Source organism: Arthrobacter sp. ASL1, assembly GCF_056680475.1.
Genome location: NZ_CM155284.1, coordinates 2,201,491 through 2,256,346 on the forward strand (window position 1 = coordinate 2,201,491; position 54,856 = coordinate 2,256,346).

Genomic DNA, 54,856 nt, shown 5'->3' on the forward strand with positions numbered 1-54,856 from the left:
GCAGGGTCCGGTAGATGACGACGGCGTCTCCCTGTCCCCGCAGTCCCCGGTCGCGCTGACCATGAAGCACTTCCCCGGGGGCGGCCCGCAGGAACTTGGCTTGGATGCCCACTATTCTTTCGGCAAGACGCAGGTCTACCCCGGCGGCGCCTTCGGTGAACACCTCAAGCCCTTCAAGGCCGCCATAGATGCGGGCGTCTCGGCGATCATGCCGTACTACGGCGCACCCGTGAACGTCACCTATGACGGCGTCACCTACGACCAGACGGGCATGGCATTCTCCAAGCAAATCGTCAACGACCTGCTGCGGGGCAAGCTCGGCTTCGACGGCTACGTCAATTCGGACACCGGCATCGTCACCGACCGCGCTTGGGGGCTCGAGGGCAAAAGCGTTCCGGAACGCGTGGCCGCTGCGGTAAACGGCGGCACGGACACCCTCTCGGGATTCCACGACGTCAAGACGATCACCGACCTTGTCGCGAACGGGCTGGTGACCGAGGAGCGCGTCACAACCGCCGCCGTGAGGTTGACGACCCCGATGTTCCGCCTGGGATTGTTCGAGAACCCCTATGTTGACCCGGAGGCCGCCACCGAGACGATTGGTAGTCCGGAACACCATGAGACCGGCCTGGACGTCCAGCGCAAGTCGGCGGTGCTGTTGCAGAACAAGGATACGGACGACGGCGGCAAGGTTCTGCCCTTGGATCCCGGTTCCTCCGTCTATTTGCTGGGTGACGCGGATGAGAAGACCGTCTCCGGCTATGGCTACGACGTGGTGAACGGCAACACCGAGGCTCCTGCGGACCGCCCGAGTGCAAAGAACAGCGATTACGCGGTCATAAACGTCACGGTGAACAACAGGAACACCGCCACGTACAAGAGCGACGATCCGGAGTCCGGGATGAATCCAGAGCACACCAATCCGGTCACGCTGGACGGCGTGGACGGGCTCGACGGCAAAAGCCCCTTCGGGGCTGCCGACGCCTGCGTGACCCAGGGTGCTGACGACTGCACCGACGACGGACTTCCGTACGGCGGGGCACTGCCTTGGGAAGCGGGAACCCTGGACTTCACCGGGATGGCGGCCGCCGAATCATGGGAAATCTCCCCATCGCTGGACACCATCAAGCAGGTCATGGCCGAGGTGGAAGACCCGAACAAGGTCGTGTTGCACATCTACTTCCGCCAGCCGTTCGTCATGGACGAGGCGAGCGGATTGCGGGATGCCGGGGCGATCGTCGCCGGTTTCGGCATGGGGGACAAGGCGTTGTTTGACGTGCTCTCGGGACATGTCGCCCCCCAGGGAAAGATGCCGTTCGCACTGGCGGGCACGGCCGATGCCATCCGCGAGCAGTACAGCGACCTGCCGGGCTACGGCGAAACCACGGACGGTGCACTCTATCCGTTCGGCTACGGTTTGACGTACTAGGTCGTTCCACACCGTGGGATCATCGGCCTGCCCGATGATCCCACGGCGTCCGTTGCCGTCAGGGATGGCACATGCGCCAACCATCGGCACCCGGTTTGCCTCGGCTCCCCGGATCGCCCTAGCCTCGGAACATGCCACTTCCCGATTCCCTGCCCACGCTCAACGATGCCTCGCCCTTTCTGGACTGGTCGTTCTGGCTGGACCGTCCGTTGAAGATCGTGGTCATCATAGTCATCGCGGTGATCCTCAACTACATCATCCGCCGGGTCATCCGCCGGACCACGGAACACATCGCCGCCGGTGAGGCCGCAGCCTTGACCAAGGAAAAACGGAAGGCCGAAAAGGGCGGCCGCCGATGGCTGGTGCAGGAGTCGCCCATCGCCGTCGCACGCCGCACCCAACGGGCCCAAACGGTCGGTTCGGTGATGCGCTCGGTCACCACGATCGTCATCACCACCGTCGTGCTTCTCACCGTACTGTCCCAGGTGGGCATCAACATGGGGCCGATCCTGGCCAGCGCCGGCATCGTCGGCGTGGCCCTCGGCTTCGGCGCCCAGGCGCTCGTCAAGGACTACCTCTCGGGGATCTTCCTGGTGGCCGAGGACCAGTTCGGCATCGGCGACTACGTTGATCTGGGCGAGGCGGCCGGCACGGTCGAGGCCGTCGGCCTACGCATTACCCAGGTTCGCGACGTCGACGGCACCCTGTGGCACGTGCGCAATGGTGAGATCCTGCGCGTGGGCAACTTCTCGCAGGGCTGGGCCCGCGCAGTCCTCGACGTGCCGGTTCCCTACGATTCGGACGTGCCCGAGGTGAGCGAGATGATCCTGGCTTCCGCGCGGAAGCTGCAGAGCGATCCGCAGTGGTCGCACCAAATCCTCGATGACCCGGAAATCTGGGGCGTGCAGGACCTGAGCGGGGAGTCCATGACCATCCGGCTGGTCTTCCGCACCCAGCCGCTGCAGCAGTGGGCCGTCGCCCGGGCCATGCGGGCGCAGCTCAAGGTCGACCTCGACCAGGCCGGCGTGCGGATCCCCCTGGTACAGCAGACCGTGATCCGCGCAGCGAACCCAGCCGGCTTCACCACCGACCACGCCGACCCCGACCCGGATCCGGACGCGGACCGGCCGCGCAGCTAGAGTCCGAGTTCGTCCTTGCCGAACGCGAAGAGGTAGGGGACACCGGCTTCGGCCTCGATGCGTTCCTTCGAACCGGTGTCGCGGTCCACGATCACAGCCACGGCGACCACGTTGCCGCCTGCGTTCCGCACGCCCTCCACGGCGGTGAGCGCTGACCCGCCGGTCGTGGAGGTGTCCTCGAGGACGACGACGTTGCGCCCGGCCACGTCCGGGCCCTCGACCTGGCGGCCCATACCGTAGGACTTCTGCGCCTTGCGGACCACGAAGGCGTCGACCGCGCGGCCGGCCCGACCGGCGGCATGCATCAGGGCGGTGCCCACGGGATCGGCACCCATGGTCAGTCCGCCGGCGTTGGTGAAGCCGATGCCGGCATCGTCGAGCAGTTCGAGCATGACCGAGCCCACCAGTGGCGCGGCCTCGTGGTGCAGCGTGATCCGCCGCAGGTCCACGTAGTAGTCGGCTTCCTTGCCGGAGGACAGCGTGACCTTGCCGCGGACCACGGCGAGTTCCTGGATGAGTTCGAGCAGGCGGGTTCGTGCGTCGTTGTTCGAGGTCATGGCCTACATTCTAGGTGGCCCCGGGCCCGCCGCGTGCTCCCACGGGTGGCAAGACAGCAGAGCGGTCCCGGGCTAGGGTGAAACCATGAATGCTCAGCGACCGATCGGATACTGGCTCAAGCTGGTGGACTCGCTCATTTCGGAGCAGTTCGCCGCCTCCTTGGAGGAGCACGGCGTCACGCGCCGGCAATGGCAACTCCTGAACCTGCTGGGGGCCGATCCCCATACATCGGATGAACTCATGTCAGCCCTGGCCCCGTTCTTCGACGAGGTCTCCCCCGAAGGCGAACCGGCATCCCCGGCCGAGCACCTGACCGAGCTCCTGGAGTCCGGCTGGGTCGAACGGGATGGGGAATCCTACGTGTTGACTGACCGGGGCCGCACCAGCCTGGAGCGGCTCACGGAGATCGTCGAGGGCATGCGGGAACGCTCCAGCGCGGGCGTCACCCCGGAACAGTACGCCACCACCATCGCCACCCTGCAGCGCATGGCCACCAACCTCGGCTGGTCCGGCACGGAACGCGCATGAGCGATACGGGCATCGTCGGACCAGCTCCGGACACCGACCCCCTCGAGGCAACACGCACCGCACCCCACCCGGACGAGGTCTTCCACGGCACCCCCGAGGACGACGGCGCCGCATCCCCGGTCCGTGAGGTCACCTCCCCGGAGGCCATGGCCCGGCTCCAGGAGCGCGCCGACATCGTGCGGGCCGAGGGCCGCTATGCACTGGTGAACAATTCCATCACCCCACACGAGGCGATGGTGACCGATCTGTTGTTCGTCCGCGACGCCCTCGATGCGGCGGGGGTGGGCTACCTGCTGGTGCGCGGCAACGACGCACGGCCGGTCATCGCCGTTTCCTGGACGGACCGCAAGGCCCTGCGCAAGGCCCTCGTGGCCGCCTGCCAGGACGAACCGTTCTACTCGCTGACCGTCGACACCCGCAGGGACAAGGCACTGCTGGTAGCCGACGGGAAGCTGGCCGCCAGCTCGAAGGCACGTATGTTCCGGCTCTACCGTCCACGCATCGAACCGGCAGGCGGGTTGGCGTTCGGCGCGTCCACCGGCGTCCAGGTCGAGCTGTGGCAGTGGACGGATTCCGGCCAGGTCCACTTGCCGATGGAGAACTCGCTGACCCGGGCGACACTGCCGGCCGGTGAGGCGGTCAGGGGGACCGTGCACCGGTTCGGCCGCGAGTGGCCGACCATCGAGAACATGTTCGCCGAACACGCCATGGACATTTCCTTCCCGATCGACCTGGTGTACTCCTGGGTGGACGGCAACGACCTCGAACACCAGCGCTACCGGGCATCGTTCATGGACGGCGTCGTGGTCGGCGAAGGCGACGACTCCGAGGCCCGCTACCGGCAGATCGACGAGCTGAAGTACGCGCTGCGCAGCGTCTACATGTTCGCGCCGTGGGTCCGCCACATCTACATCGCCACCGACTCCCCCATCCCGGCGTGGTTGGATGCCGACCACCCGCGCATCAGCGTCGTGAGGGCCACGGATCATTTCCGTGACCCGTCGGTGCTGCCCACCTTCAACTCGCAGGCGGTTGAATCCCAGCTGCAGCACATCGACGGGCTGTCCGAGCACTTCCTGTACTCGAACGACGACATGTTCTTCGGCCGCCCCCTGGGTCCGGACATGTTCTTCTCGCCCGGCGGGATCACCAAGTTCATCGAGGCCGGGACGCGCATCGGCCTGGGCGACAACCACCTGGACCGGTCCGGCTTCGAGAACTCCGCCCGCGTGAACCGCCGACTGCTCAACGACCGGTTCGGGCGGATCACCACCCGGCACCTCGAGCACACGGCGGCCCCGCTACGACGCAGCGTGCTCCGGGAATTGGAGGAGGTGTTCCCCGACGAGTTCGCCGCCACGGCGGCGAGCCGCTTCCGCGCCAAGGACAACATCTCGGTCACCAACTCGCTCTACCACTACTACGCGCTGCTGACCGGTCGCGCGGTGACCAAGGAGAAGGCCAAGGTCAAGTATGTGGACACCACGATGTATGAGGGCCTGGACTCGTTGCGCAAACTGCTGAAGAAGCGCAACCAGGACTTCTTCTGCCTCAATGACGGGAGTTTCCCGGAGGTACCCGCCCGAGAACGGCAGGAAGTGGTTACCGGGTTCCTGCAGGGCTATTTCCCGATCGCGGCCCCGTGGGAGCACCCGGAGACCGGCCCCCGCGTCGGCTGACGGTGGTCGGGTCGATCCCGTGCGCGCGCAGGATTTCGGCCACCCCTTCCGGTTCCACCACCTCGCCAATGCTCTCCCCGCCGGCGGCCGGGACGACGGAATGCACGACGGTCTCGGGCAGGACGTGGACCAGGTTGTAGGCCTGGGCCGCGTCGCGGCCCCGGGTACCGCGGATCCCGAGCTCGGGGTCCACCCCGGCGGCGAGATCTTGCGTGTAGCAGGTGGCGGAGGCAACCGACACGGGGATGCCGGCGAATGTGCCGAAGGTCGAGTAGTGCAGGTGCCCGGCCAGGATGGCGCGCACGTCGGTGTCCTGCAGCACGTCGGCGAGGGCGGCTTGCCCGCGCAGCTCCACGAGGATCGCCAGGGGTTGGACGCTGGCTACCGGCGGATGGTGCATGGCCAGGATCGTCCCGTCCGGTGCAGGGGTGGCCAACTCGGCGCGTAGCCACTGAAGCTGGTCCGCATCGACCTGGCCGTGGTGGCTGCCCGGGACCGTCGTGTCCAGGGCGATGATCCGTAGCCCGCCCACCCACGTCACGCGGTCCAGCGGCGAGGTGTCTGCCGGTTCGCCCAGGAGTTCGGTACGCAGTGCCGATCGGTCGTCGTGGTTCCCGACCGCCCAGATCACACGCGTCTGCAGGCGTGCGGCAGCGGGTTCGATGATCGAGCGCAGGATGGCATAGGCGTCGGGCTCTCCCTTGTCCGCCAGGTCCCCGGTGACGACCAGCGCGTCGGGTTGTTCGCCGGAGGCCTCGAGCCGGGCCACGAGCGAACGCAGCCTTCCGATGCTGTCCATCGATCCGGCCAGCAGCGCTCCGCCACCACGTAGGTGGGTATCACTGAGGTGGACCAGCACTCGGTCCGGAGCGGGGTGCTCCGGATGGATGGGTTCCATGACCGCTTCCTCACGCAGGGTGGTTCCTGTTCTCCCTCCCTACTATTCACCATGTTGGCCCGGAAGTGTTCCACGCCCGCGCCACCGCGTGCCGTCGGGACGGGGCGATAGTCTGAAGGCATGCGCGAATTGCAGGCACTGATCATCAGCGACATGGGCGTGAAGCCGACCATCGATCCCGGACGGGAGGTGGCCCGCCGCGTCGCCTTCCTGCGCGACTACCTCGCCGCCACGGGCACCCGGGGGTTCGTCCTGGGCATCTCCGGGGGCCTGGATTCGACCCTGGCGGGGCGCCTGGCCCAACTGGCCGTCGAGGAGGCAGCCGCCGAGGGGCTCGACGTGGACTTCGTGGCGGTGCGACTGCCCTATGGCGTCCAGGCCGACGAAGACGATGCGGCGGCCGCCCTGGAGTTCATCGCCCCCCAGACGGTGTGGACGTACGACATCAAGCCGGCAGTCGACGCACTGGCCGCCGAATACTCGCGCTCCACCGGGGTGAAGATCAGCGACTTCAACAAGGGAAACACCAAGGCCCGGCTGCGCATGACCGCCCAGTACGCCCTCGCCGGCGAGCGCAACCACCTGGTCATCGGCACCGACCATGCCGCCGAATCGGTGACCGGTTTCTTCACGAAATTCGGTGACGGAGGGGCCGACATCCTGCCCCTCTACGGCCTGGACAAGCGGCAGAACCGCCAGGTGCTGCGCCACCTCGGCGCCCCGGAGCGCCTGTGGTCCAAGCCGCCCACCGCTGACCTGCTGGATGGCACGCCACTGCGCACCGACGAGGACGAGCTCGGCCTGTCCTACGACCACATCGACGACTACCTCGAGGGGCGTACCGTCCCGGAGTCCGTGGCCGAGGCCATCGAGACCCGTTACCTGCGCAGCCGCCACAAGCGCACCACCCCGGTGACGCTGATGGACGACTGGTGGCGGACACCGGCGGGCTGACGTCACGGACGGCGGGAGGCTTCCAAACGCTAGGATGTCCACGTATATTCGGGGAAACACCGCGCCGGGTTCGGCCCGGCGCCCCCATGAAAGGTGAAAAATGTCAGTCACCGACGATTTCCGTGCAGCCCGCGACCATCTCGTGTCCCTGAGCGGCGACTACGCCCGGGCCCGCGAGGAGTTCCGCTGGCCGGCGTTCGCGGAGTTCAACTTCGGGATTGACTGGTTCGACGCGGTGGCGGCCACGCCCGAACGCGCCGATACCCCGGCCCTGATCATCGTCGAGAAGGACGGTTCATCCACCCGGCGCACCTGGGCCGAACTCTCCGCGCGCTCCAACCAGGTCGCCAACTGGATGCGCGAGGCCGGATTCGCCCGCGGTGACAAGGCCATCCTCATGCTCGGCAACCAGGTCGAACTCTGGGAGATCATGCTGGCCGCCATGAAGCTGGGCATCGTCATGATCCCCACCACCACGCAGATGGGCCCGGCCGACCTGGCCGACCGGGTTGAACGCGGCGGGGCCTCCTGGGCGATCGCGGGCACGGGCGACCTGGCCAAGTTCGACGGCGTCCCCGGAGACTACCGGCTGGTCGCCGTCGGTGATGCCCCCGCATCCCTGGTCCAGGGCACGACGACGGTGCTCTCCTACGCCGATTCCGGGGCCTCGGCCACGGAATTCACCCCGGACGGCCCGACGCCCGGCGACGAGACCCTGCTGCTCTACTTCACCTCCGGCACCACCTCGAAGGCCAAGCTCGTCGAGCACACCCATACCTCCTACCCGGTTGGACACCTCTCCACCATGTACTGGATCGGCCTCGGCCCCGGTGACGTGCACCTGAATGTTGCCTCCCCGGGCTGGGCCAAACATGCCTGGTCCAACGTGTTCACCCCGTGGATCGCCGAGGCCACCGTCTTCATCTACAACTACGACCGCTTCGACCCGGCCGCGCTGATGGACCAGATGGAGGCGGAGAAGGTCACCAGCTTCTGCGCGCCCCCCACCGTATGGCGGCTGCTCATCCAGGCGGATCTGACCCGGCTGAAGACCCCGCCGACGAAGGTCGTCTCGGCCGGGGAACCGCTCAACGCCGAGGTCATCGACCAGGTGTACCGGGCCTGGGGCCAGCAGATCCGCGACGGTTTCGGCCAGACCGAGACGACCGTGCAGATCGCCAACACCCCGGGCCAGCCCGTGAAGATCGGCGCCATGGGCACCCCGCTGCCCGGCTACGACGTCGTCCTGCTGGATCCCGCCACCGGGGAGGAGGCGGACCTCGGGGAGATCTGCCTGCGGCTGGATCCGCGCCCGCTGGGCCTGATGAAGTCGTACTACGGCGACCCGGAAAAGACGGCCACCGCCTTCCGCGGCGGCTACTACCACACCGGTGACGTCGCCGAGCGGGACGAACGCGGCATCATCACCTACGTCGGCCGGGACGACGACGTGTTCAAGTCCAGCGACTACCGGCTGAGCCCCTTCGAACTCGAGTCGGTGCTCATCGAGCATCCCGCCGTGGCGGAGGCCGCCGTCGTGCCCTCCCCCGATGCCCTGAAGCTCAACGTGCCCAAGGCCTACGTGGTCCTCGCCGCCGGCCACGCCCCGGATGCGGCGACCGCGGAGGACATCCTGGGGTACTGCCGCGAGCACCTGCCGGCGTTCAAGCGCATCCGCCGTCTCGAATTCGCCGAACTGCCCAAGACGATCTCGGGGAAGATCCGCCGGGTCGAGTTGCGCCGGAACGAGGAGGCCCGCCACGGCGGCGTCCCGGTCACGGGCCTGGGCGTGGAGTACGCGGACACGGACTTCCCGAACCTCAAGGGCCGGGGATGAGCGCGCCGCTGCCCTTCGACCCGATCGCGGCGGCCCAGCGCAACTGGGAGGACCAGGGCTGGAGGGCCCAGGCGGCGCCCATGGCCGCGATCACCGCGGTCATGCGCACCCAACAGATCCTGTTGCAGCGCTGCGAGGCCGTCGTCAAGCCGTTCGGGCTGACGTTCGCGCGCTACGAACTACTGGCATTGCTCGGTTTCTCGCGGACCGGCTCGCTGCCGATGGTCAAGGTCAGCGCACTGCTGCAGGTCCACCCCACCTCCGTGACGAATGCCGTGGACCGGCTCGAACGCGCGGGCTTCGTCCAGCGCAGCCCGCACCCGACCGACGGCCGGACGACCCTGGTCTCGCTCACCGACCGGGGCCGCGAGGCCGCCGAGAAGACGACAACGGAACTGAACTCCGCGGTGTTTTCGACGTCCGGGTTCCCGGCAGAGGATGTCACCGCGCTGATCGGCATCCTGGGCCGCTTCCGCCAGCAGGCCGGGGACTTCGCGGCCGACCCTTCAGATTGACCGGGCCCGGTCGGCGTTTCGCTCAGTCCGGGCCCGCGGAGCGGTCCCGGATGTCGGTGATGATGCCGGAGAAGTCGCGGCCGGCGCCTCCTTCGTCGCGGAAACGTTCGTAGATCCGGGCTGCCATCGGGCCCAGTTCGGCGGCGACGCCGGTGCTCTTGATCGCGTTCATTGCCAGCCCCAGGTCCTTGGCCATCAGCGCACCGGCGAAGCCCGGCTGGTAGTCCCGGTTCGCGGGACTGGTGGGCACGGGCCCCGGAACGGGGCAGTTCGTGGTCACGGCCCAGCATTGGCCGGACGCGGTGGACACCACGTCATAGAGCGCCTGGTGGGTCAGGCCCAGCTTCTCGCCCAGCACGAAGGCCTCGGATGCCGCAATCATGCTCACGCCCAGGATCATGTTGTTGCAGACCTTCGCCGCCTGGCCGGAACCGTGGTCACCGCAGTGCACAAGCTTGCCACCCATGACCTCCAACAACGGGCGGACTGCTTCGAGGTCCTCGGGCAGGGCGCCGATCATGAACGTCAGGGTCCCTGCCTCGGCTCCGACGACGCCGCCGGACACCGGTGCATCGACGCTGCGGTGTCCGGCTTCCAGCGCCAGCCGCGCCGCCTCCCGGGCCTCGTCGACGTTGATGGTGGAGCAATCCAGGAAGAGCGTGTCGGGTACCGCCGCCTCGAGCAGGCCGGGCCCGTCGACACCGCGGTAGGCGTCCAGCAGCTGCTGCCCGCCGGGGAACATGGTCAACACCACGTCCGCGCCCTCCACTGCCTCGAGTGCCGACGCCACAGTGGGTATGCCCGCCGATGCAGCAGCCTCGACGGCCGTCGGGACGACGTCGAAGGCACGGACGCCGTGGCCGGCGGCAACGAGGTTTCGCGCCATCGGCAGCCCCATGTGGCCCAAGCCGAGGAAGGCTATGGTTCCGGTTCCCATCAGGCACGCTCCTTCACGTCATCGCCGAGGCCGAGCTCGCCGCCGTGTTCATCGGGTTCGAGCGACTCGAAGTAGTCGCGGATCATCTCTGGGCTGATCTGGTCCAGTGTCGCCGGACTCCAGCGCGGCCGGCGGTCCTTGTCGATGACCTGGGCGCGGATGCCTTCGAGGAAGTCATGGGAGGCGAGCATGCGCACACCCACCCGGTAGTCCTGGTCGAGCGCGTCCTCCAGGCTCTCGAGGTCCGCGGCCCGCCGCAACGCCGCCAAGGTCGTCTTCACAGCCGTCGGTGATTTGGCGGCAATCGTTTCGGCCGCCTCCGCGGCTGCCCCGCCGCGCGTGCGCAACCGGCCGAGGATCCGCTCGATCGAATCCCCGGCGTAGTCCTTGCCCATGCCCCCGCACTGGTCGGCGAGCGCCGAGACGGGTGCCGGACGGCCGACGTCGCCGATGGCGGCCTCGACGTCCGCCGGGGTGGCCGCCGTTTCCAGGGCCGCTGCCAAACCGGGCAGGGAACCGGAGTCCACATAGGTATCGGCCAGACCAAGATGCAGGGCGTCTGCGGCATCCAGGTGCGCGCTGGTCAGTGCGGCATAGGTGCCGGACTCCCCGGGCGCTCGGCCCAGCAGGTAGAGCCCGCCCACGTCGGGGACGAAACCGATGGTCGTCTCGGGCATTCCGGTGCGGGTGCGCTCGGTGACGATGCGATGGCTGCCGTGGGCGGCGACGCCGACCCCGCCACCGAGGACCAGCCCATCCATGAAGGCGACGTACGGTTTCGGATAGCCCGCGATGAGGGCGTTGAGCCGGTACTCGGTCCGCCAGAAGGCTGCCGTGGCCGATCCACCTCCGGGGATGTCCCGGTAGATCGCGACGATGTCGCCGCCCGCGCACAACCCGCGCTCACCGGCACCGGTCAACAGGACACTGACCACGGCGTCGTCGTCCTGCCACTGCCTGAGTTGGGCGTACATGGCCTCGACCATGCCATGGGTGAGGGCGTTGACGGCACGGGGACGGTTCAGCGTGATGATGCCCAGCGTTCCGCGGACCTCGAACCGGACCTCGGGTTCGGTGGGGGCGTCGTTCATGGAATGTCCTTCCGGGTGGCAGTTCGTTGGCCCGTACCCGGCACTCCGGCCGCGGCCCAGGCCACCCGAACTCCAAGCTACTCGGACACCCTAGGAATTTCTAGGGAGGTGCGGTGTCGGTGCACCAGTGCCGCCATTGCCCAAAGCAGGAGGAAGAGGCCGACGAGGAGCAGCCCCGCCTGGCCGAGGTCGATCCCGGCCAGCCATCCCGTGACCGGGTCGCCGAACCCCAGGGGCTCGTGGAGGATCCCGGCGAGGGTCAGGATCGAGACAAAGACGGCGGACACCGCGGACAGCCCGGTGACCACCATGTTGAACCCGATACGACGGCGCGCGCCGGTGACGGCGGAATGGTACATGCGCATCATGAAAAGCCCGTTGGCGGTATCGCAGAGGGTCATGCCAGCGGCAAACCCCAGCGGCAGTGCCATCAGCGCCAGCGGCGAGATCCCGGCCAAGGCGGCCGATGCGGTCAGCAGCAGGAAGGCAACGGTGGTGGCCGTGTCGAATCCGAGGCCGAAGAGGAACCCCAGGACGAAGATGTCCCGGGGTCTCTTCATACGCGACAGGGGCCGATCCAACAGGCGGGCCATCAGCCCTTGGGGTCGCAGGTGCGCTTCGCCCAGCTCCTCCCCGCGACGGGCCCGCCCGTAGATCTGGACGGTGCGGCGGAAGGCCGTGGCGTTGTAGAGGCCGATGACCAGCAGGAAGAGCGCCGATACCCCCGCACCGACAAGCCCCAGGACGGTATTCAGCGTGGTGCCTTCGTCCATCGCCGTGGACATCAGACCGACGCCGGCGACCACCAGGGCGCCGGCGACGAGCACCACGCTGGAATGGCCCATGCTGAACGCGAATCCGACGCTGACCGGTGATCGGCCCTGGCCGGCAAATTTCCGGCTGGAGTTGTCGATGGCTGCGATATGGTCCCAGTCGTAGCTGTGTTTGATGCCGGCCAGGTAGGCCGTGGCCAGCAGGCCCAGCGCCAGCGGGTGGACGTCGGCCAGAAGCGAGTAGGCGAGCAGTCCCGCCGCGGCGAGGTGCAGGATCAAGACGGCCCCGAAGGTCGCGGCGATCCGGCGGCCCAACGGGAGTTTTTCGCGCTCGAGGTAGTGCATGCGCACCAGCGTTGTCGGTCCTGTACTCACGGTCCCCCTCCCCTTGCCTTCCTTTGGCCTCCGGCATGCATCCGATTAACTCTTGCGCAGGTTGACGGGGCCCTGGTTGTTCCAGCCTTGGCGGAGCGCGCTGACCACCGTGGTGATGATGCGGTTCAGTTCCTCCGTTGATCCCGCCTGGGCGCGTAGCGCGAAGCCGGGACACTGGAGCAGGCTGATGCCCATCAGGCCGCGCGGGTCCAAAGGCTTGAGCAGTTCGCCCAGGCGTCGAACGAGTTCCTGGTCGACGCGGCGGTCCACGACCAGCAACGAGGCCACATGGGTCTCGTTGCCCAGGAACGTCATGTCCTCGACCTCGGTGGTTCCGGGCCGGATTAGTACGTGGTCCAGGACTTCGAGTCGTCCATCGATGTAGACGTCGGTCCGCAGCCTGACCTCGTCGAATCGGAAGCGGGCTCCGTCGGGCGACCACCCGGGGGTCACCACCTCAGCCATGACCAATGTGGCGTCGGAGTGCATGTAGACGGTGTTGCGCTGCCGATAGGTCGACTGCCGGTAGGCGATCAGCTGGTCGGGCAGGTATTCCAGGGCGGCACCCGCCCCGAGTCGGATGTGCGTGTCCTGCTGCACGTGCCCATTCGGGGTGCGGTAGACCTTGGTAGCCGATTGGGTGGTGAGCAGGAGGCTGGCCCCCTCGTCCACTTCGATGTCGATGCCATAGCGGTCGCCCCCGAGATACCCGCCGCCGGGATTGACGATCACGTAGGTGACCTGTCCGGAATCATCCAGGTAATGCGGCCGGATCACCCGCAAGGCCCCTTGGTGGTACTGCCGGGTGGCCATGGACCGACCAGCCCGCAATCCGATGCCCAGCCGCAGTTCCCCCACCGTCCGGGCTGGCAGGACAGGTGGGGCAGACGGCGCGTTGGCGGCGCTCACTGTTGCAGGTCGAGCATCAAGACGTCCCGTTTGATCCAGTCCAGGACGTAGTCGAGGCCCTCGTCGGTTTTGAGGTTAGTGAGGCAGAACGGCCGGGTGCCACCGAATTCGCGGGAATCCGACTCCATGACCGACAAATCCGCGCCGACGTAGGGGGCTAGGTCCGTCTTGTTGATGATGAACAGGTCGGACTTGATCATGCCTTGGCCGGCCTTGCGTGGGATCTTCTCGCCCTGGGCGACGTCGATGATGTAGATGGAGAAGTCGACCAGCTCGGGGCTGAAGGTGGCCGAGAGGTTGTCCCCACCGGATTCGATGAACACCACCTGCAGGTCCGGATGCCGTTTGACCAGGTCCTGGACCGCTGCCGAGTTCATCGAGGTGTCTTCGCGGATGGCCGTGTGGGGGCATCCACCGGTTTCGATGCCGACAATCCGGTCCAGCGGCAGGATGCCGTTGGCGGCCAGGATCTTTGCGTCCTCGATGGTGTAGATGTCGTTGGTGATGGCGGCCATGGAGATCTCTTCGCTGAGGTGGCGCGTGATGCGCTCGACCAGCTGGGTCTTGCCGGCCCCGACGGGCCCGCCGATGCCGATCTTGATGGGTTCCATCATGTTCTCCTTCTGCTTCTGGTTGGATGGGTCTGGTCGGGCAGTGGTCAGGACATGAACATCCTGGCGCGCTGGTATTCGTGGCGCATCTGCGCGATTTCCAGCGCCGGGGCGGTAATGCCCAGGTCGTCGGGATCGAGCCCGGTGATCAGCTCCACGGCGGCCGCGACCTCGGCGTGGGAGGCGCGCAACACCCGCTGGCCGGCGTTTTGTCCAATCGGGATCGCGCGGATGGCGTTTTGCGTCAACGACGTGACCGTCGAGAACAGATAGGTCCCGAGCAGCTCCGGCTGCGGAACCCCGAGCCGGCGCCCCGCCAGGCCGAAGGCGATCGCTGGGTGGCCGGCGCACTCCCCGTCGGCCACGTCTTGGCCGTATTCCTCCAAGGACTGGCAGGGGACCACCAGCTGCGCGATCTGCAGCATCCGTGCCCCCATCGTGGCCCCGGCGGCCCGGATCTGCCGGGGCAGTGCCTGCGCGGCCATCCGGCGGTCAAGGTCGCGCACTTCCTCACGGCTGCCCACACCGGCGGCGAGCCGGACCGCCAACCCATCGCTGTATGTCAGTTGTTGGTGGAGGAATTGACGCAGCCAGCTTCCAAAGCTCGCTTCGTCGTGCACCAGGTCCCGTTCGAGGTAGCTCTCGAGCCCGAAGGAGTGGCTGAAGGCCCCGGTCGGCAAGGCCGAATCGGAGAGCTGCAGCAGGGGCAACAGGTAGCTGGCGGGTGCCGTCATGGAGGACTGCCTAGTGCGTGTGCTCGGCATGGCGGAAGGGCACCGGCATGACACGATCCTGCCGCGAATGCGGGACGTCGACGTGGCGCAGGTAGTCCTCGATCGTATGGTCGTACTGGACCACCATGACCTGCGCCCCGTAGGCGCCGTCCGCATCGAAGAACTGCGCCTGCATGTGCCGGTTCCCGAGGTTGTGCGCCACCGTCCCCATCTCGCGGATACTGCGCGGCGCGATGACCAGGACGTCGGTGGGAAGGACCGAGATCACGATGTAGTTTGTCTCGTCCCGGTAGAGCAGGTCGCCGTCCCGCAGGTCCCGGGCGGTAGACAAGCGGATGCCGACGTCCCTGCCGTGGTCGGTGGTCACCCGTTGGACGCGTTTGACCAGTTCGGTGCCGGGCAACACGATCTTCTCCTCATGCAGTCCTTCCAGGCCAGTCGTATCGAGGTCGTATTTGTTGGCGATCACTGAGTCAAGGATCATCTCTGCTCTTTCTGCGGAACCTGGCTGCATTCGGGAAGGGGCCGGCGTCGATCCTGCCGTGGCTGGGGCGGCGCCGACCTGGTCTGCGCCTCCGTTAGAAGAGGAAATACCGTTGAGCCAACGGCAGGACCTCGGAGGGTTCACAGGTCGCTATTTCCCCGTCGACGGTCACCGTGTAGGTCTCCGGATCCACGGCGATCTCCGGGGTCTCCCCATTGAATTTGAGATCCGCCTTGGTCAACGTGCGGATGCCGTGCGCGGGACGGATCACCCGGCGCAGCTTCAACCGATCAGGTACGCCTTCATCGATCGCCGCCTGGGACAGGAAGGTGATCGATGCGGCATGGACGGCTTTGCCCAGGGCTCCGAAGCTGTGCCGGTAGGTCCGGGGTTGGGGGGTCGGGATGGATCCGTTCGAGTCCCCCATGACCGACATGACGATCTGTCCGCCCTTGATCACCATTTCCGGTTTCGCGCCGAAGAATTTCGGATCCCAGAGGACGAGATCTGCAAATTTTCCGACCTCGATGCTGCCGACGCTGTCGGCGATGCCCTGCGCCAAGGCGGGGTTGATCGTGTACTTGGCGACGTAGCGCTTGAGCCTGAAGTTGTCTCCCACCGCCGGGTCCTCGGCCATCCGTCCGCGCTGTCGCTTCATGGCATCGGCGACCTGCCACGTGCGCAGGACCACCTCGCCGACCCGCCCCATGGCCTGGGAGTCGGAACTGGTGATGGAGAAGACGCCCAGGTCGTGGAGCACGTCCTCGGCGGCGATGGTCTCCTTGCGGATCCGCGAATCGGCAAATGCGACGTCCTCGGGGATATCCGGATTGAGGTGGTGGGCGACCATGACCATGTCGAGATGCTCGTCCACCGTGTTGTTGGTGTACGGAAGGGTCGGGTTGGTGGAGGCCGGCAGCACGTTGGGCATCCCGGCCATGCGGATGATGTCCGGCGCATGTCCCCCACCAGCGCCTTCGGTGTGGAAGGTGTGGATGACCCGCCCGTCGATGGCGCGGATGGTGTCCTCCACGAACCCGCATTCATTCAGCGTGTCGGCGTGGATGGCGATCTGGATGTCGAATTCGTCGGCCACGCGCAAGGACATGTCGATGGACGAGGTGGTCGCACCCCAGTCCTCGTGGATCTTCAAGCCGATGGCACCGGCCCGGATCTGCTCGGCCAATGGTCCGCGGGAACTGGCATGCCCCTTGCCCAGCACACCGATGTTCACGGGCAGGTCCTCCATCGACTGCAGCATCCTGGCGATATGCCAGGCCCCGGGGGTGACGGTCGTGGCCTTCGAGGCATCGGAGGGGCCGGCACCGCCACCAATGAGCGTGGTCACCCCGGAGGCAAGGGCGACAGGGACCTGATCGGGGCTGACGAAATGGACGTGGGTGTCTACCCCGCCAGCCGTGAGGATCCGATGTTCGCCGGCGATGACGTCCGTGGATGCGCCGATGACGATGTCCACGCCGTCGCTGATGTCGGGGTTGCCGGCCTTGCCGATCTTGAAGATATGGCCATCGCGAAGCGCGACATCTGCCTTGTAGATGCCCGTGTAGTCCAGCACCACCACGTTGGTGATCACCGTGTCGGGAATGCCCTGATCCCGGGTCCGCTGGCCGTTCTGGCCCATGCCGTCGCGGATGACCTTTCCGCCGCCGAACACCGCTTCTTCGCCATACCGGGTGTAGTCCTTCTCGATTTCCAGCAGAAGTTCGGTATCGCCGAGCCGGATCGCGTCCCCGGTCGTTGGCCCATACATCTCCGCATACTGCTTGCGGGTCATCTCGAAGCTCATGCGTCCTCCTCCGGGGCGTCTTGGTCCGTGGTGTCATCCTCGGCCGAGGAACCGCTATCCACGACGGCGCGGGTGGCCCCGGCCAACGCCTCCCGGGCGGTCTCGGGTCCGCGGTTCTCGTCGACGGGGTCCCAGCCAAAGGTCGTATGGAAGCCCACATGGTCGTGGCCGACGTTTTCCACGTCGATGTCGTAGCCTTCGGCCACATCGGGAGCGCTCACAGGCCGGATGCCGGCGGTACCGCCGATGGCATCTGTGTCCTTGGCCGGGACGCTGCCGCCGATCGATCCATTCACCAGGTTCTGCAGCCCGTAGACTTCTCGGTTCCCTGCCAGCTCCACGAGGTGGACGCTGCGGGCGTCTCCCGGCTCAAACCGGACTGCGGTTCCTGCCGGGATATCCAGGCGGAACCCGCGGGCAGCGACGCGGTCCAGATCCAGGGAGTGGTTGACTTCGGCGAAGTGGTAGTGGGATCCGACCTGGATGGGCCGGTCGCCGAGATTGGTGACGTTCAGGACGCGGGTTTCGCCACCGTCGTTGCAGACGATGGGTTCATCCCTCAGCACGTATTCTCCGGGTATCATTTCGGCTCCCTCGGCTCGATCAGCGAATGGGGTTGTGGACGGTGACCAGTTTGGTGCCGTCGCGGAACGTCGCCTCGACCTGGACATCATCGATCATTTCGGGGATGCCTTCCATGACGTCTTCGCGTGTCAGGAGGGTTGTTCCGTAGCTCATGAGATCGGCGACGGAACGGCCATCGCGCGCACCCTCGACGAGTTCGTAGCTGATGATCGCGATCGCTTCGGGATGGTTGAGCTTCAGCCCCCGTTGCTGCCGCCTCCGTGCCAGATCTGCTGCAACGACGAGCATGAGTTTTTCGTGCTCACGGGGCGATAAATGCATATGGAACTCCTCGGTTCACGTGCCAACTGTAGAGTCCACCCGTTATCTGCGACCGGCCAGAGAATAGGCCGGGAGGTCCGTGGATAGGACAACAGTAACAGGGGTTCCTCCGGCTGACACAGCTCAACGTTCGGCAACCTCTTCGTCACCATATACCTGCTTGCCAGAGTGGGACAGTGCTCCCGTGACCTACCCGGGCCGGCCAGCCGGAGCCACGGTCCAACGATTCCTCGACAGCGCGTTTGGACGAGCACGGGGCCACCGCAGGCGATCCATGATGCGGGCGGTTCGGCAGGCCCCGGCGGTAGTGCCCGCCGGCGGGCGCCTCTCGGATCGAGCTGGGTATGCGTACCTTCACACGGCCCGAACGGATCGGCGGTCGTTCGGTAGCCGGCGTACAACGTCCCGCGAATGCCGGTGAAGCCTCTTGCTCGAGGCCCCCGCGCGTCGACGAGTAGAGGCTCCGGCGCTGCGCGTGGCGGGACCGGAGCCTCTACACCGGCGCCTCGACGCCTCGGTTTTTTGCGGCGCACGGCTTCCTGATGGGCGGACCAGCTCGGTCGTGGCCCCTGGGTCGTATGTTCTTCGACGGTATTTACCGACCCACGGGAGCCCGTCGCAACACCAGCCAGCTGCCTGCGGCGCTGAGCATGCCGAGCACGATCAGGATCACGGCGATCTTGGCAACGATATCGGTGCTGAAGAACGACGCCACGTCCACTCCGAGGGCCAGGAGCATCCAGGCCAGCAGCAGCGATACGGCGATGATTCCGAACACCACCAGCAGGACGCCCTTCTGGTTCCACCGAACAAAAACGGACGCGAACATCGTCCCGACGAAGAGGGTCAACATGCTGATGCCGGAGCCCATGAGGAAGATGTCAAGGTAGCTGCCGTTGCCCATGACGTAGACGTCGAACATGTGCGTGCCGGTGAACCAGTGCCCCGTGGCCTTCTCGATGGCCAGGAAGACCGTCATGGCGACGCCGATGTAGACGGACTCGAGCAGCAGGGCGATGGCCGTTCCCTTCCAGTACTGGTGGCGGGTGGCACCCATTCCCATCGCAAACGGCATGGTCCGTGCATACGCCATGGCGCCGACGCTGACGAAGTAGCCGCCGAAGCACCACAGAGGCGCCTGGTTGTAGCGGAATCCCTCGCTGAGCTCGGCCAGGTCCGTCGGGACGAAGGCCCGTAGTAGGAGCATGACCACCACGCAGACTGCGGTGGTCACGGCGAAGATGAACGTCGGCACCCCGATTAGCCGCATGGGATCCGCGAAGTGCAGGCGGACGATCTTCATCAGGGGGCCGGCTGGCCGGTGTGCACTCCGGTCCGCGGGAAAGGTTGGGGAAAGCTGGCTCGTCGTCATCGGATGGCCTCCTCGGCCTCGTGCTGGTTCTGTGGATGGGACCCGGCTGCGGCAACGGACGATTCCCCGCTATCGAGCAGTCCGTAGGCTGCGACGAGTTCCTGGAGAGACACCGGGCCGACTTCCAGTCCGGCGGCCTTTGCGTCGGAGCGCAGTGCCCCATCCGGTGTCCCGGCGATGGTGACCGAGCGCAGCCCGCCCAGGGCTTGGCTGCGGAGGATCTGTCGACTGCCGACAACGCTTTCGACGCCTCTGGCGACCCCGGAAAGTGTGAAGGCCGAGCGGCTGGCTTCCTCAACGGATGAGTCCAACACCTTCCGCCCGTCCTGGAGCACGATGACGTGTTCCAGGAGGTTGGCAGCCTCGTCGATCAGGTGCGTGGACATGAGGATAGTGCGCGGATGCTCCATGTAGTCCTCAAGCAAGAGGTCGTAGAAGATGCCGCGAGCGGTGGCATCCAAGCCCAGGTACGGCTCGTCGAAGAAGGTCACCGAAGCCCGTGAGGCCAGCCCGACGACGATGGCCACCGCGGAGAGCTGTCCTCGCGAGAGTTTCTTGATGGGTGTCTTCAGCGGCAACCGGAACTCACCAACCAGCCGTCGGGCGAGGTCGGCATCCCAACCTGCATAGAACCAGGCGGCGGCCCGGACCACGTGCGATACCTTGAACTCCTCGGGGTACTTCTGGTTTTCCCGGGCGAAGCTGAGACCAGCCAGCACCTGCGCATTCTCGAACGGTTCTGCCCCGAGGACCCGGGCTTGCCCGGAAGTCTTCAGTTCCTGCCCCGCAAGGATCGACATCAGCGTTGTCTTGCCGGCGCCGTTGCGGCCCAACAGCCCGCAAATAGTGTTCTTCTCGATGCCGAGCGTCAGGTTGTCCAGCACCGTCGTGGCACCGTATTTCTTGGTCAGCGACCGGGTTTCGATTGCAAGGTTCATCATGTCCCTACCTCAAGCTTGTCCGGCGACAACGGCGCGTTGGCCGATCATCGCGATGAGTTCGTCGGCATCGATTCCCAGACGGGATGCCTCGTGCAGCAGCGGAACCACATACTGGTCGCCAAAGGCCTCCCGCCGCGTCGCCGTGAGAGTGGCGCGTGCGCCGGTGGATACAAACATGCCGATTCCCCTCTTCTTGTGGAGGACTCCGGCGTCGACCAACCGGTTCAGGCCCTTTCCGGCGGTTGCCGGGTTGATGCGCATGAATGCCGCGAATTCATTCGTTGAGGGGACCTGGGTGCCCTCCGGATAAGTGCCATCGAGGATGCGGCCCTCGATCTCCTCGGCCAGCTGGATGAAGATCGGCTTCGATTCATCCATCGCGGGAACCTGCCTTCGTTGGTTCATTACTCATGTAGCTAACCAAACCACCTGGACGACGCCGCGTCAAGGCCTCGCCGCCGGTCGGCCCCGGGTTGATAGGTTGGGGACGTGAAGATTGCAACCTGGAACGTGAACTCCCTCCGAGCCCGTGCCGACCGCGTGGAAGACTGGCTGCGCCGCACCGACGTCGACGTCCTGGCGATCCAGGAGACGAAGTGCAAGGACGAGAACTTCCCCTGGGAGCTGTTCGAGAACAACGACTACGAGGTCGCCCACTTCGGCTTCAGCCAGTGGAATGGCGTGGCCATTGCCTCCCGCGTCGGACTCGACGACGTCGAGCGCACCTTCGCCGGACAACCGGCCTTCGGCAAGGGCGGGAAGGATCCCGTCCAGGAGGCTCGCGCCATCGGCGCAACCTGTGGCGGGGTGCGCATCTGGAGCCTGTATGTTCCCAACGGGCGCGGGCTGCAGGACGAGCACATGCCCTACAAGCTCGATTGGCTGCGCCAGCTCCGGGACGATGCCACCGGCTGGCTCGCCGATGACCCATCCGCGCAGATCGCCTTGATGGGCGACTGGAACATCGCCCCGCGCAACGAGGACGTCTGGGACATCGATTTCTTCGTCGAGAACGAGATGACCCACGTCTCCGTGCCGGAGCGGGCCGCCTTCAGCGCCTTCGTCGACGCCGGGTTCGCCGACGTCGTCCGTCCCCACACCCCCGGGCCCGGCGTCTACACCTACTGGGACTACACCCAGTTGCGCTTTCCGAAGAAGGAAGGCATGCGCATCGACTTCACGTTGGCCTCCCCCGCACTGGCCGAGCGTGTCGGATCCGCCTGGATCGACCGCGAGGAGCGCAAGGGCAAGGGCGCCTCCGACCACGCACCCGTGGTCGTGGAGCTCGGCTAGATGGCCTCACGGGGGACCAGCGCGCGCCGCCGGCTACCGCCGACGTCGTATCTGCGCGTCTTCGAACCACTGCGCGCGTTCGACGACGATGCCCAGCTGGCCATTTCGGCGCAACGCGGAGTGGGCAGGACAGATTTCGAGGAGCGTTCCGCCGAGGATGCCCTCGACCGCCTGACGCGCGGCATTCCCGACCCGTTCCCCCACGAACAGGCCGAACGCTACCGCGAGCTGCACTATCCGGGAGCCAATGGCTTGACCGCCCCCTACTACTGCCCGGACCAGTTGCCCGCGCGGGCGACCTTGGCTGCCGAGCAACTCGATTCCACCATGCGTCCGGCACTGCTGGAACTCCTGGTTCCCGACGTCGCACGGGGCGCCAATGCCGAACGCATCGGACATGAGGCCTTCGCCGAAGCGGTTGCTGCGCTCCACACCCGCAGCGCCACCTGGGGCATCCCGCTGGCATGGTTCGTGCTGCTCACAGAGGAGGACCACTGCGAGATCGAGGAGGACGGAACCACACTGCTGACGGTTCGGCTGAGCGCCCCCGCGATCCAGGTCCTGGAGCGGGCCCGGTTCGCGGCGGCATCGCTGGCCATCCACGCGCCGGAATTGGACATCTTGGACGAGCTCACTTCGCTCAGCGAGTGGCTGGGGCTGTTCCACGAAGATTCCATCGTCGAGATGGACTACGGCCCCGTTTGCGAACGCGTCTGGCCGGACGAGTCGTCACAGGACCTCAAACTCGGTATCGAGTCGCTGGCGGAGCAGGACATGCTCGGGGCGGCAGCCGCCTACCGCCGGCTGACCACCCGCTGGATGGCGGTCCGCCAGCTGGCCCGCGCCAACTAATCCCGTCGACCGTGAGCGGTTCGCTGACATGGGGAGTTCTCCCCATCGCACGACGCCGGATTGTCATCTAGGCTCTTTTATCGAGGAGGTAGATATGTCCACGAAGTACAACATCCAGGTCACAGATGCCCGGTCGGCGGTGACCAACGCGCGGAACGAATTCGATGACCTCGATGGCCAGGAGGGCCGCATCGAGGTGGCGGGCGAGGCTTTGGCCAATGCGCTCGAGGAAGACCGGCTCAACACAGCGCTGGTGCAGGTCTTCTCGGACTTCCTCAAGCCGTGGACCGTGACCCTCGTGGACCATGGCAACAACCTGCTCAATGCCGCCGACTCGATCATCTCCGAGTTCGTGGCCGCTGATGGCGCTATGGAAGACTCCGCGAACAGGCAGCACGTCAGGGACATCGCCAAGATCATCGACACGGTCGACGACACCCCCGACTACGATCCGGATTCCTCGACGTCCTCGACGTCGGCGGCAAACACCTACGGCGGAGCCAACAGCAGCGACGGAAGGCATGAGTGGTGACAGCACCCGAGGGGACCTATATATCGTCCATCGTCTTCATCAACTACCTCCCGGCGAAACTCCCTGAGCCCGAGGAGATCCGCGCCGCCGGGACGACATTCAAGGACAAGGGTGACCAGGTCGACACCGGCTATTCGGATACGGTCACGCATTGGAACAAGCTGGCTGCGGCCGCGACCTACCCGAACGACAACACCGTCAACAACGGCTTTGCCACGGAAATCCGCCCGCTGGCCGAAGCCGTCGTCTCCGGGATCAACAGCATCAAGACCGCCACCGACGACTTCGCCGAGAGCCTCGACGGCTTCAAGTCGACGCATTCGAACCTCAAGACCGAGGTCGAAAACTTCAACGCCCTTCCCTCCTCGACCTACTCGGATGCCCAGAAGGAAGAGGCCGGGGAAGACGGGACGACCCTGCCGGCAACGCGCACCAGCGCAGAACGTTCCCGCATCATTGGACTTCTGCAGACGGCCAAGGAGAGCTACCAGGGCTACATCGACACCTGCGCATCAGCCATCGAGGCAGCCAGCCCGGCTGCGGCGACCCCTTCCACAGGCAAGGCCACGGTCGCGGTGATCAAGGGGTTCAAGAACACCTACAACATGGTCAACACGAATGTGGACCGGGCCGCCAAGCTCGACGTGACCAAGGGCGGCCGCCTCAAGCTGGTCTGGTCGATGAACGAGCGTTCGCTGTCCCAGTTCGCGTTCGATGGTGCACCCAACCTCAAGAAGTTCCTGGTCGACGGGAAGCTCGGTCCGTTCACCGCCTCGGAATTCGTGACCCGCCATGCGGACGAATTCGCCAAGTGGGCCGACGGCAAGTTCGTCGACTTCACCAGCACGGCCAACACCTGGACGGACAGCGTCCTCAAGCCCGGGTTCATGCTCATGCTTCCCGCGGCGGTGCGCGACAAGCTCTCCAACGTCTTCGGCCGCAACCAGGGCCGCTGGGGCAAGGGCAACAAGCAGCTGTTCTGGGAAAGCAACAAGCACGGCAAGACGAAGTTCAAGGTGCACCTCACGGGCGAGGGGCCCCGGTCGCGCTTCGATAAGTTCTCCAAGGGAGTCGACAAGTTCGACGGCGTCCTCGACAAGATCAACAAGAGCCCCATCACCAAGTGGGGCGGACGGGGGCTGGGTCTCCTGGACACGGGGATGACCTACTACGACTCCTTCACCAGCAACTACAACGAGGAGTTGCGCAACAACCCCGGCGCGGATCCGGAGGACATCCGCAATGAAGCCATCAAGTCCACGGCCGTTGAGGGCACCGCCGAGACGGCTGGCAAGATCGCCGGTGGCGTCGCCGGCCGTGCCCTCGGGGCCGCGGCCGGCCAGGCCCTGATCCCGATCCCCGGTGTCGGAGCGGCCGTCGGCGGGTTCGTCGGCGGGCTGGCCGGCGAATGGGTGGGCGGCAAGATCGGCAAGGGCGTCGGCGAATTCATGAACGACTGGCGCCAGGGCGGCCCCAGCAAGGCCTTCTCGGAAGCCGGCGATGCCATCGGCGACGCAGGAAAGGCCGTGGGCGAAGGCCTGAAGGACATCGGCAAGGGTATCGGAGAGAAGCTCTTCGGGTGGGGCTAGTAGGCTCGATGGCACGCGCGCAATGGGAGGAACACCTGGATGATTGAAGATACCAACTGGTACCTGCTGTACGAGCCCACCTTCTGGGGTGGTGTCGTCGTCGCGCTCCTGCTGTGGTGGATCCCGACGTGGATCGCACGTAAGGGCCTGGGCGGCTCGTGGCGCAGCTGGGTGTTGGCACCGGCCATCCCCTTCCAGATCTCGGCGCGGAACACCTGGCCGTTCATGTTCGCCGCCGCATCCGTTGCCGTGGCGATCGCCCTGCTCTCGCTGCCGGCCGAGGTCATGGGGTGGGAGCAAGCCCGCGAAACCGTCTGGAACTTCTTCTTCGTCCCCTGGGCATTCGTCATCCTGTCCTTCATATGGTGGCCGCTATGGCTGAGTCCTCGCTGGTACCGCGCGTGGGCCAAGCGCGGCGGCACCCGCGAGACCAACCCGTGGTCCGATCCGGAGATCGCAGCCGTGCGCGCCGCCACGGCGTCCAAAAAAAGGGACAGGCAATTGGCGGATATCGAGCGCTGCCGGGCCAAGGCCCAGGAGATGGGCCACCACGACACCGGATCCGAGCCCGACACGGCCGATCCGCAGGAGGGAACCAGGTCATGACCACGGCCACTGGACGCACCGGAAGCATCGCCCTTGACCTGCCCGGTGGGTGGGAAGTGGGCCCCGAACGCCCGGAATACGAGCTGTTGGCGTTCGCGCCCGCACCGACCGAATCGTTCGGGCCGACCGTCGTCGTCACCGTCAACCCGTACCGCGGAAGCATCGCCGAGTTCATGGAGCGCGCTCTCGAGGGGATCGCCGAGGCGACGACGGCTCCACAAGTGGTGGACATCCGCCCCTGGACCGCGGCACCCGATGCCGAGGTGGGCGAGCTCGATGCCGCCGAGGCGTTGTCCGGACGTGCCGTGATGTACACCCATCTCTCCCCCAGCCACGGACTGAGCCTGTTCACCACGGAATTCCTCCGCATTGAGCGCGGGCTGGCCATCCAGGTCACCGCCACGGCGACAGTCCAGCAGTGGCAGTTCTTCGGGCCCCTGCTCAACCGCCTCGGCGGCGCCGTCCGGCTCACCGCCGCGGCCGCCGGTCAGAAAGCGGACGCCGAGCCGGCCCCCACCCCCTCCGGTGCCGTGGATCCGGTCGCCTCGGCGGCCTTCGGCCATGACGTCGAGAAGATCGACGGCATCGTGAAGGCACAGCCCTATGAGTACGACGGCGTCTGGGTCCACGGCCGCACCATCGAGGTGCTCACCGAGCTGTCCGACGGACTGAAGCTCGGGATGCTGCACAAGTCCTCCTACGCCGAGCAGCTCCGTGAGCTCGAGGCCCTCGAATTCGTCCGTGGGACCCGGTTGACCGACCTCGGCGAGGCTGTCGGTGCGCACCTGTCGGATCCGCAGGCCTCCTACCGCATCACCGGGCTTGATTCCGGCGGGGAGTCCTGGTTCCAGGCCTGGGCCCACGGCCCGACGGCACTCATCGTCGCCGAGCCCGGCTACCACCGGGTCCTCGGCGGACAGCCGGCCGAGCGGCCGTCGAACGAACACTTCAACCTCCAGTTGGTGCCCCTGACCCAGTTGTCCACGCTCATGGCACGGTGGGTCGGCCTGCAGCCGGCCTGGAACCTGGCGCTGCTGCCGAACCCGCTACCCGTCGACGACCTCGCCCGCGGCTGGTTGGGCGACCGGACGCCCCCGAAGGACAGCAATGCGGCCATGCAGGTCTGGTGGGACGAACCCTGGTTCTCCTGGACGTTGACCTCCACGGGCATCGACTCCGAGCCCGACGACGTCGCCTACTTCAACGGCGGCCGCGTGGGCCACCAGCGCCTTTTCAACGAGGGGGATGCGGCGACCTTCGTGCCGACCGAGTCGACGTTCGTCTTCACCCAGCTCGAAGACCGCATCCAGGCCACCATCTTCGGCCGCCAGGCGGTCGTGCCGTAGCGCCCGCGCCTGCGGACCGACGCACCGGCGCCGGGCCATGCCCATTGCCTTAGGCTGGGAGGCAGACGATTAGCACGGCCGCCTACCGGCCGGCCCCCGGCCCCACATCTTGGAGGAAACCATGCCCCAGCACGCCCAGCACATCCCTTGGTGGCAGGACGCGGTCATCTACCAGGTGTACCCCCGCTCGTTCGCGGACGCCGACGCCGACGGCATGGGCGACCTGCGGGGTGTGGCCTCGAAACTCGACTACCTGAAGAATCTCGGCGTCGACGCCGTCTGGCTCTCACCGTTCTACAAGTCCCCGCAGGCCGATGCCGGCTACGACGTCGCCGACTACCGACAGATCGATCCCCGCTTCGGCACCCTCGCCGACTTCGACGACATGCTCGCACGCGCCCACGCCCAGGGCACACGGATCATCGTGGACCTCGTGCCGAACCACACCTCGGACGAGCACGTGTGGTTCCAGGAGGCCCTGGCCGCCTCCCCCGGGTCCCCCGAGCGCGACCGCTATATCTTCCGCGACGGCAAGGGCCCGAAGGGGGACGGGGAACCGAACAACTGGCAGTCGCTCTTCGGTGGTCCGGCCTGGACCCGCACGTTCAATGCAGACGGCACGCCCGGGCAGTGGTACCTCCACCTCTTCGACGTGAAGCAGCCGGATCTGAACTGGGACAACGACGAGGTCCACGCCGAGATGCGCGATGTGCTGCGCTTCTGGCTTGATCGTGGCGTGGACGGCTTCCGCGTGGACGTCGCCCACGGCATGGTCAAGGCCGAGGGCCTGCCGGACTGGTCGGAGAAGGTCAGCATGGTGCAGGGCACTGAGAAGGCCGCGGTCAAGGAGTCTCCTCCGTATCTCGACCAGGAGGGCGTGCACGCGATCTACGAGGAATGGAACGCCGTGCTGGCCGAGTACGAGGGCGACCGGATGATGGTGGCCGAAGCCTGGGTCGAGCCCATGGAGCGGATCTTCCGCTATGTGCGCGAGGGCGAGATGCAGCAGGCCTTCAACTTCGGCTTCCTGCTGGCGGGCTGGAGCGCACCGAACATCGTGGAGAACGTCACCGAGACCCTCGCGGAGGCGGCGGTCGTCGGCGCCCCGCCCACGTGGGTGCTCTCCAACCACGACACCGTGAGGCATTGCTCGCGCTTCGGTCTCGCGGATCCCACGACGTTCCCCAAGGGCATCGCGGTCCGTGACGAACAGCCAGATGAGGCGCTCGGCGCCGCCCGGGGCCGTGCTGCCGCGATGGTCATGCTGGCCCTGCCGGGATCCGCCTACGTCTACCAGGGCGACGAGTTGACACTGCCCGAACACACCACCTTGCCGGACGAGTACCGCCAGGATCCGAGCTTTTTCCGCACGAACGGCGTCGAGCGCGGCCGCGATGGCTGCCGCATCCCCATGCCATGGACCGCCGCAACCCCCGGTTTCGGGTTCTCCCGCACAGTGGACGACGGCGATGCGCCGGCTACCGCCGGTGCCACCCCCTGGCTGCCGCAGCCGGAGAGCTACTCCCGGTACGCTGCCGACCAGCAGGTGGGGGTGGCCGGCTCGGCCTTCGAGCTCTACCGCTCGCTGCTGGCCGTGCGCAGGGACCGTGAACTCGGACGCGGCAAGCTCGAGTGGGCGCCGCAGAACGCCCCGGCAGACGGGGTGCTGTCCTACGCCAACGGCGAGCTGCAAGTGCTGGCCAATATGGGTACCGGCCCGGTGGAAGTGCCGGCCCAGCTGACCGTCGCGGTGGCCAGCAGCCCCGACGCGGTCACCGATGAGGGCCAGCTCATCCCCGACGCCGCGCTCTGGCTCCTGCCGCGCAGCTAGCTCAGCGCACGCGTTCGGCGCGTGACATGCGGGTCCGGGCGCCGGTGGCCAAGTGGATGACCACCGGACCACTGGCGCCCAACATCCCGTCCATGTCCACGACGAGGCCGGCCAGGTCTTCGGCGATGCGGTGCGGTGCAGCACCGAGGCGGGGCTGGACCTTGATCCGCAATCCTGCCTCGTGTTGTGGGGACGTCCATGACGTGACGGACACCGTGACCAGGTCGGGCCGTCCGGCCAAGGCCGCCTTGAATGCCTGTTCGGGGACGGCCGCAGACAGTTCCACGATGCCGCGCGTGGCCTCCTCGCGGAACTCGCGGACGAAGATTCCCGTCTTGCCCTGCCCCTGAACGGCGACCCACCAGATCATCAGCAGGACGAGTGCGATCATCACCACGGAGATCACGATCCACAGCCAGGAGTCCCGTTGACCCTCCAGCGTGGTTGCATCGAGCAGGCCGGCGAACCCGGTTCCCACCCGGTCGGCGAGCCCACGCCACCCGTCGGCGTAGGCGGGGATGGCCACCAGCAGCAGGCCATGCAGCCCCATCCCGCTCAGGGCCAAGCCCAGAAGCGTCAACACGATTCTGTTGGTGATGCGAGGGGTCCTGTTCATTGCCCCACCACCCCCGATTCGGCAACCTGCACCCGGACGGCGGGCACCGGTTCGATCCGGTTGGCCCGCAATTCATCTTCGATGGCCGCGTGGACGACGGCGGCATTGATGCCGATGCCCGACGTCGGCCGCAGCTGCACGTCGACGTGGTTGCGGCTGACGATCACCACGACCTGTTCTGGTGTCACCCCGGCCTCGGTGCGGGCCCGTCGGGCCAGCGTGGATGCCAGCACCCCGTCGTCCACGATCACGATGGCGCGGTCGTTGGGGATGGCGTGCCGGGCGCGGCGTCCAGGCAGGATCCCGTGGAGCAGGAAGAAGATGCCCAGTGCCAGCAGGACCAGCGATCCGGCGGCCAGGACCAGCGGGTTGGCAGAATCCGGCAGGTCGGTCAGCCACTGGCCCCACTGGCCCGGGGAGCGGATCCAGACGTCCTGGCCCAGTGATTTCATGGCCGCCTCGAACATGAAGTAGAGGCAGATGACGGTCACCATCACGGCGGCGATGATGGCCGCGGTGGACCGGGCGCTGTGCAGTTCGTGCGACTGGAGCTTGCGGCGTTCGTCGTCGTTCATGCCATCCTCCTTCGGCGCAGGACCACGCCGGTGACCCGGACATCGACGCGGCTGATGTGGGATCCGGTCAGCGCAATGAAACGGTCCCGCACGTCCGAGCGGGCATCCCGGGCGCGGGACAACACGGATTCCCGTGGATTGACGGCATCGGTCCGCCCGTAAACCAGCGGGGAAATGGGCATCGGCAGGCTCAGGCCCAACGCCAGCGCCCCGTATTCGTCGTTCAGCGCCACCCGGATTTCGCCCGGCTGCACCTCGAAGACCTCTGCGGCGATGATCCGCGCGGAGCTGGTCAACGCCTGGGTGCTGACGCGGGTATGACCGGCCAGGGCGCGTGGCCCGGGCCCATGGTTCGGTGAGCTCACGACGAGGAACGCCGTCCCGTGAGGGCATCCCGGACCGAACGCAGGTCGAGGCGGCCGTCCACGAAGCGGCCGATGAGGGCCCCGAGGACGAGGAAGAGCGCCATGAGCAGGAAACCGCCGAAGCCGTATGACAGTGCCGACCAGCCCAGCACAGCGGCGATGGCCAGTCCAAGGAGTGTGGGGTTCATGGTTGCTCCGCAGGGTCGGTGATGGATCCGCCAGCGGCCCCGGCGGCTGGGGTGTTCGGCGCTCGCACCGGCGGTTCCGGCAGCCCCGGCACGGACGTGGTGTGGGCCGGAGCGGCGGACGTTTCGGGAATGTGCACGTCACCGATCTCCACGTTGACCTCGATGACGGACAAGCCGGTGATCTGCTCGACCGCAACGTAGACGGCGGCACGGACCCCGTCGGCGATCTGCTGCAGGGGCAGGCCGTAGGCGGCGGTGAGGATGATGTCGACGGCGACCTCGCGTTGCCCCACTTCCGCGGCGACCCCCGGAGATCCCTCGCCGGCCCCGACGGCTCCGCGCAATGCCCCCAGGGCGCGGTTGGAGCCGACTCCCAGGAACTGCACCCCGGGTACCGAGCGTGCGGCGCTTGCCGCGACCTTGGCGACTGCGGTGTCGGAGATCGACGTGGCCCCCGTCGCCGGCGTGGCAGCCGGCTGCGCGGAGGGGTGCCCAGACTGGTCCATGGTGGGGGCCTTTCATTGGGAGCGCGGTTTGAGAACCACCCTACCGCCCCCGGGTCGGCGGCCACGGACGCAGAAAACCCCCCGGGGTTCCCGAGGGGTTCTAGCTGGTGGCTCCGACCGGCGTCGATCCGGTGACCTTTCGATTTTCAGTCGAACGCTCTACCAACTGAGCTACAGAGCCTGGCATCATCTAGGATGATCACCGTGGTTCCCCGTGCTACGGAAAACCAAAGCGACCCTGACGGGACTTGAACCCGCGACCTCCGCCGTGACAGGGCGGCGCGCTAACCAGCTGCGCTACAGGGCCTAGTTCACAAGGTTTTACCCTCGCTTCACAAGTCCAAAACTTTACCAGAGATTCTCGCACCGGCGAAATCAGGACCTGCTGTACCCCCAACGGGATTCGAACCCGTGCCGCCGCCGTGAAAGGGCGGTGTCCTAGGCCGCTAGACGATGGGGGCCGGACGGCTGCCGAACACAAGTGTCCCGCAGCGACCTCATCAACTATAAGGCACCGTGTCGCCTGTGCAAAACCGCTGCAAAACCGCGCGTGGCAGCCACGCGGAGGCCCGCGGATAGAGTCCACACATGAGCTACAGCATGACGCCCGACGAGTTCGAGGCCGCCGTCTCCGACGCGCTCGCGAACATTCCCGGGCCGCTTCTCGACATGATGGACAACGTCGCGGTCTTCATCGAAGACCGCTACGAACCGCAGCCGGGGGAGGACGCGCAGACGTCGCTGCTGGGACTGTACGAGGGGGTGCCCCTCACCGAACGCGACGACGGGTGGGCCGCCGGCGCCCTCCCGGACCGCATCATCATCTTCCAGGAGGACACCCTGGCGGCCTGCGGTTCGCGCGAGGAGGTGATCGCCGAGGTCCAGATCACCGTAGTCCACGAAGTCGCGCATCATTTTGGCATCGACGACGACAAACTGCACCGCCTGGGCTGGGGATGACCGTCATCTTTCCGCAACCTTTGCGCCACCACCCCGGGAGCCGGGCTCTCGTCCGGATTCGGTCCCAACCCCGGCAATCTGGGCCCTGATCCCCGAAACGCCGGGATGAAAGCAACAAAATGACACGGATGTTATTTATGATGTTCAAGTGACTCGTGTTGCCACTGTTACATTAAGTCGCCTATTCTCTTGTGAAGCAGTAACTGAACCGTGATCCGACGCGCTGGCGCGACCAGCAGCTGGCGATCCCGTTTGGTTCATCATTCGCAGTGAGGACTCAGTATGGCCAAGGGGCAACTTCTAGGCGTCGCGACGTGCACACTCGCCTTGATCGGCGGAACTCTCATCTCCGGGACCGCGGCATCTGCCGCGCCGGCCACGATCGATTCGACCATCGGCACCACGGCGTTCGGCACCGTGTTCCCGGCCGCGGTTCCCGCTGCCCCCGCCACTCGGACCCTGCCGACGCGGGCCGAGGTCACCGCCGCGAAGAAGGACCCGGCAGCCCTGAAGTCCATGGTTACCTCGCTCGAGGGGCTCATCCTCGACTCGAATGATGACCTGGCGGCAGCCGAGGCTTCGGCCCTCAACGACCAGGATGCCTACGAGACGACATCCGGGGTCCTGGCCGAACGCAATGCAGCGGCCGCCACGGCCCGGACGGAAGCGGCCAAGGCCACCAAGTACTACGACGCCGTGAAGAAGCAAGTCGGCCAGCTCGCGGGCGACCTCTACCGCAACGGTGGCATCAACCCGGGCGTCACCTCGATGTTGAACGCATCCGAGCACAACGACGTCCTCTACAAGGCGGCCACCATGCAGACGCTGGCCGCCAACCGCTCCGCCACGCTGACGACGGCCCAGCAGGCCGCCTCGCTGTGGGCCGAATGGCAGAACTACGCAGCCGACGCCGAGTCAGCCGCCGCCGACGCCGCGGACGCCAACGAAAACGCGCTCACCGCTGCCGAACAAACCCGCTCCGCCTATGCGACCCGGGTTGACGACCAGAAGAAGCTCCGCGACGAACTCATCGGGCAACTCGCCTACCTCCAGGACACCGAACGCGCTGCAGAGGCCAAGCGCGTCACGAAGCTGGAGAACCAGCAGCGCGAAGATCGGCTGAAGGCCGAACTGGCAGCCGCGCCGGCACAGCCGGCCAGCGTGAAGCCGGCGAAGGAACCAGTACTCGCCGCCGCCCCGGAGGCCGTCCCGGACGTGGTGCCGACCTCGACCTCGCTGGCACCGACCAGCAGGCCACAGGCCACCCGCGACCGTCCGGCCACCGTGGCCGCCAACGCGCCGGCCCCGGCGTCTCAGCCGGCCAGCGCCGCCGAGCCCCGGGCCGTGGCAGCGTCCACGCCGAAGCCCATCACCACGGACACCGCGTCAAAGGCCCGCGAGAATGCGCGGGCAGAGGCAGCAGCACAGAAGAAGACTGACGCCGCGGCGGCACGGGCAGCAGCGCAGGACCGGGCACAAGCTGCCCGGGACGAGGCAGCCCGCCAGGAAGCCGCACGCCAGCAGGCAGCCCGGGACGAGGCAGCCCGCCAGGAAGCCGCACGCCAGCAGGCAGCCCGGGACGAGGCGGCCCGTCAGGAAGCCGCACGCCAGCAGGCCGCAGAGGAAGCCGCCCGGGCCTCCTCCGGATCCTCGAAGGAATCAGCCATCGCCTGGGCGCTGAAGACGGCAGCGGATGACAGCAACTACTACGTCTACGGTGGAAACGGCCCCGACGCGTATGACTGCTCCAGTTTCGTCCAGGCGGCCTTCGCCAAGAGCGGCATCTCGGTCCCCCGGACCTCCTCCAGCCAATACTTCGCCGGGGGGACCAAGATCCCGGTGAGCCAGTTGAAGCGCGGTGACCTGGTGTTCTCCTCCAGCAACGGCGGCTCGTCGTTCTACCACGTGGCCATCTACCTGGGGAACGGGCAGGTCGTCCACGCCCGCAACCCCAGCGTCGGCATCTCGACCACGCCGCTGAGCTGGGTCAACAACATGTACTCCTACGGCGTCCGGTACTAGTCAGGGACCGACCACCGCGCCACGCTGAAATGCCCGCTTCCTGCAGGAAGCGGGCATTTCAGTATCGGGTTCTATCCGGCGTCTCCGGGCGGGTCATGCCCCGTCGGCGTCGTCGAAATCGGAGCGGTCATCCAACCGCGGGTCCGGCGAATCCGGCACGACGAGCACCGGCCCCTTGGAGTGGTGCAGGACGCCCTGCGAGGTGGAGCCCAGCAGCATGCCGGCAAAACCGCCGCGGCCGCGAGAACCCGTCACCATCAGGGTCGCCTTGGCCGATTCCTCGATGAGGACCTCGATCGGTGCCCCCTCGATGACCTCGGTCTCGATGACCAGATCGGGGAAGTGGCTGGCGAGCCAGCGGGTACCAACGGCGAGCTGGCGGCGCACGTCGATGGTCAGCGCCTCCTGGTCGACCGTGGCGGGCATCCAGGCCAGCGATCCGCTGACCGGGGGCAGGGCGCAGACGATGCGCAGCGCGATCCCCCGTGTCGTTGCCTGTTCGGCGGCGACCAGCACGGCACGGCGCGCCCGGTCGGAGCCGTCGACGCCGACGACGACGACGTCGCGGATGGACGGATCCTGCGGGGTCCGTTTCGACACGCACAAGGGCACGACGACGGTGGGGCACTTGGCGTGGGCGGGCAGGGCGCTGCTGACGGATCCGAGCAGCCGGCCGACGAAGCCGCCGCGGCCGCGGGTGCCGACCACGACGAGGTCGGCCTCCTCGCTGAGCTCCATCAGCACGCCGGAGGGGTCCCCGGATTCGATGCGCAGGCGCACGTCCACGCCGATGTCCCCGATCCTGGCCTTCGCGGCGTCGAGGACCTCCTGGGCGCCGTCGCGGATGACCTGGTCATCCAGGGTGGCGTATCCGGCGTCCATGCTGGACGCGGCGAAGACGGGAATCGTGTAGGAGGTGACGATGTTCAACGGGACACCCCGCCGTCGTGCCTCGGCCGCCGCCCAGTCCAGGGCGCACAGCGCCGGGTCGGAGCCGTCGACGCCGACGACAATCCCGTCCGCCGCAGCCGCGGCCTCCTGTGGAACGCTGGCTTCGCTCATGATGGTCACTCCTTGGCAGTCGGGTCGTGGTGTCTTCCGGCTAGTTCCCACCGTGGTGGTCTTGTTCCTCACACTACCCACTTCCGGCTCGTTTGAACCCACTGGCGCCCACTAGGATTCTGCCCATGGCTAAAACCGGGCTCGGCACCCTCGACCGCTACTTCAAGATCACCGAACGCGGTTCCACCTACTCACGGGAGATCCGGGGCGGCCTGGCCACCTTCTTCGCGATGAGCTACATCGTGGTGCTCAACCCGTTGATCCTCTCCGGCGCCGACGCCACCGGTGCCGAGCTCGGTGCGGCCCGCGTGGCCGCGGCGACCGCGCTGGTCGCCGGCGTGCTGACCATCCTCATGGGCGCCTGGGCCAAGCACCCCTTCGCCATGGCGACCGGGCTGGGCGTCAACGCCTTCGTCGCCGTCACCGTTGCCACCAACCCGGGCCTGACGTGGCCCGACGTCATGGGCCTGGTGGTCATTTCCGGTGTCACCATGCTGGTCCTGGTGCTCACCGGTTTCCGGACCGCGGTGTTCAACGCCGTGCCGCCGAGCCTGAAGACCGCGATCGTGGTCGGCATCGGCATGTTCATCGCCTTGATCGGCCTGGTCAACGCCGGCTTCGTGCGGCGCATCCCGGACGCCGCAGGGACCACGGTGCCCGTCGGGCTCGGGTTCGACGGCGAACTCATCGGCTGGCCGACACTGGTCTTCGTCGTCGGCCTGCTGCTGACCATGGGCCTGGTGATCCGCAAGGTCAAGGGCGCGATCCTCATCGGCATCGTCGTCGCCTCCGTGCTGGCCAACATCCTCGAGGCCATCTTCCACATCGGCCCGTCCTTCGACGGCGCCGGTGCGCACCCCCAGGGCTGGTCCCTGGTGGTGCCCTCGATGCCCGACTGGGCCGCCCCCGACCTGAGCCTGATCGGCCAGGCCAACGTGGTCGGCCCGTTCCAGCACCTGGGCACGACGTCGGCCCTGCTGCTCGCGTTCGTCATTCTCCTGTCGATCTTCTTCGACGCCATGGGCACCATGGTCGGGCTGGCCAACGAGGCCGGCAACGTCGACGAGGACGGGAACATCTACGACGTCGACCGCGTCCTGCTGGTCGATTCCCTCGGGGCGATCGCCGGCGGCGGCGCCTCGGCGTCGTCCAGCCAGATCTACGTCGAATCGGGGGCGGGCATCGGCGAGGGGGCCCGTACAGGCCTGGCCTCCATCGTGACCGGCCTGTTGTTCATCGCCGCCATGTTCCTCACGCCGCTGATCCACCTGGTCCCCTTCGAGGCCGTCGCCCCGGCGCTGGTGGTCGTCGGCTTCATGATGATCACCCAGGTCACCAGGATCGACTGGACGGACTGGGGCGTCGCCCTGCCGGCCTTCCTGACGTTCATCCTCATGCCGTTCACCTACTCGATCGCCAACGGCATCGGCGCCGGCTTCGTCGCCTACGTCTTCGTGCGCTCGGTCCAGGGCCGGGCGAAGGAGATCCACCCGCTGATGTGGGCGGTCGCGGCGGCGTTCGTGCTGTTCTTCGGCATCGGGGTCATCGAGCAGGCCGTCGGCGTCTAGCCCTGCCGGCGGGGCTACAGTGGCCGCATGGGACATGTCGGGTCGTATCTGTGGCGGCTCCGCCAGCTCGTGGGACCGCAGCTGCTGCTCCTTCCGGGCGCGCAGGTCATCGCCCTGGACGACGACGGCCGGGCCCTCTTCCAGCGCCGGGCCGACACCGGGGACTGGGAGTTCCCGGGAGGCGGGGCCGAACCGGGCCAGGATTTCCGGGGGGTGGCCGTGGCCGAACTCGCCGAGGAGACGGGCCTGCAGGCCGAGCCCTCGGAGCTCATCGCGTTCGCGACGTTGTCCGATCCCGCCGACCACGAGCTGGAGTACCCCAACGGGGACAAGGTGCACGCCTTCTCCCTGTGCTTCGTCTGGCCACGCGCCGCCGGATCGCTCCGGGCCGAGGCATCCGAGGTCAGCGAGCTCGGCTTCCACCGGCTGGATGACCCGCCGCACCCCATGAGCCGTGCGGCGCACCGCGTGCTGGAGCTCTACCGCGAGTACGTGCGCACGGGCGTCTTTCAGGCGTCCTGAGGGCCCGCCGGCTCCTCGATCACCGCTGCGGTCCCGGCGAAGGAGCGGACCCGGGCATCGTCCCAGTGCTGGGCCGGCACCGCCCCGCCGAGCAGTTCGCGCAGCATGCCCGGTCCGGCGGGGATGGGTGCGTTCGAACCGGCAATGACCATGTTCCCGTAGCGGCGGCCCTTGAGCATCGCGGGGTCCGCGACGATGGCGGTGTGGGCGAAGACGGTGCCGATGGTCGCCGCTTCCCGCCGGGCGGTCTCCAGTTTCGGGGTGTCCCCGCAGTTCACGACGTAGAGCCCATCGTCGGCCAGCACGCGGGCGGCCTCGCGGGTGAACGTGACGGTGGTCAGGTCCGCCGGGGTCTTGTCCCCGGCGAAGACGTCGCGGATGAGCAGGTCCCGGGTGTCGTCGGTCAGCGAGCGCAGGACCTGTCCGGCCTCGCCGGTGCGCAGGCGCAGCAAGGGAGCGCGGGGCAGGTCGAACCAGCCCCTGACGAGTTCGGCCAGCCGCCCGTCGAGTTCGACGACGACCTGGCGGGAGTCCGGGAAGGTGGCCGCGGCCCAGCGGGCCATCGAGCAGGCTCCACCACCCAGGTGCAGGGCGCGCAGGCGCCGGGGACCGCCGTCGTGCATCACCGGGAAGCGCGCGGTGACCAGGGCGGCCATCCACCGCATGTACTCGAAGTCCAGGCGCAGCGGGTCGGCAAGGTCAACGTGGGAGGACGGGACGCCGTTGACCTTCAGGATCCAGCCATCGTCGTCGTAGGGATCGCGTTCAAGCGTGGCGGTGCCGGTGTCGATCGGGTAGTCGCCGGCCACCGGGCCGGTGTCCGCTGCGGTTGCCGGGGTCGGGCCGGGGGATTTGCGGTTGCGGGACTTAGCCACGGGGCGCCGGCCGGACCATACGGACCTCGTACAGGCCGCCCCAGACCTCTGACAGTTCCTCGCGGGTGCCATCGAGCTCGAAGCCGTGCTTGCGGTAGAAGGCCAGCGCGCGCGGGTTGTGTTCGAGGACCCAGAGCGCAGCGGGCAGGGTGCCGATGGCCGCCTGCATCAGCCGCTCCCCCAGGCCGGTCCCGTACGCCTCGGACAGGATGTAGAGCATCTGCAGTTCGGCGCTGGCACCGGTGGCTGCGTCCTCGTCGAGGACGGGGGCCCCGCCGGCGCAGCCGACGATCCGCCCTCCGGGGTCGGTGGCGATCCAGAGTTCGGCCCCGGCGGCCAGGCCACGCGTCCACCAGTCGATCTGGGTCTCACGGCGGGACGCCTCGAGCTCGAAGAAGGATTCGGGGCGCTGCTGGCCGTAGGTTTCGCGCCAGGCGTCGAGTTTCATCGCCAGCGTCGCGGGGATGTCCTCGACGGTGGCCAGGCGGACGATGTAGTCGGGGGTGCTCACCCCACCAGCGTACTGGGGTGCGGCGCCGGTGGAGTCAGCGGACGACGGCGAGCGCGAACCCGTCCCAGCCCTTGGCGCCGGTGGTCTGCAGGGCGGTGGCGTCCAGCCGGGGATCGCCGCCGAGGATGTCCAAAACCTCACGCGTCCCGTTGGTGGCCCGGCCCTCCTCGGTGGATGCGTCGCCGGGGTGCAGGACCGTGCCGTTGCGCACGACGTTGTCCACGATGATGATCGAGCCGGAGCGGGTCAGCTCCAGGGATGCGAGCACGTAGTGGGGGTTGTTTTCCTTGTCGGCGTCGATGAACACCAGATCGTAGGGTTCGGCGTCCTCCCGGCGCAGCGCGGCCAGCGTGTCGCGGGCGGCACCGATCCGGATGTCCACACGGTCCCCCACCCCGGCGGCGTCGAGGTTTCGGCGGGCCACCTCGGCGTGGAGGGGCACGAATTCGCAGGTCGTCACGTGGCCGTCCGGGCCGACACCCTCGGCGAGCCAGCTGGTGCTGTAGCCGCCCAGCGTGCCGACCTCCAGGACGCGGCGGGCCGCGGAGATGCGGGCGAGCAGCTTCAGCAGCTTGCCCTGTCCGGCGCTGATCTCGATCTGCGGCAGGCCGGCGGCGTGCGCTGCGGCCCGGCCGTCGGCGAGCGCCGGTGGTTCTTGGACGACGGTGCCGAGCAGGTACTCGTCGACCTGGGCTGGTTCGGGGGCCATGGCTCAGTCCCCCATCCGTTCCAGTGCCTTCTGCAGGCGGTCGACCTTGCCGGTCAGCTCGCCGGTATGGCCGGGGCGGATATCGGCCTTGAGGACCAGCGAGACGCGGTTGCCGTACGCGGCGACGGCCTCGGTTGCCCGCTTCACCACGTCCATCACCTCGTCCCAGTCCCCCTCGATCTCGGTGAACATCGAGGAGGTGCTGTTCGGCAGCCCGGAGTCCCGGACGACCTTCACGGCGGCGGCCACGGCGTCGTGGACTGACCCGTCGGTGTTGGGCATGTTGGTGGAAACTGAAAAGGCGACGATCATGCCTTCAGCGTGCCACCCGGACCCCCACTTGTCACCACCGCAATTGTGTTTGATCGCACACCATGTGCCAGAGTAGATGCGGCCCGCCGACACCGCGGACCATCCCACACGCCGCGACCCAGGCAGGACCATGCAAGCAACGACCACGAAAACCGCGCCGAAAAGCGGGAGCCAGCTCAACCGCAAGCTCTCGCTGCGCCACATCCGCTTCATCGCCCTCGGATCGGCGATTGGCACGGGCCTGTTCTATGGTTCGGCCGAAACCATCCAGGCGGCCGGTCCAGCGGTCCTGCTGGCGTACATCGTCGCCGGCTGCGTGGTCTTCACGGTCATGCGCGCCCTGGGTGAACTGGCGGTCCGGCACCCGGTCGCGGGGTCCTTTGCCCAGTATGCGAACCGCTACATCCACCCGCGGGTCGGGTTCCTCGCCGGCTGGACGTTCGCCTTTGAGATGATCGTCGTGGCGATCGCCGACATGACCGCCGTCGGCCAATACATGGGCATGTGGTACCCCAACGCTCCCGGCTGGATCTGGATGCTGGCGGCCATGCTGCTCATCGGCGGGTTGAACCTGCTGCGGGTCAGCGTGTTTGGCGAACTCGAATTCTGGTTCACGCTGACCAAGATCGTGACCATCATCGCCATGATCGTCGGCGGCCTGTACCTCATCGTCTTCGGCGTCACCGTCGGCGGCTACCAGCCGGGCCTGCACAACCTCGTGGATTACGGCGGGTTCGCCCCGTTCGGCGTCTGGGGGATCGTCATGAGCCTGGGCATCGTCGTCTTCTCCTTCGGCGGCATCGAGACCCTGGGCATGACGGCCGGGGAGACCGGGGACCCCGCCACCGCCATCCCCAAGGCCGTGAACACGGTGCCGATGCGCATCCTGATCTTCTACGTGCTCTCGCTGGGCGTCATGCTGTGCATGTTCCCCTGGAACGAGATCGGTTCGGAGGGCAGCCCGTTCGTGCAGGTCTTCGCCGGGCTGGGCATCCCCGCGGCCGAGCACATCATCAATGCCGTGGTGCTGACCGCGGCGCTGTCCGCGATGAACTCCATCTTCTACGCCGCCACCCGGACGATGTACGGGCTCGCCGAGCAGGGCCAGGCGCCGGCCGCCTTCGGCCGGGTCTCCCGCAATGGCATCCCCATCTGGCCGGTCGGGGTTGTCGCCGCCTGCCTGCTGGTGGGGTTGGGCCTGTACTTCTGGATCCCGGACCAGCTCTTCCTCATCGTCGCCTCCATCGCCACGTTCGCCACGGTGTTCACCTGGGGAGTCATCCTGCTGGCCCACCACCGGATGCGCCTGGAACTGCGGGCCGCCGGCAAAAAGCCGGGCAAGTACGTCATGCCCTTCTGGCCGGTGCTGAGCTACCTCGGACTGGCCTTCATGGCGTTCATCGTCGTCATCCTGGGTTTCAGCGAGTCCGGGCGGACCGCCCTCGTCGTCGGCGTCGTGTGGCTTGTCCTGCTGCTCATCGCCTACCAGTTCGTCGGCGCGGATGGCCGCAGGAAGATCGACCTGCAGACGGCCGACAGCACGTCCTGACGGCAGCGACGGCAGCGGGGGCAGGGGGTGACGGCCCCCACCCCCCAGGATCAACCGATCGGTTGATGGAGCGGATCCGGCATCGCGGGATGGTGGATACAGGAGCCAAACGGCTCGTGTTTTCCCCCCGAAAGAAGTCACCGTGTTCCTTGCCATTCGAGATATCCGCTTCGCCAAGGGCAGGTTTGCCCTCATGGGCGGCGTTGTCGCCCTGATCACCCTGCTGCTGGTCATGCTCTCCGGCCTGACAGCCGGCCTCGGTGACCAGTCGACCTCATCCATTTCCCAGCTGGGCGCCGTCCAGGGGGACGGCACCACAAAGCCGGTGGATACCATCGCATTCGGCGCGAGCGGCACGGCGGACCCGAAGGAATCCTTCACCGAAAGCTCCATCACGGCCGGACAGGTCAGCGACTGGGCCCGGCAGGACGGCGTCGCACGCGCCGAGGCCCTGGGCATCGGCCAGACCCGCCTCCAGGCCGGGGACGCCGAGCACGCCGGCGGGACCACCAATGTGGCGGTCTTCGGAGTCGCCCCCGCCGGCCAGCTAGCCCCCGCACCGGTGGACGAGAAAACGGTGGTGCTCAGCACGACGGCGGCGGAGGACCTCTCCGTCACCACCGGTGACACGGTGACCCTGGGCGGGACCGAACTGACCGTCGGGAAGATCGTCGCCGACCAGTGGTACTCGCACACCAGCGTCGTCTGGACCGCACTTCCCACCTGGTCCAAGGTCGCCCACCTCTCCGACCCCGACCAGGTCGGCACCGTCGCAGCGATCACCTACCAGGACGGCGCCACGGTCGACGAGGCAGCCGCCAACCAGGCAGCCCACACCGTGAGCACCTCACGCACCGGATCCTTCCAGGCCCTGGGCTCCTACAAGAGCGAGAACGGATCCCTGCTGATGATGCAGGCGTTCCTGTACGGCATCTCGGCGCTGGTCATCGTCGCCTTCCTCACCGTGTGGACCGTCCAACGCACCCGCGACATCGCCGTGCTGAAGGCACTGGGCGGGTCCAGCCGCTACATCCTGCGCGATGCCATCACCCAGGCGGCCATGGTCCTGCTCGTCGGGGCGGGGATCGGAGGCACCGTGGGCATCGCCGGCGGCTTCTTCGCCGCCCAGGCCGCGCCGTTCCTGGTGAACCTGCAGACCACACTGCTGCCGATCATCGGCATCATCGTGCTGGGTCTGGCCGGATCTGCCCTCGCCGTCCGGCGCACCGCCAAGGTCGATGCACTCATCGCCCTCGGCGGGAACTAACGGTACTGACCGCTCCCCCGCACTGGCGCGCCGCCTCCCCCTCCCTGCTCTGTAAGAAGGACACCACCATGACCACCACTTCCAACGCCCCCACCTCAACCTCCACCCGCAACGCCTCGGCCCTGAGCCTGGTCAACGTCACCCTCGAATACCCGGATGGCGACGGCATCGTCAAGGCCCTGGACTCCGTCGACCTCACCGTGGAGCCCGGTCAGATGGTCTCCCTCGTCGGCCCCTCGGGTTCGGGCAAGTCAAGCCTGCTGGCCACCGCCGCCACGCTCGTGCGCCCCACCCACGGCGTCGTCCTGATCGGTGGCGTCGACGCGACCGGCCTGGCCGACAAGGACCTCACCACGCTGCGACGCGAGAAGATCGGCATCATCTTCCAGCAGCCGAACCTGCTGGCCTCGCTGACCGCCACCGAGCAACTCGTCATCGTGGACCACCTGCGCGGCAAGTCCCTCCAGGAGGCGCGGGCCAAGGCCGCCGGACTCCTGGACATGGTCGGGCTCGGTGCCGATGCCGGCAAGCGCCCGCACCAACTCTCCGGGGGCCAGCGCCAGCGCGTGAACATCGCCCGCGCCTTGATGGGCGACCCCACGGTGCTGCTGGTCGACGAGCCCACCGCGGCCCTGGACCACGACCGCTCCGATTCGATCGTGCGCCTGCTGCGCCGGGTGACGGACGAGTTCCAGGTCGCCACCGTCATGGTCACCCACGACACCGAGTTCGTCCCCCTCACGGACGCCGTGGCGACCATGCGGGACGGCCACCTCACGGCGCCGGTCCCGGCCACCGCCTGACACCGCCTGATCACTCCCCGAGGCCCCCGGCCACATGTGACCGGGGTCCTCGGCGTCCCGCGGCCCGGCGTGGCACGATAGATGGGGAACAGCGACCGGCTTCGAAGGAGACCCATGGCCCGCGGCATCTACGTCAGTGCGTCCACCCCGGCCAGCGGAAAGTCGCTGGTCACCCTCGGCCTGGCGGACCTGCTGCACCGGCACGCGGACCGGATCGGCTTCTTCCGCCCCATCACCGATGGCCCCGACGTGGACACCGATCCGGCGGTGGCCCTGATCCGCGACCTCTTCAACCTGGACGACACACATGTCGGCGTGGCCATGACCCGGGCCCAGGCCCGCGAACTGATCGTCGCCGGCAAGATCGACGAGATCCACTCCCGGTCCCTGGAGGCCTACAGCCGGATCGCGCGGGACGTCGACGTCGTCATCGTCGAGGGCACCGACCTCACCGACCACGACGCCGCCCTGGAATTCGGCCTCAACGCCCAGCTGGCCAACCACCTCGGCTGCCACGTCGTCGGAGTCGTCAACGCCGCCGGGCACACGGTGACCGAGGCGGTGGACGCCGTCGACGTGGCCCGCAAGGGGTTCTACGAGGAAAACGTCTCCCTGCTCTCAATGATCGTCAACCGGGCCGATCCGGAACTGGCCGAGGCCATCCGCGAGTCGGTCCGCCCCGGGCTGCAACACCGCAAGGTCTACGTGCTGCCGGAAATCGACGAGATCGTCAGGCCCACCGTCGGGGAAGTCAGTGCCGCGCTCGGCGCCCAGCTGGTCGCCGGGGCACCCGAACTGGACCGGGACGTCCGGCACGTCCTGGTCGCCGCCATGAACGTGGGCTACCTGCTGGAGCGCTACCGCGACGACTCCCTGGTCATCGCCCCGGCCGACCGCTCCGACGTCATGGCCACCGCAGTGGCGACCTCCCGCACCCCCGGCTTCCCGACCACCGCCGGCCTGCTGCTCACCGGTCCACGCCCCGTCGAGGACTCCATCCTGCCGCTGCTGGCCGCCGCCCCCTTCCCCGTCTTCACCGTCCCGGAGGACACCTATTCGACGGCGCACCGCGTCTGGGAGGTCTCCGGCACCCTGACCGCCGGGCAGCCCCGCAAGACCGCCGCCGCCCTGGGCGCCTGGTACCGCGACGTCGATGAGGACGAGCTGCTCGCCCGTGTCTCCCTGCCGGCCCCGGAGACCATGACGCCGCTGCGCTTCCTGCACCAGCTCGTCGAACGCGCCCGGTCCTCACGCCAGCGCATCGTGCTGCCCGAGGGCGAGGACCTGCGCATCCTGCGGGCAGCCGAGATCATCAACCGCCGCGGCATCTGCGACCTGGTCATCCTCGGCGACACCCACGAGGTCCGCGAACTGGCCGCAGCCCACGGCATCGACCTGAACGGCATCCCCGTCACGAACCCCGCCCGCAGTGACCTGCTGGACGGCTTCGCCGCGGAATACGCGAAACTGCGCGCCCACAAGGGCATCACCCTCGAAGCGGCACGCGAACGCATGCTCGACCGGTCCTACTTCGCGACCATGATGGTCCATCTGGGCCACGTCGACGGCATGGTCTCCGGTGCCGCCCACACCACGGCGAACACCATCCGCCCCTCGCTGGAATTCATCAAGACCCGCCCCGGCGTCGCCGTCGTCTCCTCGGTCTTCCTGATGCTCATGGAGGACCGGGTGCTGGTCTACGGTGACTGCGCGGTGAACCCGGAACCGGATTCGGCCCAGCTCGCCGACATCGCCATCGCCTCGGCGCAGACGGCCCGGCAGTTCGGCGTCGAACCGCGCGTCGCTATGCTCTCCTACTCGACCGGCACCTCCGGATCCGGCGGTTCCGTCGACGACGTCCGCGCCGCCACCGAACTGGTGCGCGGGCGCGATCCGGAGCTGGCGGTGGACGGTCCCATCCAGTACGACGCCGCCGTCGACGCGTCCATCGGCGCCTCCAAGCTGCCCGGATCCTCGGTGGCCGGACAGGCGACGGTGTTCATCTTCCCCGACCTGAACACCGGCAACAACACCTACAAGGCCGTCCAGCAATCCGCCGGAGCCGTCGCCGTCGGGCCCGTGCTGCAGGGCCTGAACAAGCCGGTCAACGACCTTTCCCGTGGCTGCACGGTGGACGACATCGTCAACACCGTGGCCATCACCGCCATCCAGGCCCAGGAAGACTAGAAGACCTAGGAGTCACCCACATGCTCGTACTCGTCATCAACTCGGGGTCGTCGTCGCTGAAGTACCAGGTCCGCGAGACCACCACCGAGGAAGTCCTGCTCTCCGGCCTGGTCGAACGCATCGGCGAGTCCGAGGTTCCCGACCACGCCGCCGCCCTGGAGACCGTGGAGGAGCACCTGCACCCCGTCCTGGGCGAGCGCGAGATCGAGGCGGTCGGCCACCGGGTCGTCCACGGCGGCGAGCGTTTCACCGCCCCGGTGCTCATCACCCACGAGATCGTCCGCGAGATCGAACGCCTCGCCCCCCTGGCGCCCCTGCACAACCCGGCAGCGGCCCTGGGCATCCGCGCCCTGCTGGACAAATGGCCCAAGCTCCCCCAGGTGGCGGTCTTCGACACCGCCTTCCACCGCACCATGCCCGAATACGCCTGGCGCTACGCCGTCCCGGACGACCTGTACAAGAAGCACGGCGTGCGCCGGTACGGATTCCACGGAACCAGCCATGACTACGTCGCCGGGCGGGCCGCCGAGCTGCTGGGAATCGACCGCAGCCGCTTCCGCGCCGTCATCGCCCACCTGGGCAACGGCGCCTCCGTCACCGCGATCCGCGATGGCAAGAGCGTCGACACCTCCATGGGCTACACCCCGCTCGAGGGCCTGGTCATGGGCACCCGCTCCGGGGACCTCGACGCCTCGATCGTCACCCAGCTGGTCATCCGCGGCGAATACACGGCCGAGGAGATGGACCGCATCCTCAACAAGGACTCCGGGCTCAAGGGCCTCTCCGGCGAGAACGACATGCGCACGGTCGTCGAAGCCGCCGCGGAGGGGCACGACGGCGCCGAGCTGGCTTTGGAGGTCGCCTCCTACCGGTTGCAGAAGTACATCGGCGGCTACCACGTCGCCGTCGGCGGGGCCCAGGCCATCATCTTCACCGCAGGCATCGGGGAAAACTCCTGGCCGTTCCGCAAACGCGTGGTCGACGGGCTCGGCGCCTTGGGTGTCACGCTCGACGAGATGTCCAACGTCGAGCGCAGCAAGGAACCCCGCATCATCTCGGCTCCCGATTCGGCGATCCCCGTCCTCGTGGTCCCGACGGACGAGGAATCGGAGATCGCCCGGGCCACCGAGGCGCTCGCCCTGGCCGGATAAGTGCCGTCGCGGCGTGCCAAGCACCCATCGATAAGGCAGGATGGGACTATGACGCACGACACACCCGAGTTCAGCGATTCCGACCCCCAAACTGAGGGGGACGCACCGCTTTTGCAGATCACCGACCTGGCCATCGACTTCAGCACCTTGACTGGTCCGGTGAAGGCCGTCGAGGGGGCCAACCTCAGCCTGCAGGCCGGCAAGACGCTCGCCATCGTCGGGGAATCCGGTTCGGGAAAGTCCACCACGGCCATGGCCGCGATCGGACTGCTGGCAGGAAACGGCAAGGTCGTCGGCGGGAGCATCAAATTCGACGGACAGGAACTCGTCGGGCTTCCCGAGGCCAAGATGCGTTCCATCCGGGGCCGGCAGATCGGCCTGGTTCCGCAGGATCCCATGTCCAACCTGAACCCGGTGTCGAAGATCGGCCAGCAGGTCGCCGAGACGCTGCTCGTCCACGGGATGGCGACCCGGAAAAACGTCGACGCCCAAGTCGTTGCCACCTTGGAGGCGGCAGGAATCCCCGACGCCAAATTGCGCGCCAAGCAGTACCCGCACGAGTTCTCCGGCGGCCTGCGCCAGCGCGCGCTGATCGCCATCGGCCTGGCCTGCAGGCCACGGCTGCTCATCGCCGATGAGCCCACTTCCGCCTTGGACGTGACCGTCCAGCAGACCATCCTGGACCAGATCGACCGGATGACCGCCGAGCTGGGGACATCGGTCCTGCTGATCACGCACGACCTGGGGCTGGCCGCCGAGCGTGCCTCCGATCTGGTGGTCATGCACCGCGGCAAGGTCGTGGAGTCCGGCCCGGCGCGCCAGCTCCTCGAGGACCCGCAGCATCCCTATACCCAGTCGCTGGTCAAGGCCGCCCCCTCGGTGGCCGTTGCACGCCTCAGCCCGGGAGCCTTTACCGCAGACGCGTCCGAACGGGCCGGGAAGGCCACCGAAGCGGCCGCAGGCGATGCCCCGACGGACAACATCGTGGAGATCCGCGACCTGACCAAGGCCTACAAGCGCCGCGGGTCCAAGGAGGATTTCTTTGCGGCACGCAACGTCACCCTGGACATCCCGCGTGGTTCCACCGTGGCCATTGTCGGCGAGTCCGGTTCGGGCAAGACGACGACGGCGCGCATGCTGCTCAAGCTCATCGAGCCGACCCGCGGCACCATGCTCTTCGACGGCAAGGACGTGGCCACGCTGAACCGGGACGATCTGCGTGATTTCCGGCAGCGGGTCCAACCGGTCTTCCAGGACCCCTATTCGTCGCTGAACCCGATGTTCACCGTGGGTCGGATCATCGAGGAACCGCTGAGCACCTACAAGCGGGGAAACTCCGCCGAACGCAACGCCCGCGTCCACGAACTCATGGACCAGGTGTCGCTGCCGCATTCGATGCTGCGCCGCTACCCGGCGGAGCTGTCCGGTGGCCAGCGCCAGCGCGTGGCCATCGCCCGGGCCCTGGCCCTGAAGCCGGAGCTGATCGTGTGCGACGAACCGGTCTCGGCGCTGGACGTCCTCGTGCAGGCCCAGATCCTCGAGCTGCTCGGCGAACTGCAGGCCGACCTCGGCTTGAGCTACCTGTTCATCTCGCACGACCTCGCCGTCGTCCGCCTGATCTCCGACTTCGTCTGCGTGATGAAGGACGGCGAACTCGTGGAGGCGGCCACCAGCGAGGAGATCTTCACGAACCCCCGCCACCCCTACACCCGCAAGCTGCTCGCCTCGATCCCCGGCAACGAGCTGGAAATCGATCCGGACGCCGCCTAAGGAGGCGAACGCCATGCCGTCCTGGCTCGACCACCCCCGGTCACCGGACGAGGGCGATGAGAACGATGACAGGAGCCAGTCCTCCGGCTCGGCCGGGGGAATCGGCGCGGGCGGGCAGGGCTGCACGCCCGACGGCCAACCCGACGCCGGCGAGGACCACTATGCCAACGGGTCCTCCGAATTCCACGGCGCCGGCGCGGTCCCGGAGGGCTTCGGTTTCCGCACTGGCATGCGCAGCGCCCGCACCGTGTTGGGCTTCGCCTGGTTCGTGCTGATCATGGCGACCTTGCTGCTGACGATGGGCGCGATCATCTTCATCGGCCAGTCCGCCTGGGTCCCCCTCGTGCTGCTCTGCCTGCTCGAGTTGGGCTTCATCGCCGTGTTCTTCGTCCTGGTGAACCTGGCGCGCCAGCGCCGCAACCAGCCCGACTGAGCCACCACGTTATCGGGACTTGGGGTCCAGCGATTCGCGCAGCGACTCACCCAGCAGGGTGAACCCCAGCGCGGTGATGGCGATGCAGGCACCCGGCAGGAACGCCAGTTGCGGCGCGATCCCCAGTTCGGCCTGCGCGTAGGTGAGCATGCGGCCCCACTCGGCCGTCTGCGGCAACCCGCCGCCCAGACCCAGGAAGGACAACGCCGCCGCGTCGATCACGGCGGTGGCCAACGTGAGGGTCGCCTGGACGATCACCGGGCCCACGGAGTTGGGCAGCAGATGGCTCATCGTGATCGTTCGCCGGCTCAACCCCAGCGTCTGGGCGGCCAGGATGTAGTCGGCGCCCTTGTTTTGGAGCATCGACGAGCGCAGCAGGCGGGCGAAGATCGGCACCGCGGAAACACCGATGGCGATCATCACCGCGTACTGTCCCTGACCCAGCACCGCGGCGATGGAGACGGCCAGCAGCAGGTTCGGCACCGAGAGCAGGATGTCCACGAACCGCATGATCACGTTGTCGACCCAGCCGCCGAAACCACCGGCCAGCAGGCCCAGCGCCATGCCGCCGACCAAGCCGAACGCGGTGGACACGACGCCGATGACCAGCGAGGCGCGTGCACCCCAGATCAGTTTCGAGAAGACATCCCCGCCGAAACGGTCCAGCCCCAGCAGGTACTGCTCGAATTCGCCCGGGCCCGGGATGTGGGTGGGGATGATCTCCTTGCGCCCGGGCAGGTCGTTCCCGCCAAAGGGGGCGATCAACGGCGCGAAGGCGGCGACCAGCAGGAAGAGGACGACGATGACCGCGCCGGTGATGGCCGCCGGGTTGCGGCGCAGCCGGGTAAACGCATCACGCCAGACGCTGTTGCCGCGACGGGACGGCGCGGGTGGGGCGCCCGCTCCGGGGCCGGGTTCGGGGACACCGGGTCCCCCGGTCAGTTCGGATCCGCCACTTGGCGGCAGTGTCATGCTCATTGCACACGCACCCTCGGGTCGATGAGGCCGTAGGAAATGTCCACCAGCAGGTTGATCAGCGCATAGAAGATCGCGATGAAGATGACGAACCCCTGCAGCACCGGATAGTCGAGCGTGAAGATGGCATCACGCAGGAACCTGCCGATGCCGCTGAAGGCGAACACCGTCTCGGTGAGCACCGCGCCGGAGATCATCAGGCCAAGTTGCAGGCCGATCGTCGTGGTGACCGGCAACATCGCGTTGCGGAGGATGAACCGGTTGCGGATCAGCTTCTCGGTCAGGCCCTTGGCCCGGGCGGTCCGCACGTAGTCGGCATTCACGACCTCCAGCACGGAGGCCCGGGTGATGCGCACGATGATGGCCAGCGGGATGGTGCCCAGCGCCAGGCCGGGCAGCACCAGGTGCATGAACGCATCCCACGCGGCATCCCATTCACGGGTCAGCAACCCGTCCAGCACGTAGAAGTCGGTGATGTGGGTGGCGTTGATGCGGGGGTTCTGCCGGCCGTCGGTGGGGAACCACGGAAGCTGGATGGCGAAAATCCATTTCAGGATGAAGGCCAGGAAGAACACCGGGATGACGATGCCCAGCAGGGAGAGCACCACGGAGAAGTGGTCCTGCCACCGGCGCACGTGGCGTGCCGCCCAATAACCCAGCGGGATCCCGACGCCGATGGCGAAGACCAGCGCGACGACTGTCAGTTCGACGGTGGCCGGGAAGCGGGTGGCGAACTCCTCGGTGACGGTGCGCCCGGTTTGCAGGCTGACCCCGAAGTCACCGGAGAGCAGCTTGCCCATGTACTGCAGGTACTGCACGATGATGGGCCGGTCGAAGCCGTAGGCCTCGTTGATGCGGGCCACCGCCTCGGGGGTGGCCTTGTCCCCCAGCAGGGCGGTGGCGGGGCCTCCGGGCAGGTTGCGCACCCACACGAACAGCAGGATGGAAAGACCCAGGAGCGTCGGGACCAGCAGTGCGATCCGTTTGCCGATGACTCTGAGCACGGTGTCCTCTCGAGAGCACGGGAGACGGTACGACGGCGGGGATCCTCCCGCCGCCGTACCGTCCTTCGGTGGTTACTTGTTCAGCTTGATCTCGTTGAAGACCTCGTCGTTGACCGGACTCGTCGGGTAGGAATCGACGCGCTCGTTGAAGGCCAGCGACGGTGCCGGGTGGGCCAGCGGGACCGCCGGGACGAAGTCGGCGATCTCCGCGTTGATGTCCTGGTAGAGCGGGGTCTGCTTCTCGAGGTCGGCAACGCCGCGTGCCTTGGCCAGGTCCGAGAACAGCTTCTCGTTGTCGAAACCGTACTCCGGCTTCTCGGAGCCGAAGAACACGCCGACGAAGTTGTCGGTGTCGTTGTAGTCACCCGTCCAGCCCAGCAGGTGGATGCCGTGGTCCGTGCCGCCCTGGATGCGGTCCAGGTAGTCCGGGCTCCACTTGTTCGGCTGCGCGTTGACCTTGATGCCGACGTCCTTGAGCTGTGCCGAGATGTTGGTGAAGATCTGCTCGGGGGTCGGCATGTACGGGCGCGAGACACCGGTCGGGTAGTTGAACTTCACGGTGAAGCCGTTGGGGTAGCCGGCTTCCTTGAGCAGCTGCTTGGCCTTCTCCGGGTTGTAGTCGTACTTCTCGACGTCCGGGTTGTAGCCGTTGACGCTCGGCGGGATGAACTCGATGGCCTTCTCCGTGCCGGTGGGCAGCGTCTGCTTGATGAGCGCGTCCTTGTCGATTGCGTAGGAGATCGCCTGGCGGACCTTGAGGTTGGAGAGTTCCTTGACCTTCTGGTTGATGCCCAGGTACAGGATGGTGAACGGCTGGCGGGCGACGACCTTGTAGCCGGCCTTCTCCAGGGCGCCGGTGTCGGAGGGGGACACCAGGTCGTAGCCGTCGATGCTCCCGGCCTCGAGGGCCTGGCGGCGGGCCACCGGGTCGTCGATGACGCGGAAGATGATCTTGTCGATCTGCCCCTTGTCGCCCCAGTAGTCCTTGTTGTAGGAGAGCTCGACGCTTTGGCCGGTCTCCCATTTGTCGAATTTGAAGGGGCCGGTGCCGACCGGGTGCTTGGTGGCGTAGTCGGAAAGGACCGGGGCCTCGGCGGTGCCGCCGATCTTGTCGGCTTCGTACTTCTTCAGCGCCGTCGGGGACTGCATGGCGAAGGCCGGCAGGCTCAGGGCGGCGACGAAGCCGGCGAACGGCTTGGCCAGGGTGATCTTCGCTTCGGAAGCCGAGACCGCGTCGCAGGACTTGTAGACGGCCTTCTCCGGCTTGTCGGCGAACCCACGGAAGAGGTTGCCGTAGTAGTACGCGACGGTTTCGGACTGCTGGATGCCCTTGAAGTGGTACCAACGCTCGAAGTTGGCGCAGACGGCCTCGGCGTTGAACTCGGTGCCATCGTGGAACTTCACGCCCTCCTTGAGCTTGAAGTCGTAGCTCAGCCCGTCATCGGACTGCTTCCACGATTCGGCGAGCAGCGGTGCCGGGTCGGCCGTGCCCGGCTTCGTGCCGACCAGCCCCTCGAAGATCTGGCGGCTGACGCGGAACGATTCCCCATCGGAGGCAAAGGCCGGGTCGAGCGACTTCGGATCCGACGAGGCGGCGAAGATGAAGGTCGAGTTCACGGCCGCGTCCCCGGAGCCTCCCCCACCGGTATTATCGCGCTGGCTCTCGGCGCATCCGCTCAGCACCAGTGCCCCGATCGCGAACGAGGTGGTGATGGCTGCAAAGCGGCGGGACATTGTCCACCGCGGCGTGCCATTGGGTGTCATGGCTTCTCCTGAAGGTCGAGTGACGGCACCGTGGAGGTCGCTTCCACGTGCACCTCCCGGCAGGAGGCGCGGTGCATGAATGTGAGCCTAGTCTCATTCGGCCAGGGATTCATGCAAGCCGGACTCCTTTTATGCCATTCCGGCCCAGCGAAGTAGTGCGGCGGCCGCCGCGCCGACGATGACCACGACCAGGAACGGGGCGCGCAGCACCAGGGCGATCCCGGCGGCGACCAACGCTCCGACCCGGGCGTCGAGGACCAGCTGCTGCCCGCTGGCGAACGTGTTGACGGCCGTCAGCGAGGCGAGCAGCCCGATGGTCAGGGCCGCGGCGACCCGTCCCATGCGCGGTTTGTCCAGGACGCGCGCCGGCACCAGGTACCCCGACAGCTTCGACAGGTAGGCGACCACGCACGCGGCCAGGACCCACCACCACAGGTTCATGCCGTCGCCGCCCCGGGACGGTGCCCGATCCAACCCCACACCCCGGCCACCAGGGCGGCCACGAGGATCGGAACGCCCGGCGGCACGAACGGCACCACCAGGACAGTGGCCAGGGCGCAGACGACGGCGATGGCCACGGGTTCGCGCGACTTCAGCCGCGGCCACAGCAGGGCCAGGAACGCGGCAACGGCTGCGCCATCCAGGCCCCAGGCCTTCGGGTCGCCCAACGCGTCCCCGAGGAGTGCCCCGGCCATCGTGAAGACATTCCACAAGATGAATACACCCAGCCCGGCCGTCCAGAACCCGCGCCGGGTTTCCGCGAGGTCCGGCTGCACGATGGCGGTGGCCGTGGACTCGTCGATGGTCACGTGGGCTGCGGCGGCCTTGCGCCAGCCGCGCGGACGGGCCATGGCGTTCATCTGCATCCCGTAAATGATGTTCCGCACGCCCAGGAGCGTGGCCGCGCCGAAGGCCGCCGACCCGGCACCACCGCCGGCGATGACCCCGATGAACGCGAACTGCGATCCCCCGGTGAACATGAGGGCGCTCAGCGCCACGGTCTGCCAGAACGTCAGGCCGGAGGAGACGGCGAGCGCGCCGAAGGAGATGCCGTAGAGACCCGTTGCCACGGAGATGGAAAGACCGGTCCTGACGGCCGGGGACTGGCTCAGCATGCCCTCGAGTCTAGCCAACGCCGCGGCGTCCGGTCCGCGGGTGACTACCTCCGCACCTGGAGGCCCGCGAGTCCGGGCAACCCTTCGCCGCCGCGGACTCCCGTTCGATCCAGCAGGACGGATTGGAGCCCGGCCCGCCGTGCGCCGTCGAGATCGGCCACCGGGTCGTCGCCCACGTGGAGGACGTCGGCGGGAGGCAAGAACAGCTCAGCGCATGGACCCCAGAAGGCCTCCGGCGAGGGCTTGGCATGACCTGTCCTTTCTGAGGAAAAGACACGGTCCACCATCGTCGCAAGCCCGACGGCCTCGAGCTTTTCCAGCTGCTGCCGGTGGTTCCCGTTGGTCACCACCACGATCCCCAGACCCGCGTTCCTCAACCGGTCCAGCGCCGCTGCCGCGTCCGGGAAGGCCCGCCAGGCATTGCGGGAAGCACGTGCGTAGGTGTCGAACAAGCAGTCCAACGTATCGCGGTCGCCATGACCTGCCACGCCAGCATCCCTGAGGAATGCATCCATCCGTGCCCTGCGCTGGTCTTTGAATGACATCTGGCCGGCTAGGTAGTGGCTGAAGAATTCCCTTTCCCGCTCGAGCCACGCGCGCTGCACACCTGCCGAGATACTTCGGCCCACCTCCGACAGCAGGGCCACCAGCCCCTCGCGCGCCGAGAATTGGTGGTCGAACAACGTATTGTCCAGGTCGAAAGAGACAGCCTGTGCCCGATAGGCCGTCATGACGCGGGGGCGACCAGGACGATCCGGGTCCCCCGGATGGTGCCGGCCTCCAGCTGGGCGTGGGCCCACCCGGCGTCGGCAAACGAGCGCCTCAGGACGTTCCGGGGTTCCCACTGCCGGCCGGCGAGCACCGCGTTGACGGTTTGCGCCGCCTGGGCCAGCTCGCCCACGGTGGCGTTGCTGATCGCGAAGCCGCGGACGCTCGCATCGCGCATGTACAGCTTTCCGACGGGCAGGACCGGGGCCGATGCCGGGCCGGAAAGCACCACGATCCGCCCGCGCGGCGCGGCCAGTTCCACCGCCGTCTCGAGGTCGTTTTGCCCCGAGGTGTCGATCTGGACATCGATGCCCTCGGGCGCCGCCGCCCTCAGCCGGGCCGCAAACGCCGGGCCCCGGTAGTCCACCACGGTCCCGGCGCCCAGGCCGCGGCAGTATTCGGCGTCGGCTGCCGACGCCGAGGTGAGCACGCGGGCCCGGCGGGCGACGGCCAGCACGATGGCGGCGGAGCCGACCTGGCCGGCCCCTCCCGCGATGTACACCGTCTCCCCGCGCTCGAGGGCACCGTACCGGTCCACGGCGAGCGCCGCCGTCGCGCAGGGATGCAGTGCCGCGGCGGCCACCACGGGGTCCACCCCTGCGGGAAGCGGGTAGGTCCGCCCGGCGTCGACGGGGACGACCTCGGCGGTGGCACCGGGGCGGCCGGCGAAACCGAGGCTGTTCGTCCAGGCCCGCTGGCCGATGGAGAACCCGTCCACCCCGTCCCCGACGGCCTCGACAACGCCCACGGCGT

At 67.4% G+C, this 54,856-nt stretch carries 57 protein-coding genes and 3 tRNA genes (2 of these 60 running past the window's edge); 25 read left to right on the forward strand and 35 right to left on the reverse strand.

Features of this window, described 5'->3' with window-relative positions:
• Positions 1-1,429: the 3' portion of a glycoside hydrolase family 3 protein gene (locus AC1MEQ_RS10370; protein WP_479790464.1), read on the forward strand. The gene continues 116 nt to the left of window position 1, outside the view; only the last 1,429 of its 1,545 coding nucleotides appear in the window; the start codon falls outside the window, past its left edge; it ends in the stop codon at positions 1,427-1,429.
• A gap of 131 nt (positions 1,430-1,560) precedes the next feature.
• Positions 1,561-2,568 (forward strand): mechanosensitive ion channel family protein, encoded by a 1,008-nt coding sequence (locus AC1MEQ_RS10375; protein ID WP_479790466.1) that lies wholly within the window; start codon positions 1,561-1,563, stop codon positions 2,566-2,568.
• On the opposite strand, the gene pyrE is transcribed toward AC1MEQ_RS10375, so the two are convergent.
• Positions 2,565-3,125, reverse strand: coding sequence for an orotate phosphoribosyltransferase (gene pyrE, locus AC1MEQ_RS10380; protein ID WP_479790468.1), 561 nt, complete (start codon positions 3,123-3,125; stop codon positions 2,565-2,567). The genes AC1MEQ_RS10375 and pyrE overlap by 4 nt on opposite strands.
• A gap of 85 nt (positions 3,126-3,210) precedes the next feature.
• Here pyrE and AC1MEQ_RS10385 point away from each other — a divergent pair, with 85 nt between their 5' ends.
• Positions 3,211-3,654 carry a MarR family winged helix-turn-helix transcriptional regulator gene (locus tag AC1MEQ_RS10385; RefSeq protein ID WP_479790470.1) on the forward strand — a complete coding sequence of 148 codons (444 nt, stop codon included), beginning with the start codon at positions 3,211-3,213 and terminating at the stop codon, positions 3,652-3,654.
• Positions 3,651-5,333, forward strand: coding sequence for a stealth family protein (locus tag AC1MEQ_RS10390; RefSeq protein WP_479790472.1), 1,683 nt, complete (start codon positions 3,651-3,653; stop codon positions 5,331-5,333). The genes AC1MEQ_RS10385 and AC1MEQ_RS10390 overlap by 4 nt, the downstream gene beginning before the upstream one ends.
• Here the strand turns inward: AC1MEQ_RS10390 and AC1MEQ_RS10395 are convergent.
• On the reverse strand, positions 5,257-6,231 hold the full coding sequence (locus AC1MEQ_RS10395; protein WP_479790474.1) for a phosphodiesterase: 975 nt from the start codon (positions 6,229-6,231) through the stop codon (positions 5,257-5,259). The genes AC1MEQ_RS10390 and AC1MEQ_RS10395 overlap by 77 nt on opposite strands.
• A 120-nt stretch (positions 6,232-6,351) precedes the next feature.
• On the opposite strand from AC1MEQ_RS10395, the gene nadE reads away from it, so the two are divergent.
• The 3 genes from nadE (at position 6,352) to AC1MEQ_RS10410 (ending at position 9,537) form a co-directional block, all read left to right on the forward strand.
• Entirely contained in the window at positions 6,352-7,185 is an 834-nt protein-coding gene (nadE, locus tag AC1MEQ_RS10400; protein ID WP_479790476.1) for an ammonia-dependent NAD(+) synthetase, read from the forward strand.
• A 100-nt stretch (positions 7,186-7,285) separates the two neighbouring features.
• On the forward strand, positions 7,286-9,022 hold the full coding sequence (locus AC1MEQ_RS10405) for an AMP-binding protein (protein ID WP_479790478.1): 1,737 nt from the start codon (positions 7,286-7,288) through the stop codon (positions 9,020-9,022).
• Positions 9,019-9,537 (forward strand): MarR family winged helix-turn-helix transcriptional regulator, encoded by a 519-nt coding sequence (locus tag AC1MEQ_RS10410; protein WP_479790480.1) that lies wholly within the window; start codon positions 9,019-9,021, stop codon positions 9,535-9,537. The genes AC1MEQ_RS10405 and AC1MEQ_RS10410 overlap by 4 nt, the downstream gene beginning before the upstream one ends.
• 22 nt (positions 9,538-9,559) lie before the next feature.
• On the opposite strand, the gene mmsB is transcribed toward AC1MEQ_RS10410, so the two are convergent.
• The 13 genes from mmsB to AC1MEQ_RS10475 form a co-directional block, all read right to left on the reverse strand.
• Positions 9,560-10,474 (reverse strand): 3-hydroxyisobutyrate dehydrogenase, encoded by a 915-nt coding sequence (mmsB, locus tag AC1MEQ_RS10415; protein WP_479790482.1) that lies wholly within the window; start codon positions 10,472-10,474, stop codon positions 9,560-9,562.
• Positions 10,474-11,565, reverse strand: coding sequence for an enoyl-CoA hydratase/isomerase family protein (locus AC1MEQ_RS10420; protein ID WP_479790484.1), 1,092 nt, complete (start codon positions 11,563-11,565; stop codon positions 10,474-10,476). The genes mmsB and AC1MEQ_RS10420 overlap by 1 nt, the downstream gene beginning before the upstream one ends.
• A 77-nt stretch (positions 11,566-11,642) precedes the next feature.
• Positions 11,643-12,683 carry a HoxN/HupN/NixA family nickel/cobalt transporter gene (locus AC1MEQ_RS10425; protein WP_479796110.1) on the reverse strand — a complete coding sequence of 347 codons (1,041 nt, stop codon included), beginning with the start codon at positions 12,681-12,683 and terminating at the stop codon, positions 11,643-11,645.
• A gap of 75 nt (positions 12,684-12,758) precedes the next feature.
• Positions 12,759-13,526 carry an urease accessory protein UreD gene (locus tag AC1MEQ_RS10430; RefSeq protein ID WP_479790486.1) on the reverse strand — a complete coding sequence of 256 codons (768 nt, stop codon included), beginning with the start codon at positions 13,524-13,526 and terminating at the stop codon, positions 12,759-12,761.
• 92 nt (positions 13,527-13,618) lie between these two features.
• The gene (ureG, locus tag AC1MEQ_RS10435; protein WP_479790487.1) at positions 13,619-14,236 is read right to left on the reverse strand and encodes an urease accessory protein UreG; all 618 of its coding nucleotides are present in this window, start codon (positions 14,234-14,236) and stop codon (positions 13,619-13,621) included.
• A 44-nt stretch (positions 14,237-14,280) separates the two neighbouring features.
• Entirely contained in the window at positions 14,281-14,967 is a 687-nt protein-coding gene (locus tag AC1MEQ_RS10440; protein ID WP_479790489.1) for an urease accessory protein UreF, read from the reverse strand.
• A gap of 10 nt (positions 14,968-14,977) precedes the next feature.
• On the reverse strand, positions 14,978-15,451 hold the full coding sequence (ureE, locus tag AC1MEQ_RS10445) for an urease accessory protein UreE (RefSeq protein WP_479790490.1): 474 nt from the start codon (positions 15,449-15,451) through the stop codon (positions 14,978-14,980).
• A gap of 94 nt (positions 15,452-15,545) precedes the next feature.
• Positions 15,546-17,258, reverse strand: a complete 1,713-nt coding sequence (gene ureC / locus AC1MEQ_RS10450; protein WP_479790492.1) for an urease subunit alpha — start codon at positions 17,256-17,258, stop codon at positions 15,546-15,548.
• Complete coding sequence (locus tag AC1MEQ_RS10455) at positions 17,255-17,842, reverse strand: urease subunit beta (protein ID WP_479790494.1); 588 nt, start codon at positions 17,840-17,842, stop codon at positions 17,255-17,257. Before AC1MEQ_RS10455 ends, ureC begins: the two co-directional genes overlap by 4 nt.
• Positions 17,843-17,861: 19 nt before the next feature.
• Positions 17,862-18,164, reverse strand: coding sequence for an urease subunit gamma (locus AC1MEQ_RS10460; protein ID WP_479790496.1), 303 nt, complete (start codon positions 18,162-18,164; stop codon positions 17,862-17,864).
• A 595-nt stretch (positions 18,165-18,759) separates the two neighbouring features.
• Positions 18,760-19,536 (reverse strand): hypothetical protein, encoded by a 777-nt coding sequence (locus tag AC1MEQ_RS10465; protein WP_479790498.1) that lies wholly within the window; start codon positions 19,534-19,536, stop codon positions 18,760-18,762.
• Positions 19,533-20,477 (reverse strand): ATP-binding cassette domain-containing protein, encoded by a 945-nt coding sequence (locus AC1MEQ_RS10470; protein WP_479790499.1) that lies wholly within the window; start codon positions 20,475-20,477, stop codon positions 19,533-19,535. The genes AC1MEQ_RS10465 and AC1MEQ_RS10470 overlap by 4 nt, the downstream gene beginning before the upstream one ends.
• 9 nt (positions 20,478-20,486) lie before the next feature.
• On the reverse strand, positions 20,487-20,855 hold the full coding sequence (locus AC1MEQ_RS10475; protein WP_479790501.1) for a GntR family transcriptional regulator: 369 nt from the start codon (positions 20,853-20,855) through the stop codon (positions 20,487-20,489).
• Between the two features lie 111 nt (positions 20,856-20,966).
• Here AC1MEQ_RS10475 and AC1MEQ_RS10480 point away from each other — a divergent pair, with 111 nt between their 5' ends.
• From AC1MEQ_RS10480 to AC1MEQ_RS10510, 7 genes are all read left to right on the forward strand, one after another.
• A complete protein-coding gene (locus tag AC1MEQ_RS10480) occupies positions 20,967-21,770 on the forward strand; it encodes an exodeoxyribonuclease III (protein ID WP_479790503.1) in 804 nt (267 codons plus the stop codon).
• Complete coding sequence (locus AC1MEQ_RS10485) at positions 21,771-22,622, forward strand: DUF8083 family protein (protein ID WP_479790505.1); 852 nt, start codon at positions 21,771-21,773, stop codon at positions 22,620-22,622.
• Positions 22,623-22,716: 94 nt separating this feature from the next.
• Positions 22,717-23,154 (forward strand): hypothetical protein, encoded by a 438-nt coding sequence (locus AC1MEQ_RS10490; RefSeq protein WP_479790507.1) that lies wholly within the window; start codon positions 22,717-22,719, stop codon positions 23,152-23,154.
• Positions 23,151-24,743 (forward strand): hypothetical protein, encoded by a 1,593-nt coding sequence (locus AC1MEQ_RS10495; protein ID WP_479790509.1) that lies wholly within the window; start codon positions 23,151-23,153, stop codon positions 24,741-24,743. Before AC1MEQ_RS10490 ends, AC1MEQ_RS10495 begins: the two co-directional genes overlap by 4 nt.
• Positions 24,744-24,782: 39 nt before the next feature.
• Complete coding sequence (locus AC1MEQ_RS10500) at positions 24,783-25,349, forward strand: hypothetical protein (protein WP_479790511.1); 567 nt, start codon at positions 24,783-24,785, stop codon at positions 25,347-25,349.
• Positions 25,346-26,695, forward strand: a complete 1,350-nt coding sequence (locus AC1MEQ_RS10505; protein ID WP_479790512.1) for a hypothetical protein — start codon at positions 25,346-25,348, stop codon at positions 26,693-26,695. Before AC1MEQ_RS10500 ends, AC1MEQ_RS10505 begins: the two co-directional genes overlap by 4 nt.
• Positions 26,696-26,816: 121 nt before the next feature.
• Positions 26,817-28,526 carry a glycoside hydrolase family 13 protein gene (locus AC1MEQ_RS10510; protein WP_479790514.1) on the forward strand — a complete coding sequence of 570 codons (1,710 nt, stop codon included), beginning with the start codon at positions 26,817-26,819 and terminating at the stop codon, positions 28,524-28,526.
• 1 nt (position 28,527) lies between these two features.
• Here the strand turns inward: AC1MEQ_RS10510 and AC1MEQ_RS10515 are convergent, their stop codons facing one another.
• The 8 genes from AC1MEQ_RS10515 to AC1MEQ_RS10550 form a co-directional block, all read right to left on the reverse strand.
• Complete coding sequence (locus AC1MEQ_RS10515) at positions 28,528-29,142, reverse strand: hypothetical protein (RefSeq protein WP_479790516.1); 615 nt, start codon at positions 29,140-29,142, stop codon at positions 28,528-28,530.
• A complete protein-coding gene (locus AC1MEQ_RS10520) occupies positions 29,139-29,717 on the reverse strand; it encodes a hypothetical protein (protein WP_479790518.1) in 579 nt (192 codons plus the stop codon). Before AC1MEQ_RS10520 ends, AC1MEQ_RS10515 begins: the two co-directional genes overlap by 4 nt.
• Positions 29,714-30,082: a hypothetical protein gene (locus AC1MEQ_RS10525; protein WP_479790519.1), complete on the reverse strand. Its 369-nt coding sequence runs from the start codon at positions 30,080-30,082 to the stop codon at positions 29,714-29,716. The genes AC1MEQ_RS10520 and AC1MEQ_RS10525 overlap by 4 nt, the downstream gene beginning before the upstream one ends.
• Positions 30,079-30,270, reverse strand: coding sequence for a hypothetical protein (locus AC1MEQ_RS10530; protein WP_479790521.1), 192 nt, complete (start codon positions 30,268-30,270; stop codon positions 30,079-30,081). The genes AC1MEQ_RS10525 and AC1MEQ_RS10530 overlap by 4 nt, the downstream gene beginning before the upstream one ends.
• Positions 30,267-30,776: an Asp23/Gls24 family envelope stress response protein gene (locus AC1MEQ_RS10535; RefSeq protein ID WP_479790522.1), complete on the reverse strand. Its 510-nt coding sequence runs from the start codon at positions 30,774-30,776 to the stop codon at positions 30,267-30,269. The genes AC1MEQ_RS10530 and AC1MEQ_RS10535 overlap by 4 nt, the downstream gene beginning before the upstream one ends.
• A 105-nt stretch (positions 30,777-30,881) precedes the next feature.
• Positions 30,882-30,957: transfer RNA gene (locus AC1MEQ_RS10540), tRNA-Phe, on the reverse strand.
• Between the two features lie 52 nt (positions 30,958-31,009).
• Positions 31,010-31,083 (reverse strand) — tRNA-Asp (locus tag AC1MEQ_RS10545).
• An 81-nt stretch (positions 31,084-31,164) separates the two neighbouring features.
• Positions 31,165-31,237: transfer RNA gene (locus AC1MEQ_RS10550), tRNA-Glu, on the reverse strand.
• 127 nt (positions 31,238-31,364) lie between these two features.
• On the opposite strand from AC1MEQ_RS10550, the gene AC1MEQ_RS10555 reads away from it, so the two are divergent.
• Together AC1MEQ_RS10555 and AC1MEQ_RS10560 are read left to right on the forward strand one after the other, a co-directional pair.
• A complete protein-coding gene (locus tag AC1MEQ_RS10555) occupies positions 31,365-31,736 on the forward strand; it encodes a metallopeptidase family protein (RefSeq protein WP_479790524.1) in 372 nt (123 codons plus the stop codon).
• Positions 31,737-32,063: 327 nt separating this feature from the next.
• Positions 32,064-33,758: a C40 family peptidase gene (locus AC1MEQ_RS10560; RefSeq protein WP_479790526.1), complete on the forward strand. Its 1,695-nt coding sequence runs from the start codon at positions 32,064-32,066 to the stop codon at positions 33,756-33,758.
• A 93-nt stretch (positions 33,759-33,851) separates the two neighbouring features.
• Here the strand turns inward: AC1MEQ_RS10560 and AC1MEQ_RS10565 are convergent, their stop codons facing one another.
• On the reverse strand, positions 33,852-34,820 hold the full coding sequence (locus AC1MEQ_RS10565) for a universal stress protein (protein WP_479790528.1): 969 nt from the start codon (positions 34,818-34,820) through the stop codon (positions 33,852-33,854).
• Between the two features lie 125 nt (positions 34,821-34,945).
• On the opposite strand from AC1MEQ_RS10565, the gene AC1MEQ_RS10570 reads away from it, so the two are divergent.
• Both AC1MEQ_RS10570 and AC1MEQ_RS10575 read left to right on the forward strand, forming a co-directional pair.
• Entirely contained in the window at positions 34,946-36,388 is a 1,443-nt protein-coding gene (locus AC1MEQ_RS10570) for an NCS2 family permease (RefSeq protein WP_479790530.1), read from the forward strand.
• A 27-nt stretch (positions 36,389-36,415) separates the two neighbouring features.
• Positions 36,416-36,910 (forward strand): NUDIX domain-containing protein, encoded by a 495-nt coding sequence (locus tag AC1MEQ_RS10575; RefSeq protein WP_479790532.1) that lies wholly within the window; start codon positions 36,416-36,418, stop codon positions 36,908-36,910.
• Here AC1MEQ_RS10575 and AC1MEQ_RS10580 read toward each other — a convergent pair.
• Genes AC1MEQ_RS10580 through AC1MEQ_RS10595 form a run of 4 tightly spaced genes read right to left on the reverse strand, consistent with a single transcriptional unit; the run spans position 36,898 to position 39,317 of the window.
• Complete coding sequence (locus AC1MEQ_RS10580; RefSeq protein ID WP_479790534.1) at positions 36,898-37,785, reverse strand: spermidine synthase; 888 nt, start codon at positions 37,783-37,785, stop codon at positions 36,898-36,900. The two genes, AC1MEQ_RS10575 and AC1MEQ_RS10580, sit on opposite strands and share 13 nt — an antisense overlap.
• The gene (locus tag AC1MEQ_RS10585; protein ID WP_479790536.1) at positions 37,778-38,296 is read right to left on the reverse strand and encodes an N-acetyltransferase family protein; all 519 of its coding nucleotides are present in this window, start codon (positions 38,294-38,296) and stop codon (positions 37,778-37,780) included. Before AC1MEQ_RS10585 ends, AC1MEQ_RS10580 begins: the two co-directional genes overlap by 8 nt.
• A 34-nt stretch (positions 38,297-38,330) precedes the next feature.
• Entirely contained in the window at positions 38,331-39,005 is a 675-nt protein-coding gene (locus AC1MEQ_RS10590; protein ID WP_479790538.1) for an O-methyltransferase, read from the reverse strand.
• A 3-nt stretch (positions 39,006-39,008) separates the two neighbouring features.
• On the reverse strand, positions 39,009-39,317 hold the full coding sequence (locus AC1MEQ_RS10595; protein ID WP_479790540.1) for a thiamine-binding protein: 309 nt from the start codon (positions 39,315-39,317) through the stop codon (positions 39,009-39,011).
• Between the two features lie 130 nt (positions 39,318-39,447).
• On the opposite strand from AC1MEQ_RS10595, the gene AC1MEQ_RS10600 reads away from it, so the two are divergent.
• The 7 genes from AC1MEQ_RS10600 to AC1MEQ_RS10630 all read left to right on the forward strand — a co-directional run bounded on the left by AC1MEQ_RS10600 (position 39,448) and on the right by AC1MEQ_RS10630 (position 48,477).
• The gene (locus tag AC1MEQ_RS10600) at positions 39,448-40,866 is read left to right on the forward strand and encodes an amino acid permease (protein WP_479790542.1); all 1,419 of its coding nucleotides are present in this window, start codon (positions 39,448-39,450) and stop codon (positions 40,864-40,866) included.
• A 142-nt stretch (positions 40,867-41,008) separates the two neighbouring features.
• Positions 41,009-42,133, forward strand: coding sequence for an ABC transporter permease (locus tag AC1MEQ_RS10605; protein ID WP_479790544.1), 1,125 nt, complete (start codon positions 41,009-41,011; stop codon positions 42,131-42,133).
• Positions 42,134-42,201: 68 nt separating this feature from the next.
• Complete coding sequence (locus tag AC1MEQ_RS10610; protein WP_479790546.1) at positions 42,202-42,936, forward strand: ABC transporter ATP-binding protein; 735 nt, start codon at positions 42,202-42,204, stop codon at positions 42,934-42,936.
• Between the two features lie 114 nt (positions 42,937-43,050).
• Positions 43,051-45,123: a phosphate acetyltransferase gene (pta, locus tag AC1MEQ_RS10615; protein WP_479790548.1), complete on the forward strand. Its 2,073-nt coding sequence runs from the start codon at positions 43,051-43,053 to the stop codon at positions 45,121-45,123.
• 20 nt (positions 45,124-45,143) lie between these two features.
• Positions 45,144-46,274 (forward strand): acetate/propionate family kinase, encoded by a 1,131-nt coding sequence (locus AC1MEQ_RS10620; RefSeq protein ID WP_479790550.1) that lies wholly within the window; start codon positions 45,144-45,146, stop codon positions 46,272-46,274.
• A 48-nt stretch (positions 46,275-46,322) separates the two neighbouring features.
• Positions 46,323-48,044, forward strand: a complete 1,722-nt coding sequence (locus tag AC1MEQ_RS10625) for a dipeptide ABC transporter ATP-binding protein (RefSeq protein WP_479790552.1) — start codon at positions 46,323-46,325, stop codon at positions 48,042-48,044.
• 13 nt (positions 48,045-48,057) lie between these two features.
• Complete coding sequence (locus AC1MEQ_RS10630; protein ID WP_479790554.1) at positions 48,058-48,477, forward strand: hypothetical protein; 420 nt, start codon at positions 48,058-48,060, stop codon at positions 48,475-48,477.
• A gap of 9 nt (positions 48,478-48,486) precedes the next feature.
• On the opposite strand, the gene AC1MEQ_RS10635 is transcribed toward AC1MEQ_RS10630, so the two are convergent.
• The 7 genes from AC1MEQ_RS10635 to AC1MEQ_RS10665 form a co-directional block, all read right to left on the reverse strand.
• Positions 48,487-49,455: an ABC transporter permease gene (locus AC1MEQ_RS10635; RefSeq protein ID WP_479790556.1), complete on the reverse strand. Its 969-nt coding sequence runs from the start codon at positions 49,453-49,455 to the stop codon at positions 48,487-48,489.
• Positions 49,452-50,456 (reverse strand): ABC transporter permease, encoded by a 1,005-nt coding sequence (locus AC1MEQ_RS10640; RefSeq protein WP_479790558.1) that lies wholly within the window; start codon positions 50,454-50,456, stop codon positions 49,452-49,454. Before AC1MEQ_RS10640 ends, AC1MEQ_RS10635 begins: the two co-directional genes overlap by 4 nt.
• A gap of 72 nt (positions 50,457-50,528) precedes the next feature.
• Positions 50,529-52,220, reverse strand: coding sequence for an ABC transporter substrate-binding protein (locus tag AC1MEQ_RS10645; RefSeq protein ID WP_479790560.1), 1,692 nt, complete (start codon positions 52,218-52,220; stop codon positions 50,529-50,531).
• 129 nt (positions 52,221-52,349) lie between these two features.
• Positions 52,350-52,661, reverse strand: a complete 312-nt coding sequence (locus AC1MEQ_RS10650; protein WP_479790561.1) for an AzlD domain-containing protein — start codon at positions 52,659-52,661, stop codon at positions 52,350-52,352.
• A complete protein-coding gene (locus tag AC1MEQ_RS10655) occupies positions 52,658-53,335 on the reverse strand; it encodes an AzlC family ABC transporter permease (RefSeq protein WP_479790563.1) in 678 nt (225 codons plus the stop codon). The genes AC1MEQ_RS10650 and AC1MEQ_RS10655 overlap by 4 nt, the downstream gene beginning before the upstream one ends.
• A 44-nt stretch (positions 53,336-53,379) precedes the next feature.
• Positions 53,380-54,066 (reverse strand): HAD family hydrolase, encoded by a 687-nt coding sequence (locus AC1MEQ_RS10660; protein ID WP_479790565.1) that lies wholly within the window; start codon positions 54,064-54,066, stop codon positions 53,380-53,382.
• Positions 54,063-54,856, reverse strand: partial view of an NADPH:quinone reductase gene (locus AC1MEQ_RS10665; protein ID WP_479790567.1) — the 3' portion only. 211 nt of this gene lie beyond the right edge of the window; only the last 794 of its 1,005 coding nucleotides appear in the window; its start codon lies off the right edge, out of view; the stop codon is at positions 54,063-54,065. The genes AC1MEQ_RS10660 and AC1MEQ_RS10665 overlap by 4 nt, the downstream gene beginning before the upstream one ends.

Excerpts from the sequence above, each read along its gene's own strand:
- AC1MEQ_RS10465 (WP_479790498.1), bottom strand. The coding sequence starts at position 19,536 with ATGACGACGAGCCAGCTTTCCCCAACCTTTCCCGCGGACCGGAGTGCA.
- AC1MEQ_RS10625 (WP_479790552.1), top strand. The coding sequence starts at position 46,323 with ATGACGCACGACACACCCGAGTTCAGCGATTCCGACCCCCAAACTGAG.
- AC1MEQ_RS10475 (WP_479790501.1), bottom strand. The coding sequence starts at position 20,855 with ATGGATGAATCGAAGCCGATCTTCATCCAGCTGGCCGAGGAGATCGAG.
- AC1MEQ_RS10520 (WP_479790518.1), bottom strand. The coding sequence starts at position 29,717 with ATGAACGACGACGAACGCCGCAAGCTCCAGTCGCACGAACTGCACAGC.
- AC1MEQ_RS10645 (WP_479790560.1), bottom strand. The coding sequence starts at position 52,220 with ATGACACCCAATGGCACGCCGCGGTGGACAATGTCCCGCCGCTTTGCA.
- ureG (WP_479790487.1), bottom strand. The coding sequence starts at position 14,236 with ATGATGGAACCCATCAAGATCGGCATCGGCGGGCCCGTCGGGGCCGGC.
- AC1MEQ_RS10660 (WP_479790565.1), bottom strand. The coding sequence starts at position 54,066 with ATGACGGCCTATCGGGCACAGGCTGTCTCTTTCGACCTGGACAATACG.
- AC1MEQ_RS10455 (WP_479790494.1), bottom strand. The coding sequence starts at position 17,842 with ATGATACCCGGAGAATACGTGCTGAGGGATGAACCCATCGTCTGCAAC.
- pyrE (WP_479790468.1), bottom strand. The coding sequence starts at position 3,125 with ATGACCTCGAACAACGACGCACGAACCCGCCTGCTCGAACTCATCCAG.
- AC1MEQ_RS10460 (WP_479790496.1), bottom strand. The coding sequence starts at position 18,164 with ATGCATTTATCGCCCCGTGAGCACGAAAAACTCATGCTCGTCGTTGCA.
- AC1MEQ_RS10655 (WP_479790563.1), bottom strand. The coding sequence starts at position 53,335 with ATGCTGAGCCAGTCCCCGGCCGTCAGGACCGGTCTTTCCATCTCCGTG.
- AC1MEQ_RS10565 (WP_479790528.1), bottom strand. The coding sequence starts at position 34,820 with ATGAGCGAAGCCAGCGTTCCACAGGAGGCCGCGGCTGCGGCGGACGGG.
- AC1MEQ_RS10595 (WP_479790540.1), bottom strand. The coding sequence starts at position 39,317 with ATGATCGTCGCCTTTTCAGTTTCCACCAACATGCCCAACACCGACGGG.
- AC1MEQ_RS10555 (WP_479790524.1), top strand. The coding sequence starts at position 31,365 with ATGAGCTACAGCATGACGCCCGACGAGTTCGAGGCCGCCGTCTCCGAC.
- AC1MEQ_RS10375 (WP_479790466.1), top strand. The coding sequence starts at position 1,561 with ATGCCACTTCCCGATTCCCTGCCCACGCTCAACGATGCCTCGCCCTTT.
- AC1MEQ_RS10630 (WP_479790554.1), top strand. The coding sequence starts at position 48,058 with ATGCCGTCCTGGCTCGACCACCCCCGGTCACCGGACGAGGGCGATGAG.
- AC1MEQ_RS10385 (WP_479790470.1), top strand. The coding sequence starts at position 3,211 with ATGAATGCTCAGCGACCGATCGGATACTGGCTCAAGCTGGTGGACTCG.
- AC1MEQ_RS10570 (WP_479790530.1), top strand. The coding sequence starts at position 34,946 with ATGGCTAAAACCGGGCTCGGCACCCTCGACCGCTACTTCAAGATCACC.
- mmsB (WP_479790482.1), bottom strand. The coding sequence starts at position 10,474 with ATGGGAACCGGAACCATAGCCTTCCTCGGCTTGGGCCACATGGGGCTG.
- AC1MEQ_RS10470 (WP_479790499.1), bottom strand. The coding sequence starts at position 20,477 with ATGATGAACCTTGCAATCGAAACCCGGTCGCTGACCAAGAAATACGGT.
- AC1MEQ_RS10535 (WP_479790522.1), bottom strand. The coding sequence starts at position 30,776 with ATGGACCAGTCTGGGCACCCCTCCGCGCAGCCGGCTGCCACGCCGGCG.
- AC1MEQ_RS10440 (WP_479790489.1), bottom strand. The coding sequence starts at position 14,967 with ATGACGGCACCCGCCAGCTACCTGTTGCCCCTGCTGCAGCTCTCCGAT.
- AC1MEQ_RS10635 (WP_479790556.1), bottom strand. The coding sequence starts at position 49,455 with ATGAGCATGACACTGCCGCCAAGTGGCGGATCCGAACTGACCGGGGGA.
- nadE (WP_479790476.1), top strand. The coding sequence starts at position 6,352 with ATGCGCGAATTGCAGGCACTGATCATCAGCGACATGGGCGTGAAGCCG.
- pta (WP_479790548.1), top strand. The coding sequence starts at position 43,051 with ATGGCCCGCGGCATCTACGTCAGTGCGTCCACCCCGGCCAGCGGAAAG.
- AC1MEQ_RS10530 (WP_479790521.1), bottom strand. The coding sequence starts at position 30,270 with ATGAACCCCACACTCCTTGGACTGGCCATCGCCGCTGTGCTGGGCTGG.
- AC1MEQ_RS10575 (WP_479790532.1), top strand. The coding sequence starts at position 36,416 with ATGGGACATGTCGGGTCGTATCTGTGGCGGCTCCGCCAGCTCGTGGGA.
- AC1MEQ_RS10425 (WP_479796110.1), bottom strand. The coding sequence starts at position 12,683 with ATGCACTACCTCGAGCGCGAAAAACTCCCGTTGGGCCGCCGGATCGCC.
- AC1MEQ_RS10610 (WP_479790546.1), top strand. The coding sequence starts at position 42,202 with ATGACCACCACTTCCAACGCCCCCACCTCAACCTCCACCCGCAACGCC.
- AC1MEQ_RS10510 (WP_479790514.1), top strand. The coding sequence starts at position 26,817 with ATGCCCCAGCACGCCCAGCACATCCCTTGGTGGCAGGACGCGGTCATC.
- AC1MEQ_RS10620 (WP_479790550.1), top strand. The coding sequence starts at position 45,144 with ATGCTCGTACTCGTCATCAACTCGGGGTCGTCGTCGCTGAAGTACCAG.
- AC1MEQ_RS10650 (WP_479790561.1), bottom strand. The coding sequence starts at position 52,661 with ATGAACCTGTGGTGGTGGGTCCTGGCCGCGTGCGTGGTCGCCTACCTG.
- AC1MEQ_RS10500 (WP_479790511.1), top strand. The coding sequence starts at position 24,783 with ATGATTGAAGATACCAACTGGTACCTGCTGTACGAGCCCACCTTCTGG.
- AC1MEQ_RS10485 (WP_479790505.1), top strand. The coding sequence starts at position 21,771 with ATGGCCTCACGGGGGACCAGCGCGCGCCGCCGGCTACCGCCGACGTCG.
- AC1MEQ_RS10515 (WP_479790516.1), bottom strand. The coding sequence starts at position 29,142 with ATGAACAGGACCCCTCGCATCACCAACAGAATCGTGTTGACGCTTCTG.
- ureE (WP_479790490.1), bottom strand. The coding sequence starts at position 15,451 with ATGATCCTTGACTCAGTGATCGCCAACAAATACGACCTCGATACGACT.
- AC1MEQ_RS10490 (WP_479790507.1), top strand. The coding sequence starts at position 22,717 with ATGTCCACGAAGTACAACATCCAGGTCACAGATGCCCGGTCGGCGGTG.
- ureC (WP_479790492.1), bottom strand. The coding sequence starts at position 17,258 with ATGAGCTTCGAGATGACCCGCAAGCAGTATGCGGAGATGTATGGGCCA.
- AC1MEQ_RS10390 (WP_479790472.1), top strand. The coding sequence starts at position 3,651 with ATGAGCGATACGGGCATCGTCGGACCAGCTCCGGACACCGACCCCCTC.
- AC1MEQ_RS10420 (WP_479790484.1), bottom strand. The coding sequence starts at position 11,565 with ATGAACGACGCCCCCACCGAACCCGAGGTCCGGTTCGAGGTCCGCGGA.
- AC1MEQ_RS10590 (WP_479790538.1), bottom strand. The coding sequence starts at position 39,005 with ATGGCCCCCGAACCAGCCCAGGTCGACGAGTACCTGCTCGGCACCGTC.
- AC1MEQ_RS10505 (WP_479790512.1), top strand. The coding sequence starts at position 25,346 with ATGACCACGGCCACTGGACGCACCGGAAGCATCGCCCTTGACCTGCCC.
- AC1MEQ_RS10405 (WP_479790478.1), top strand. The coding sequence starts at position 7,286 with ATGTCAGTCACCGACGATTTCCGTGCAGCCCGCGACCATCTCGTGTCC.
- AC1MEQ_RS10395 (WP_479790474.1), bottom strand. The coding sequence starts at position 6,231 with ATGGAACCCATCCATCCGGAGCACCCCGCTCCGGACCGAGTGCTGGTC.
- AC1MEQ_RS10430 (WP_479790486.1), bottom strand. The coding sequence starts at position 13,526 with ATGGCCACCCGGCAGTACCACCAAGGGGCCTTGCGGGTGATCCGGCCG.
- AC1MEQ_RS10410 (WP_479790480.1), top strand. The coding sequence starts at position 9,019 with ATGAGCGCGCCGCTGCCCTTCGACCCGATCGCGGCGGCCCAGCGCAAC.
- AC1MEQ_RS10600 (WP_479790542.1), top strand. The coding sequence starts at position 39,448 with ATGCAAGCAACGACCACGAAAACCGCGCCGAAAAGCGGGAGCCAGCTC.